This is a genomic window from Mesorhizobium sp. M0152, assembly GCF_040322415.1.
In the GTDB taxonomy this organism is placed as follows: Bacteria; Pseudomonadota; Alphaproteobacteria; order Rhizobiales; family Rhizobiaceae; genus Mesorhizobium.
The window spans coordinates 56658-111521 of the sequence record NZ_JAMYTH010000004.1; the positions used below are offsets into that span (position 1 = coordinate 56658).

Below are 54864 nucleotides of genomic sequence, written 5' to 3' on the forward strand. Positions count from 1 at the left end.
ACGACGCCTTCCATCATCGAGGTGATCTGGTAGGCGGTCATCGGATCGAGCACCTGCTCGGAATTGTCGACCAGTTCCGGTTCCGGCTGGTTCTTCCATTCAGCCGCGTTGCAGCCTTCGCAGCCGCGCTCGTCCTGCTTGAACACCGTCTTCCCGTAGCGATCCTGGATACGGTCGATCAGCGATGGCTTGATCGATTTTCCGCCATTGGCCATGATCGAATAGGCCGAAACCATGCGCATGACGGTGGTCTCGCCGGAGCCCAGCGCCATCGGCAGGTATGGCGCCAGATGGTCGTAGACGCCGAAACGCTCGGCATATTCGACGACCAGCTTCATGCCCATGTCATTGGCAAGCCGCACCGTCATCAGGTTGCGCGACTTCTCGATGCCGGAGCGCAGCGTTGCCGGACCGGCGACCGTGCCGTCATAGTTCTTCGGCGTCCAGGTCGTGTTGCCGCTCTGGATGGTGATCGGTCCATCCATGATCACCGAAGCCGGCGTATAGCCGTTGTCGAGCGCGGCCGAATAGACGATCGGCTTGAACGAAGAACCAGGCTGGCGCATCGCCTGCGTGGCGCGGTTGAATTCGGACTGGGCGTAGGAAAAACCGCCGACCATGGCCAGCACCCGGCCGGTATGCGGATCCATGGCGATCAGGCCGCCTTCCACCTCAGGAACCTGGCGCAGGCTGTAGGCAGTGTCGGAGCCTTCGTTCTTCTGCACGAAGACGACGTCGCCGGGTTTCAGCACGTCGGCCGGGGATTTGGCCTTGACGGTCTTGCCGTCGACCACATGGCGCATGGCGAAGCCCATGTCCTCCTTGCTGACGGTGCCTTCGACACGCTCCTTGACGATGTCGCCCGATATCTGGCGTGTCGGCTGCAGGCCGATCGACAGACCGGACGCCGACGAGTCGAGCACGACGGCGAGCGACCATTCGGGAACGTCTTCCAGTCTCTTTACGCTGCCCAGCGCAACGCCCCAGTCGCCGGACACGTCGATTGACGTCACCGGTCCGCGATAGCCGCGCAGCGTGTCGTATTTCAGCAGCCCGTTCTGCATCGCCTTGCGGGCGATGAGCTGGACCTTTGGATCAAGCGTGGTGCGAACCGACAGGCCGCCTTCGTAAAGCGCGTTCTCGCCGTAACGGGAGATGATCTGGCGACGCACTTCCTCGGTGAAGTACTCGCCGGCGAAAAGATAGCTGCCGTTGCGGCGCGGCGTTACGCCCAGCGGTTCGGCCTTCGCGTTGTTGCCTTCCTCGCGCGTGACGTAGCCATTATCGACCATCTGGTCGATAACCCAGTTGCGGCGCTCCAAGGCACGGTCCGCGTGCTTGAAGGGATGGTAGTTGTTCGGCCCCTTCGGCAAGGAGGCGAGGTACGCGGCCTCGGCCACGGTCAGCTCGTTCACCGATTTGTCGAAATAGGTTAGCGCGGCGCCGGCGACGCCATAGGCGCCGAAGCCGAAGAAGATTTCATTGAGGTAGAGTTCGAGGATGCGATCCTTGGAATAGGCCTGCTCGATGCGGAAGGCCAGGATCATCTCCCTGATCTTGCGCTCGTAAGTCTGGTCCGAGGTCAAAAGAAAGTTCTTTGCCACCTGCTGGGTGATGGTCGAGGCGCCGACCTGGCGCCTGCCCGAGCCTAAATTCTGCAGGTTGACGATGACGGCGCGGCCAAGCCCGGTCACGTCGATACCGGGGTGGTTGTAGAAGTTCTTGTCCTCCGCGGACAGGAAGGCAGCCTTGACGCGGTCTGGGATCGCCTGGATCGGCAGGTACAGGCGCCGTTCACGGGCATATTCGGCCATCAGCGAACCGTCCGAGGCGTGAATGCGGGTCGTCACCGGCGGTTCGTATTTGGCCAACACCTCGTAGTCGGGCAGGTCCTTCGACAGATGGCCGATGTAAATCGCAACGCCCGCCGCGACCAGAAGGGCCAGCGTCGTGCCGATGCCGAAGAAATAGCCGATGAGACGAATCATACCCGCTCCAGTCCTTGGTTCGGGAATTTCCTAAACGAAGCCGCCTTCCACGCAAGCTTTCGAGCCGGTCCCAATCCGTAATCGAAAACCCATGTCGTGGCCATGTGGACAAAATACGGCAAGGCCGGGTTTCGCGGTCGCGAGCCGCAAATAAAAGCATCGGATGTTGTCGCTGCGCAACGCTGCCTCTGGTTGCAGCCGCCGCCAGGCGTGTCAGCCTCCGGTTCTCGTTTCAGCACGGGCCGAAGCAAACAGGGCGACGGCATTGGTGATGCTTTGCGCGGCCTTGCCGCGCCAATCGGCGTCGAGCAGCTGCGCCTCGTCCTTGGCATTCGAGAGATAGCCGAGTTCGACCAGCACGGACGGCACGTCAGGGGCTTTCAGCACCTTGAACCCCGCGGAGCGCTGCGGATTGTTGATCAGGCCGACGCTGGTCGACAGCTGGCCGACCAAAGTGTGGGCGAAACTCATCGAGAAGGTGTGCGTCTCGCGGCGGATCAGGTCGATCAGGATGTCGGTCACTTCCTTGTTATCGTCCTTGATCACCATGCCGGCGAATTGGTCGGAGAGGTTTTCACGGTCGGCAAGCGCCTGCGCCTCGGGATCCGAAGCCTTGTCGGAGACGGTGTAGACGGTCGCGCCGCGGATGCCCTTGACGCTGATGGTGTCGGCATGGATCGAAATGAGCAGGTCTGCCTCATGCTGGCGGGCAATGCGCACGCGGTCGTCCAGTCGCAAATACTCATCGGAGGTGCGCGTCATGAAGACGTCGTATTTGCCGACGGCCGAGAGCTTGTCGCGCAGCTCGGTGGCGAAGCCGAGCGTGACGTTCTTTTCGATGGTGCCGTTCAGCCCTTCGGCGCCGCCGTCGACGCCGCCATGGCCGGGATCGATGACGACGGTGAAGCGGTGGCCCGGATTGGAGACCGGCCCGGTGCCGACCCGCTCGCCCTTGTCGGCCGAAACCGTCGATCCCGTGGTCAGAGCCTGATTGGCAAGGGCGGCGTCGAACTCGCGCTCGGAGGCCGCCGAGATGTCGATTGCAATGCGGTAGCCGGTTCCGTCCTCATTCTTGAGCACATCGAGCTTGTCGACGGCAAACGGCCCCTTGCCGGTGAGAATCAGCCGCGAAACGCCCTCGGCGAGCTCACCCAGTCGCACGCCCTTGACCAGGCCGCGCGGCTTCAGGTCCTTGGCGCCGATGGCGAACCGCGTATTCGCAAGATCGATCACAAGACGATTGGGACCGCGCAGCAGGAACCACTTGATGTCCGGCTCGCGATCGAAGTCGATGACGATGCGCATCTTGGTCGCATCGCCCGCCATTTTGTAGCCTTTTGCCACGAGCGGTGCATCGGCGGCATTGGCCGGCGAGAAAAAAACGAAGGAGAGCGCAACCAGCAGCAGGAGACAGAAGGCACCGAGAATCCGGCCGCCGACACGACATCCCTTGTCTGTGAAGCCTGCCAGTCCCATCTCTCTTCCAGTCGCTCCCGGTTGGGCGCCAGGCGCCCCGTCGTTTCGTCGAAGTGCCGGTTAGGCCGCGAACTCGATTAACGATTGGTATCCAGAGAAGGTTAACCAAGCCTTTTCATGCAAGGGCCGGACCTGTGCTTACGCTAGGGAACTGCTTTTTGCCGGCATCGGAAATCGGGGTTGCCTTCCACCCCGCCAAATCATAAAAGCGATAGTGGATCACTGCAATCCTGGAACCGCCCTCCTCCGCAGCTTCCTGCTACAGGGTTAGACGAAAGGCGGCTCCTCTCGCTTCAGGCGAGAAGGCTTCAGGTGATCTCGACGAATTTCGCAGGTGTGCTCCCGTGGCGGGGGAATCGCCTGCGTGAGGAAAACGGCCGGGTTTGTTCCCGCGCCGGCTCTGTATGAGCAAACAAGCTGGTCCGGTTCGCCCGGGCTTTGGTTCAAAAGGTTCTGCTGGTGACGATGGCTTCAAGCGCAATCATGGAAAGGTCCGCATCAAACCGCGCCAATATGGCTGCGGGCGGCACCGCCATGACGCGCAGGCAGCGTCCGGCGGACATTCAATTATCCGGCACCCACACTCATCCAGACACACAGCAGCGGGCTTTGCCCCGCCAGCTGCGGCTGACGGCTGCCGGGGGGAAACGAAATAATGCCCAACAAAATGCTGATAGACGCCTCCCACCCGGAGGAAACACGCGTTGTCGTCGTACGCGGTAACCGTATCGAAGAATTCGACTTTGAATCCCAGGACAAGAAGCAGCTCAAAGGAAATATCTACCTCGCCCGCGTAACGCGCGTCGAACCCTCCCTTCAGGCAGCTTTTGTCGAATATGGCGGCAACCGTCACGGTTTTCTCGCCTTCAGTGAAATACACCCCGATTACTACCAGATTCCGGTCGCCGACCGTCAGGCATTGCTGCGCGCGGAAGCGCAGGAGGCCGAAGACGAGGAGGACGAGGACGGCGAAGGCGACGATCGCCAGAGCCGTGACCGGGGACGGCGCGGACGCCGGCGCGGCGGCAAAGGCCGCGAGCGCGGCGAAAACCGGCGCGACGCGGGCACAGCCGAAGACGGCGAGGCAAGCGAAGCTGCTGGCGAAGGCAACGACAATGATGCCGATGCCGAAAACACGCCTCTCGCCGCCGAGACCATCGAGCACGCGGCCGACGCTTCGGAACATGCCGATGCATCCGGAAATGACGAAGGTTCCACCGACGAGAGCGAAACCCGTGAAGGCGGTCCGACGTCGATTGCCGCCTCGGTCGATGCCGATGTGATTTCCGAAGCCGCCCCGCAGGCGGAACAGGCCGGTGAAGCGACGTCCAGCGACAATGATCGCGGCATGCTGGAAGAGGTGCAATCCTCGCATCCGGACGATCACGAGGTCGAATCGGTCGGCGCCGAGGATGCGCTGGAAGAGGTGCGCAATCGCCGCAAGCCGGTGCGCCGCCAGTACAAGATCCAGGAAGTGATCAAGCGCCGGCAGATCCTGCTGGTGCAGGTCGTCAAGGAAGAGCGCGGCAACAAGGGCGCGGCACTCACCACCTATCTGTCGCTTGCCGGCCGTTATTCCGTGCTGATGCCGAATACGGCGCGTGGCGGCGGCATTTCGCGCAAGATCACCAGCGCGGTAGACCGCAAGCGTCTCAAGGAGGTCGTCGCCGATCTCGAAGTGCCGCAAGGCATGGGCGTCATCCTGCGCACCGCCGGCGAGAGCCGCACCAAGGCCGAGATCAAGCGCGATTACGAATATCTGATGCGGCTTTGGGAGAACGTCCGCAGTCTGACCTTGCAGTCCACGGCCCCTGCCCTGGTCTATGAGGAAGGCAGCCTGATCAAGCGATCGGTGCGCGACCTCTACAACAAGGACATCGACGAGATCCTGGTCTCCGGCGAGGAAGGCTATCGCGAGGCCAAGGACTTCATGCGCATGCTGATGCCGAGCCACGCCAAGGTGGTCCAGCCGTTCCGCGACACGACGCCGATCTTCGTGCGCAATGGCATCGAGGCGCAGCTCGACCGCATGCTGCAGCCGCAGGTGACGCTGAAAAGCGGCGGCTACATCATCATCAACCAGACCGAGGCGCTGGTCGCCATCGACGTCAATTCGGGCCGCTCGACCAAGGAGCACTCGATCGAGGACACCGCGCTCCACACCAATCTGGAAGCGGCCGAGGAAGTGGCACGCCAGCTCCGGTTGCGCGATCTCGCCGGCCTGATCGTCATCGACTTCATCGACATGGAGGAGAACCGCAACAACCGCTCCGTCGAGAAGCGGCTGAAGGACCACCTCAAGAACGATCGTGCCCGCATCCAGGTCGGCCGCATCTCGCATTTCGGCCTGATGGAAATGTCGCGCCAGCGCATCCGCGCCAGCGTGCTGGAATCGACCATGAAGCCCTGCCCGCATTGCGGCGGCACCGGCCATGTGCGCTCCGATTCGTCCGTCGCGCTGCTGGTGGTGCGGGCGATCGAGGAATTCCTGCTCAAGGATTCGCGCAGCCACATCACGGTGCGGACGCCGGCGGCGACCGCGCTCTACGTACTCAACCACAAGCGCGGCACGCTGGTGGAACTCGAAAGCCGCTTCGGGCTGACGATCACTGTCGAGGCCGACGATGCGGTTGGTGCGCAGCACTACGCGATCTTCCGCGGCGCCCTGGCTGAAAAGCCGGAAGGCTTTGTCGAGGCACGCAGCTTCCCGGCCTATGTCGAGCCGGAAGAGCCCGAGGACGAGATCGTCGTCGAAGTGGAAGACGAAGATGCTCCGGCACAAGCCGAACAGCCACGCCAGCAGCCGCAGCAACAGCAGCCGCGGCCTGCCAGCGGAGAAGAAGGCGAAGGCCGCGACCGCAAGCGCCGCAAGCGGCGTAGACGGCGCGGCGGCAAGGATCGCGACCGCGAGCATGGCGCGCCCATGGACGGGACTTCCGTCTCCGCACCCGCCGATGCGTTCTCCGATTCGACCAGCGACAGCGACACGGAAGCGGATGAGGCTCCTCTTGGTGTTGCCGAAACTGCTGAAACGGCTGAGGCTTCGGACGAAGGCCAGGGCAAGAAGCGCCGGCGCGGCAAGCGCGGCGGCAAGCGCAACCGCCGCGAAGATGGTGAAACCGAAGGCGAAACCGAGGCAAGTGCTGCCGAAGCGACCGAGCCTTCCGCGGCCGATGCTTCCGTAAGCGAGCCTGAATCGGTCGAGCCGATAGTCGCCGCCCCGATGGAAGAGCCGGCAACTCCGGTCAGCGACGAGGTGCCGAGCACCGAGAAGCCGAAGAAGCCGCGGCGTGCAGCCAAGCCAAAGAAGGCAGCTGCCGAGGCCGTCGCCGAGGCGACGGTTGCCGAGGCGGCAAAGCAGGCATCCGTCGAAGCTCCGGCGACAGCTGGGGACGAAGCAGTGGCCGCGGTCGTCGAAGTGACGCCGAAGGCCCGTCCGTCACGGCGCAAGCCGGCGGCCGCCGAGGCGCCGGTCGTGCCGGTGGTGTCTTCGACAGTAGCCGAAGAAGCGGAAGCCAAGACCGAAGAAAAGCCGAAGCGTGCAGGCTGGTGGCAACGGAAGGGCTTTTTCTAAGCTTTTCAGCCGCTTGTTCTGATTATTTGACGAAAGAAAATCCCGCGCCACATCGACCGGCGCGGGATTTTCGTATTCCGCCCAAAGCACGAAACGCTACGGCGCGAAGATCGACCAGTTCATCGTCCTGGCCAGCTTTTCCAGCGCGATCGAACCCAGCCTGGAATTGCCGTTGGCGTTGAGGCCGGGCGACCAGACGGCAAGCGAGGCCACGCCTGGCACGATGCCCAGTATGCCGCCGCCGACGCCGCTCTTGCCGGGAATGCCGACGCGGAAGGCGAAGTCGCCGGAGCCGTCATAATGGCCGCAAGTCAGCATCATCGCACCGATGCGGCGCGCGCGCTCGGCCGACACCACGGAATGCCCGGTCGCCGGGTTCTTGCCGCCATTGGCGAGGAAACGGCCGGCGAGCGCCAGCTGCCGGCAGCTCATGGCTATGGCGCAATGGTGGAAATAGACGCCCAGCGCCAACTCCGGCGCATGATGAAGATTGCCGAAGGATTTCATGTAATTGGCGAGCGCGAAATTGCGGTAGCCGGTGGCGCGTTCGGACGCCGCGACATCGCGGTCGATGATGATCGTCTCGTCGTCGGCCAGGAACTGGATGAAGCGCAGGATCTCGCCGATCGCCTCGCGCGGCTGATGGCCGGCAAGCAGGATATCGGAAATGACGATGGCGCCGGCATTGATGAACGGATTGCGCGGAATGCCGTTCTCGTGCTCGAGCTGCACGATCGAGTTGAACGGATTGCCCGACGGCTCGCGTCCGACCCTGCTCCACAACGCGTCGCCGACATTGCCGAGCGCCAGCGTCAAGGTGAACACTTTCGAGATGCTCTGGATCGAAAACGCCTGGTCGGCGTCGCCCGCCACCAGCACGCGGCCATCATTGGTGATGGCGGCGATGCCGAATTTCCTCGGATCGACCTTGCCCAGCTGCGGAATGTAGGAAGCGACCTCGCCGCGATCCGTGCGTTCGGCCATTTCGGCCGCGACTTCGGCCAGCGCCTGCTCGATCTCCGGCATGACGCTACCTCAACCAGCGTTCGATGCGCGCTATCGCCTCGACCATCTCGTCGTGGCTGCCGGCATAGGAGAACCGCATCGTGCGATGGCCGGTCTGGGTGTCGAAATCACGGCCGGGCGTCGCCGCGACATGCGCCTGCGCCAGCATCTTTCGCGCGAAGGCCATGCTGTCATTGGTATGCCTGGTGACATCGCAGAAGGCATAGAATGCGCCATCCATGGGCGCCGCCAGCGGAAAGCCGAGTTCCGGCAGGCGTTTCATCAACAGCTCGCGATTCCATGCATAGCGGCCTTTCACCGCTTCCAATTCCTCGGTCGCCTTGAAGGCCTCGACCGCGGCGATCTGCGACAGTTCCGGCGGCGAGATGTAAAGGCTTTGGGCGACGCGCTCGACCGGACGCACCAGCTCTTCGGGCAGCACCATCCAGCCGATGCGCCACCCGGTCATGCAATAGTACTTCGAGAAGGAATTGATCACCGTCACGCTCTCGCCGAAGGCGAGTGCCGTGGTATCGGGGGCGTCGTAGGCCAAGCGATGATAGATCTCGTCCGAGATCACCGCGATACCGAGCGCTTCCGCCGTTTTCACCAGCGCCGCCAGTTCGTCGGCCGGTATCACCGCACCGGTCGGGTTGGCCGGACTCGCGAACAGGACGCCCTTCAACGGCTTCTCGCGATGAGCGGTCTCCAGATGGCCGGCATGCAGGTAAGCCGCGTCGCCGAGCTCGATCTCGACGACATCGATGCCGAGCGCTGCCATGATGTTGCGATAGGCGGGGTAACCGGGCGCGGCGATGGCGACGCGGTCGCCAGGATCGAACATCGCCAGAAAGGCGAGGTTGAAGGCGGCCGACGACCCGGTGGTCACCGCGATCCGGCTGGATGGCACATCGATCGCATAATGATCCGCGTAATGTCCGGCGATGGCCTGGCGCAAGCCAGCCAGGCCGAGCGCGTCGGTGTAGCCTATGCGCCCGTCCTGCAAGGCCTTGGCCGCCGCGGCGCGGACCCGGGCGGGCGCCGGATCGGACGGCTGGCCAACCGCCATGGAAATCACCGGCGCGCCCGCGGCCTTCAGCCGGTTCGCCTCGGCCAGTACATCCATGGCGTGGAACGGCTCGACATTGCCACGACGTGAGAGCGAAACGACCATTTTACCCGATCCCGACGATTGACCGCGCCAGCCACTGACGCATGCGCCGCACAAATGCCCGATTGATGTGAGGATCACAAGTTTGAGGAAGTTTCCGGTGCCGACTTTTCATCTTTCGCCCGCTCGTCTACCAGTGGACACATCATGTTGAGCCGACCCAGATCGACAATTGCCGGGATAGCGCGCGTTTTCGCGACGCTTTCGCTTGGCCTTGCCGTTGCGGTGGCAAGTTCCGTAACCGCCTTCGCCCAGAGCGTGCCGGTAATACGCGATGCCGAGATCGAGGCCCTGGTGCGCGACTACGCACGGCCGATCTTCAAGGCCGCCGGACTGGCGAATGACGGCATCGACATCGTCCTGGTCAACGATTCCAGCTTCAACGCCTTCGTCACCGGACGCCGGCTGTTCATCAACACCGGGGCATTGATGACGGCCGAGACACCCAATGAGATCATCGGCGTCATCGCGCACGAAGCCGGCCATATCGCGGGAGGCCACCAGCAGAAACTGCGTGACCAGCTCGAACGCGCCAAGACGATGGCGATCATCGCCACCTTGCTCGGCGCCGGGGCAATGGTCGCCGGTGCGACCACCAACAGCCGCGGCCTTGCCGGCGCCGGCATGGGCGTGGCGGCCGGCGGCGGCGAGATGGCGCAACGCAGCATCCTGGCCTATCAGCGCACCGAAGAGATGACCGCCGATCGCTCCGCGATCACATATCTCAACGCCACGGGCCAGTCCGGCATGGGCATGCTGAAGACGTTCCACCGTTTCCAGAGCGCGCTGTCGCTGTCGGGAGCGCAGGTCGATCCTTACCGGATCAGCCACCCGATGCCGCAGGACCGCATCGCCAACCTCGAAGTGCTGGTGAAACAGAGCCCGGACGTCGACAAGGTCGATCCGCCGGCGCTGCAGCAACGTCATGACATGGTGCGGGTCAAGATCGCCGTCTATATGGAAGGCCAGGCCGCCGCGTCGCGGCTGATGCGAAAGATGCAGGGCAGCCTCGCCGCGCAGTATGGCGACGCCCAGTCGACCTATCTTTACGGCAATATCGCCGCCGCGCTGGCCAAGACCAACGCGCTGATCAAGGCGCAGCCCAGAAACGCCTATTTCCAGGAATTGCGCGGCGATATTTTGATGAAGGCCAACAAGCCCAAGGATGCCGCCGACGCCTATGCCAAGGCGGTCAGCCTCGATCCCGCGCGATCAGGCTTGCTGCCGGTTTCCCTTGGCCAGGCGCTGATGGCGATCGGTACGCCCGAATCGCTGAAGAAAGCCGTCGTGCAGATCAACAACGGGTTGGGACGCGACAAGGAAAATTCCGTCGGATACCGCTATCTGGCGCAGGCCTATGGCGAGTTGGGCGACATACCCGGTGCCGAGCTTGCCACTGCCGAGGCTCATTTCTATTCCGGCAGCTACAAGGATGCGAAAATCTTTGCCATGCGGGCGCAGCAGCAGATGAAACGCGGCGAACCGCGCTGGATTCGCGCCCAGGACATCATAAACTACAAGCCGTCAGGCAAGACCTAAGTGAACCTTCCGGCCGCCCGCTGAGACAAAGCCAGACTTACCGGGCCAGAAAACACGCAAGAAAACAGGCAAAAGGAACGAAAACGATGAAAAAGGCACTGCTGTTGGGCACCACGGGGATTGCTGTAGCCCTTGCCATGCTGGCTTTCGGTTTCGTGGCCGGCAATCCGCAGACCGCAAAGGCAGACACGGCGCAGCCCGTCCAGCTGGCTGCGGCCGACACCAAGATCGACCGCAGCGAAGTCGAGGGGATCATCCGCGACTATCTGCTGAAGAACCCCGAAGTGCTGCTCGAAGTCCAGGACGCGCTCGAGGCCAAGCAGAAGGAAGAGCAGCGCATCGCTCATCTGGGCGTCATCAAGGACGCCAAGGAGCAGATCTTCAACTCCGCTTTCGACGGCGTCGTCGGCAATCCGAACGGCAAGGTCACCATCGTCGAGTTCTACGACTACAATTGCGGCTTCTGCAAACGCGCCATCGAAGACATGCGCGCGCTGACCAAGTCCGATCCGGATCTGCGCTTCGTGCTCAAGGAATTCCCGATCCTGGGGCCGGATTCGCAGAAGGCGAGCGTCGTTTCGATGGCGTTCCACATGATGAAGCCGGAAAAATACGGCGAGTTCCACAATGCCTTGCTCGGCGGCCAGGGACGCGCCACCGAGGCGGCGGCGATCAAGATCGCGCTTTCGCTCGGCGCCGACGAGACAACACTGCGCGAGAAGATGAAGGATCCGTCGATCCCCCAGGCCTTCTCCAAGACCTTCGATCTCGCCAACAAGCTGGCGATCACCGGAACGCCGTCCTATGTCGTCGGCAACGACGTGGTGTTCGGGGCGCTCGGGCAGGAGGTGCTGGCCGAAAAGATCGAGGCGGCGAAAGCCGCGCTTTGATCAGCCGCAACTTTCCTTCACAGGCGCATTTCCGCCTGTTGTGGACAGTGAAAGAACGCACTTGCGCTCTTTCCGCGGGCGACTATGCCCATTATAGAGGGGCCCAGCGCGCCGGCTTGATGCCGGCGCCGGGAAAGGTTCTGATTTTTTGAAAACGGTTTTCGTCCTGAACGGTCCCAATCTCAACGCGCTCGGCAAGCGCGAGCCGGGTATCTATGGCGGCAAGACGCTTGCCGCCATCGCCGACGATTGCAAGCAGGCAGGCGCGGCGCTTGGGCTCGAGATCGATTTCCGCCAATCGAACCACGAGGGCGATCTTGTCGACTGGATCCACGAGGCCGGCGACAAGGCTGCCGGCATCGTCATCAATCCGGGCGCCTACAGCCATACGTCGATCGCTATCCATGACGCCATCCGCGCCGTCGCCCCGCTGCCGGTCGCCGAAGTTCATCTTTCCAACATCCATGCCCGGGAACCGTTCCGCCACGTCTCCATGGTCGCGCCGGTCGCTGTCGGCATGATCTGTGGTTTTGGGCCGCTCGGCTACACGCTGGCGCTGCAAGCGCTGGCCGCACGCCTATGACCGGCCAACAAACAGAAGGCTCGAAAATGTCGATAAAGAAGACCGGTGTTGACCAACAGCTGATCCGCGATCTGGCGGGCATACTGAACGACACCAATCTCACAGAGATCGAGGTGGAACTGGGCGACCTGAAGGTACGCGTGTCGCGGCAGGCGCCGGCCGTCCACGCAATCGCGGCACCGCAGGCGGCCTATGCGCCGGCAGCAGCCCAACCTGCCGTCGCCGCAGCCCCGGCAGCGGCCGATGTGTCGAAGAACGCGGTAGCCTCGCCGATGGTCGGCACCGCCTACCTTGCGCCGTCGCCGGACGCCAAGGCATTCATCGAAGTCGGCCAGAAGGTCAAGGAAGGCCAGACGCTGCTGATCATCGAGGCGATGAAGACGATGAACCAGATCCCCTCGCCGCGCGCCGGCACGGTGACGGCGATCCTGTTCGAGGACGCGCAGCCGGTCGAGTACGGCATGCCGCTCGTCGTGATCGAATAGAGCGACCGGATGTTCCAGAAGATCCTCATCGCCAATCGCGGCGAAATCGCGCTTCGGGTGCTACGAGCCTGCAAGGAACTCGGCATCCAGACGGTGGTGGTTCATTCGACCGCCGATGCCGACGCCATGCATGTGCGGCTCGCCGACGAGAGCGTCTGCATCGGGCCGCCGCCGTCGCGCGACAGCTATCTCAACATCCACCAGATCGTCGCGGCCTGCGAAATCACCGGCGCCGACGCCGTGCATCCCGGCTACGGCTTCCTGTCGGAAAACGCCAAGTTCGCCGACATCCTGGCCGCGCACAACATCACCTTCATCGGCCCGACCGGCGATCATATCCGCGTCATGGGCGACAAGATCGAGGCCAAGCGCACAGCCAAGCGCCTCGGCATTCCGGTGGTGCCGGGCTCCGACGGTGCCGTGACCGAGGAAAAGGAAGCCAAGCGTGTCGCCGCCGAGATCGGCTATCCCGTGATCATCAAGGCATCGGCCGGCGGCGGCGGACGCGGCATGAAGGTGGCGCTCACCGAAGCCGACCTCGAAGTCGCCCTGCAGACGGCACGCACGGAAGCCGGTGCCGCCTTCGGCGACGACGCCGTCTACATCGAGAAATACCTTCAAAAGCCGCGCCATATCGAAGTGCAGGTGTTCGGCGACGGCTTTGGCCGCGGCGTGCATTTCGGCGAGCGCGACTGTTCGCTGCAGCGGCGCCACCAGAAGGTCTGGGAGGAGGCCAATTCGCCGGCGCTCAACGCCGAGGAGCGGTCCCGCATCGGCGGCATTTGCGCCAAGGCCATTGCCGATCTCGGCTATTCCGGCGCCGGCACGATCGAGTTCCTCTACGAGAATGGCGAGTTCTATTTCATCGAGATGAACACGCGCCTGCAGGTCGAGCATCCGGTGACGGAAGCAATCACCGGCATCGACCTCGTGCACGAGCAGATCCGCGTCGCCTCGGGCGGCGGCCTTTCGGTGAAGCAGGAAGACATCAAGTTCAACGGCCACGCCATCGAATGCCGCATCAATGCCGAGGATCCACGCACCTTCACCCCCTCGCCCGGCACGATCAGCCATTTCCACACGCCGGGCGGTCTGGGCATCCGTGTCGATTCCGGGGTCTATTCCGGCTACAAGATCCCGCCCTACTACGATAGCCTGATCGGCAAGCTCATCGTGCATGGGCGCAACCGCGTCGAATGCATGATGCGGCTGCGCCGGGCGCTGGACGAATTCGTCGTCGACGGCATCAAGACGACGCTGCCGCTGTTTCGCGATCTCGTCGGCAATGCCGACATCGCCAATGGCGACTACGACATCCACTGGCTGGAAAAATACCTGGCCAAAGGCGAATAGCGCGGAGGCGCGATGACCCGTCCCTACGCGCCCGGCTATCGCATTCCCACCGACCTCTTGCTCAAGGCCTATGCCTCGGGCGTGTTCCCGATGGCCGAAAGTGCCGGTGACCCGGAGGTGTTCTGGGTGCGGCCGGAGACGCGCGGCATCATTCCGCTCGACGGTTTTCACACGCCGAAAAGCCTGAAGAAGACAATCCGCAGGAACCTGTTCGATATCCGTTTCGATTTCGATTTCGAGGCGACGATCGACGCTTGCGCGGAGCGGCGGGAAGAGCGGCGCTCGACCTGGATCAACGCGCCGATCCGGGAGGCCTATGTGCAGTTGCATCGCATCGGCCACTGCCATTCGGTGGAAGCCTGGCGCCAGGACCGGCTGGTCGGCGGCCTCTACGGCGTATCGCTGGGGCGGGTATTTTTCGGCGAAAGCATGTTTTCGCGCGAAACGGACGCGTCGAAGATCTGCCTCGTGCATCTCGTCGAGCGCTTGAAGGCACGCAGCTTCGCGCTGCTCGATACGCAGTTCACCACCGAGCACCTCAAGCGCTTCGGTGCCGTCGATGTGCCGCGCGGCAAATATGAGAAGATGCTGGCCGAGGCGCTGAAGGGTGAAGCGGTTTTCTTTCCCTAAAGATCAAGCTCGCTTGCGGGCCGCGGTCTCGATCGGCGTCTGCGCATGGAACATCATCTTCCAGCCGTTAGCGCGATGAACATAGCCGGTGCTGACAAGCGCCGCGTAAGGCTCGCCATTCTCGCGTGTCGCACGCGCCTCATAGGTCAGCATGATGATGTCGCTGCCCGGCTCGATTATTCCCTTGAGCTCGATGTCGAGATCGCGCCAGCGGTTGGGATGGGCCGCCGTCCTGGCGAGATCGGCATTGTCCATCGCTTTTGCCAGTTGCGGAAATGCCACCAGGCATTCGGTATCCGCATTGGCCGCGTAATAGGCCGCGTCACCCGTCCAGAAGCCTTTTTCGATTTCCAGCAACTCCGCCTTGTTGGCCGTGATCCGTTTGCTGTCCGACATCGGATTGTCCTCCCGGCGCATCCATGCGCGGTCGTCACCGGCCCCAACGCGTGGTGGCCATGGCGGTTCCAGGGGATCAGTTGGCGCCGGTGGTATCCGGTTCCGTGGCATCGGGCTGTGCAACGTCCGGCGTGGCCGCGGCCGGCTTCGAAGCATCGGCTTTGGTCGCGTCAGCCTTGGCGGCGTCGGGCGCCGGTACGTCGGACTTCTGCTTGCACTCTTTCAGCCAGACGTCATAGACGGCATGTTCGACAGCGTTGAGACCAGGGCTTTCGGCGAACATCCAGCCGGTGAAGATGCGGCGAATCTTGCGGTCGAGCGTGATCTCGTCGACCTCGACGAAGGAATCGGTCTTCGGCTCCTCGTTCTGCGGCCGCGAATAACAGACGCGCGGCGTCACCTGCAAAGCGCCGAACTGCACCGTTTCGTCGATATAGACGTCGAAGGTGATGATGCGGCCGGTGATCTTGTCGATGCCGGCAAACTCGGCAACCGGATTGGTGATGCGCTCCGATGCCCCGGGGGTCGCCGGCGCCGGTGCGGCGGGTTCCGGCGAAGCGGCAAAGGCCGCGGTGCCGACGGCAAGGCTGGCGGCCAACGTCAGGCCGCCCATCGATGTCAGGCTGAAAAAGCTCATGCAAAGGTACCGGTGGTTCGTGCCCGGGTGATTCTGTTGACCAAGGCTAGTCGCCGTTTTCTGATCAGCAAGCAGCTAAACACCAATTGTGGCGATAAAGGACCGGCACCCACCTTGCCGTTATGACCCAGGCGTCCAGGCGTCGTAATCGCCCGTGACCTGCGGGCGATGCTGATTGGTCAGTACCGAGCCCTTCGGGCGGTACGCTGCCGGCGTGCCGGTCAGATTTGGCTGGTGCGGCTTCTGCCAGTCGCGCGGCCGGTAGTCGTCGCTTGGCGGCGCGGCATCGACACGGTGGTGGATCCAGCCGTGCCAGCCGGGCGGGATGGCCGAAGCTTCCGAATAGTTGCTGTAGATGACCCAGCGGCGCGTGCGGCCTTCCGAATCGACGCCGCCCTCGTAATAGACGTTACCCATCTCGTCCTGGCCGACCTTCTTGCCATGGCGCCAGGTGTGCAGGCGCGTTCCCAGCGTCTGGCTGTTCCACCAGGTGAAAAACTGCGTAAGGAAAGTCTTCATCTCAGAACCCTCGCGCCGGCAGCGCCCGTTTCCTGCTTATGGCGTCAGGCCTCGGGGAAGGCAAGGGTCTTGCCGGAGGAAGCGCTGAAATGGCTTGCCGGGAATTCGACACAAGCCTGTGATCTTTCCGGGTGGCAGGATGCGTGCTTGCCAACCCCTGGCGGTCTTTCTAAAGCTCTGCGCGCCCGCTCAGCATGTCCAACCCACTTGGTTGCGGGCCGACGGAGGTGACGATTGGCCACGGAATTGCCGACCACCGACATTCGCATCGGCGCCGATCTGATTCGCCGCCGCAAGGGCGGCACGCCACTGGTCTGCCTCACGGCCTACACCTATCCTGTCGCCCGCTTGCTCGATCCGCATGTCGACCTGCTTCTGGTCGGCGACAGCGTCGCCATGGTCCTGCACGGCCATGAGACGACGCTGGGCGCCTCGATCGAGATGATGATCGCGCACGGGAAAGCGGTGATGCGCGGCTCGGCCAGGGCCTGCGTCGTCGTCGACATGCCGGCCGGGACCTATGAGGATTCGGCGACGCAGGCCGTTGCCTCGGCGCGGCGCATCATGGGCGAAACCGGCTGCCAGGCGGTCAAGATCGAGGGCGGCGTCGACATGGCGCGGCAGATCGCGGCGATCGCCGAGGCCGGCATTCCGGTCATGGGACATATCGGCCTGCTGCCGCAATCGGTGGAGAAGGATGGTGGCTACAAGATCAAGGGCCGCACGGACGAGAACGTGGCGGCCCTTCTGGCCGATGCGCTCGCCGTGGAACAAGCCGGCGCGTTCTCGGTGGTCATCGAAGGCACCATCGAGGCGGTCGCGGCCGAGATCACCCGCCGCATCGCCATTCCAACCATCGGCATCGGCGCCAGCGGCGACTGTGATGGCCAGATCCTGGTCATCGACGACATGGTGGGCTTGACCGTCGACCGTGTGCCGAAATTCGTCAAGGAATATGCCGACCTGCGCAGCGTGATCGCGCATGCCGCAGAACGTTACGCATCGGAGGTGCGAAGCCGGACGTTTCCTGGCCCCAGCCATGTCTTTTCGGCCGCAAACAGCAGGGATGACGCATGAGCCGGCCGATCGTCGTCGATAGCGTCGCCTCTCTTCGGACGCAGGTCCGCGGCTGGCGCCGCGAGGGCCTCCGCGTCGCCATGGTGCCGACCATGGGCGCGTTGCATGACGGGCATCTGTCGCTGGTCAGGATCGCACTCGAAAGCGCGGATCGCTGCGTCGTGTCGATCTTCGTCAACCCGACGCAATTCGCGCCAACGGAAGACCTCGACAAGTACCCGCGCCGGCTCGCCCGGGATCTCGACCAGCTGGCGACGGCCAAGGCCGATCTCGCCTTCACGCCGACGGTAGGCGAGATGTATCCCGCCGGCTTTGCCACCCGGATCTCGGTGGGCGGCCCTTCCGCCGGGCTCGAATCGGACTTCCGCCCCAGCTTTTTCGACGGGGTCGCCACGGTGGTGGCCAAGCTCTTCCTGCAGGCGACGCCGGACTGCGCGGTCTTTGGCGAGAAAGACTACCAGCAGCTTTGCGTCGTCAGGCAACTCTGCCGGGATCTCGACCTGCCGGTCGAGATCATCGGCGCACCGACGATTCGCGACGCATATGGCCTCGCCATGTCGTCGCGAAACGCCTATCTCGGCGCGGCCGAGCTCGGAATCGCCCGCCAGCTCAACGTGATCCTGCGCAAGGCGGCGCTGGCGCTGGCGGCCGGCAGCGACCGGATCGACGCGATCAACGAGGCCAACCGCTCCCTGATCACGGCGGGGTTCCAGAAAGTCGACTATGTCGAGGCCCGCGAAACCCAGACGCTCGCGCCGTGGCGCCAGGACAGGCCGGGACGCCTGCTCGCCGCGGCATGGCTCGGCAACACCAGGCTGATCGACAATGTGGAAATTCCCTCCGCCTAGACGTGGTCATTCCACCGACGCGGTTTGCTGCCGTGCCTAGCTCTCTTCTTTTCGCACGCTGGTCCTGACGAATAATTGCCCAACGGCGATTCCAATAATCCCGGCCAATGCTTTCACGAGCCCATCGACAAACTGCGCGTGGCGGCCAGGGTCGATAATCTGGAGCAGTTCGAGCACGCCGGCGGTCGCAATCACGAAGATCGCTGCTTGATAGAGGCGGTGGGGGAAGCCGATCGCCAAGGCGAAGCCCAACAGCACATAAGCCAGAGCGCGCTCGACATTCGCCTCGGCGATGTGTGGCCGCAGCTGGATTGGCGACAAGGTCGCGAAAATGATGATGGCTAGCAGCGCCGAGGCAGTAATGCGGGACAGTTTGATCATGTCCTTTGCATACCCTTCGCAAGCCGGCACAGCAAATGCAGCGATGACGCATACGGATCGCCGCTAGCGCGAAGGTGATCCAGAGATGGGCTGGATCCAGCGGTCAGCCGGCAAGGGGCTTGAGGTAGACGAGCGTCGGTTCTCCCAAGGCGCCAATGTGCTCGCCGCCATCGCCGGATCGCAGGAAGCCGTTCGCCTCGTAGAAGGCGACGGCGCGCGTGTTCCGCTCCTCCACCTCCAGGCGGACGGCGCGGGCCTCGGGGAAGCTTTCGATGATCTCATCGAGGAGCATGCCGCCGATGCCCCGCCCTTGCAGGTCCGGCAGCACGTAGAGCTGCTTCAGGACGACCAATTTGCCGCCATCGATGCTTTCGGCGAAGGCCAGACCGCCAATGCGCTTGCCGTCATCGGCAACGAGGAATTCGCTGTTCGGTCTGGTCAGCCGGACCTTCAGCGAGGCGATCGAGTGCCATTCGTCGGTGATCGCGGTGACCCGTTCGGCACCGTAGATGGCGTCATAGGTCGCGTGCCAGGTTTCGACCAGCAGCGCTCGAATGGCAGCAAGGTCGCGTTCTCCGGCGGTGCGGACGAACACCGCTACTCGATGCCCAGCTTGGCCTTGACGAGGTCGTTGACCGATTGCGGGTTGGCCTTGCCGCCGGTCGCCTTCATCACCTGGCCGACGAACCAGCCGGCCATGCTCGGCTTGGCGCGCGCCTGCTCGACCTTGTCCGGGTTGGCGGCGATGACCTCGTCGACAGCCTTTTCGATGGCGCCGGTGTCGGTGACCTGCTTCATGCCACGGCTCTCGACCAGCTGACGCGGGTCGCCACCCTCGTTCCAGACGATCTCGAACAAGTCCTTGGCGATCTTTCCGGAAATGGTGCCGTCCTTGATCAGGTCGATGACGGCACCGAGCTGATCCGGTGAAACCGGGGCATTTTCAATACCCTTGCCAGCCCTGTTCAACTGGCCGAGCAGATCGTTGATGACCCAGTTGGCCGCGAGCTTGCCATCGCGGCCGGCGGCCACCTTCTCAAAATAGTCGGCGATAGGCTTCTCCGAGACCAGGATCGAGGCATCGTAGGTCGACAGGCCGAGCGACGAGATCAGCCGGGTCTTCTTGGCGTCAGGCAGTTCCGGCAACTCCCTTGCCAGCGCATCGACATAGGCCTCGTCGAATTCCAGCGGCAACAGATCTGGATCGGGGAAATAGCGGTAATCGTGCGCCTCTTCCTTGGTGCGCATCGAACGCGTCTCGCCCTTGACGGCATCGAACAGCCGCGTCTCCTGGTCGATCTTGCCGCCGTCCTCGAGAATGGCGATCTGCCGGCGCGCCTCATAGTCGATGGCCTGGCCGATGAAACGGATCGAATTGACGTTCTTGATCTCGCAACGCGTGCCGAATTCGCCGCCGGGCTTGCGCACCGAGACGTTGACGTCGGCGCGCATCGAACCTTCGTCCATATTGCCGTCGCAGGTGCCGAGATAGCGCACGATGGTGCGCAACTTGGTGACGTAGGCCTTGGCTTCGTCGGCCGAGCGCATGTCGGGCTTGGAGACGATCTCCATCAGTGCCACGCCCGAGCGGTTGAGGTCGACATAGGACATGGTGGGATGCTGGTCGTGCATCGACTTGCCGGCATCCTGCTCCAGATGAAGCCGCTCGATGCCGACTTCGATGTCCTCGAATTCGCCCTGGCGGTCGGGGCCAACCGAGACGATCACCGTGCCTTCGCCGACGATCGGCTGCTTGAACTGCGATATCTGGTAGCCCTGCGGTAGATCCGGATAAAAGTAGTTCTTCCGATCGAAAACCGATTTGTGATTGATCTGCGCCTTCAGGCCAAGGCCGGTGCGGATCGCCTGCTTGACGCATTCCTCGTTGATGACCGGCAGCATGCCGGGCATCGCCGCGTCCACCAGGCTGACATTGGCGTTGGGAGCGGCACCGAAAGCGGTGGAGGCGCCGGAAAACAGCTTTGCCTCCGACGTCACCTGCGCGTGAACCTCAAGCCCGATGATGATCTCCCAGTCGCCGGTGGCGCCGGGGATCAGGCGTTTTGCGTCGGGCGTGCGGGTGTCGATGATGCTCATGGCGGCCTGCGGTTCTAGCTCGCGAGAATTGGGATTTTCGCGAATTTGGATGTTGGCCTTCGCTAGTGCAAACCGCACGGCGAGACAAGCGCAAAGCCGCGCGCTGGCCTTTTCAACCGCTTTCGCTTACAGGACATCCATCCCAATGGAGAGTGGATGTCCACTTACGCTCAGTCCCGGTAAGGCCCTGACCTCGTAGCGAGGCAGGGCAGAAAAACCTGAAAACCCCGTGCCGCGAAACGTCGCGGCGGCGGCTTTTTTGTTTTCCCGGAAACTCTCACATGGATATTTCGCGCATAGAACAGCGCATTCTGCACCTGCTTGCGCAGGGCGGGCGCATAGAAATCGAAAAGAACGACAAAAAGCGGATCGCCTCCGTCAAATGCCTGACCCGCGATGGCTGGCACTACCCGGGCGTCGATCTCGACCTGTTTCGAAAGCTGAAACGGAAGAAGGCGGTCTCCTCGTCGCGTGGCGGTCCCTACCGCATCACCCGGCGCGGGCTCGAACTCGTCCGTTCCGAACTGGACAACAGATAGAATGTGGGTTCCGCCGGTCGGTTCTCCGGCCGGCGGTTCCTTTCACCGCTCAAGCGGTGGCGATATAGGCCCTGATCTCAGCGGCCTCGCGCTCGACGTCCTCGATGCGACGCTTAACCACGTCGCCGATCGAGACGATGCCGTCGAGGAGGCCGTCCTTTTCCACCGGCAGATGGCGGAAGCGGCCTCGGGTCATGATCTCCATCACTTCGTTGACGGTGTGGTTCTCGTTGCAGATCTTCACCTTCGGCGTCATTGCCGAGCGCACGGCGATATCGAGCGCGGCGGCACCTTCCCGCGCGACAACCCGCACGATGTCGCGCTCGGACAGGATGCCGACGATCTTGCGATCGCCATTGGTGATGACAAGCGCCCCGATCCTGTGCTCGGACAGGATGCGAATGGCTTCGCTAAGCTTTTCGTTCGGCCCGAGCGTCAACACGTCATGGCCTTTTTGCTCAAGAATGGCCTTAACCGTCATGGCGTCCTCCTCTGCTTCGCCTGCCGGTTCCTGCCTGACCGGCTTTCACCTAAGAATGAACATCGTGCGCCGCGTTCGGTTGCATTTCAAGTGCGGTGGTCGAAGGTCTCCCATTCGGACGCCTGCCATCGCCGGTCGAACCATCGCAGGCCGAAGAAGCCGGCGACAAAGCCGCCAATATGGGCCTCCCAGGCGATCTGGCCCTCTATTCCCGGCGCAAAGCCGAGCAGGCCTGTGGCGAGGTTGATGATCATCCACATGGCAAGGAACGTCATGACGCCACGCGAGCGCAGCACGATTGCGATCGGCAGCACCGGTCCGGCGAAGGCAGCTTTGCCGGCCGAGCGGTCGGTGCGGAAACCAAAACGCGCCGCGGCACCCATCATGCCTGAGATCGCACCGGAGGCACCGACCAGCGGCGCCTCTCCGAGCGGATGCAACGCCCAGAAGAGCGCGACGGAAGCCAGCCCGGTCAGGGCGAAAAACAGCGCGAACCAGAGCGTGCCCAAACGATTTGCTAACGGCGAACCAAAAGCCGCAAGCCAGACCATGTTGATGGCGATGTGAGCGAAGCCGCCATGCAGGAAGGCATAGGTGAAAGGCCGGGAAAGCAGGAACCAATCGAAGCCGTATTCTCCGGTGTAAAGGACGGGGATGAAAGCCCCGTCATACAGCAGCGTCATCTGCTGCGTTTCATTCAGCACATATTGCTGCAGCAGATAGACGACTACGCAGATGCCCATCACCACCAGCACAATCGGCGGCAGGTTGAACACCGGCTCCCGCGCCGGCGGCGGCGGCGAGTTCTCAGCCTGCTCGGCTTCGGACTGTTCGCTCTCGGAAGGGTTTACCGGTTCGCTCATCTGCAATCGCACTCGGTGCTGGTTCGGCCCGCGAGCATGTAGATCACCGCCACCGGAACCGCAAACGGCGAATCGCCCCGACGCGAATCAAAAAAAAGCCGTCCAAGGTTTCCCTTGAACGGCTGGTCGAGCCCCCTGCTCCCCAAACTCTTGACTGAAGTGCTGCCGGTCGTCGCGAAACGACCGCTTCTGGAGTGGCTTTTATGTGCCACAAGGCTCGTTTTGGCGCAACGTAAACCAGTTGTTAACCTTAACGGCCCCGACCCGTGAACAAGTGTTAACGACGCTGGCACGCTTCCTGCTCCGCAACGCATGTAAGTCATCGGAGGGCGCCCTTCTGTTCACCGATGGGACATCAGACGGCAGAATGCGCGGAGCTGCATAGCATGAACCAAAACGGATCGATCACGCTGTTCCACTATTGGAACCGCCTGCGTGACGGACGCCCTGCTCCGAAGCGATCGGAAGTCGAGCCGGCCGACATCAAGTCGCTGCTGGCGGATACGTTCATCCTGGAGAAGGACACGCGCGGACAGCCCGTGTTCCGCCTCGCCGGCACCAGGCTCTGCGCCTGTTACGGCCGCGAATTGAAGGGATTCTCGTTCCCGTCGCTGTGGCGCGAGAAGGACCAGCGGCTGGTCTCGCGGCTGATTCAAGGCGTTTTCGACCAGAAATCCGTGGTGCTCATGATCTTCGAGGGCTTCAGTCGCAACGGCCGTTCCAACAGGTTCGAACTACTTGCCTTGCCGCTCGACGGCGGTGTTGAAAATCCGCGGTGCCTTGGCGTGATCAGCGCCGCGGAGAAACCATTCTGGCTGGGTGCCGACCCCATCACCGATGCATTGATCGATTCCATCCGCGTCATCGATCCGGAAAAGGAACTCCTGAACAATCGTCCTGCGATCGAGGTTCCCTCCCTCGTTCCCGACGAGATCGAGGCGCCCGAAACGATCTCGGCGCTCGGCCGCGCGCGCCGCATTCGCCATCTCGTCGTCTTCGACGGCGGACGTGAGGAATAGTTAGCGATCTCGCGCGATCGGCACCTCGTTTTTTCCCTTTGTTAACCCGCTTCGTTGTAGTTCTGCGATGAAGTTCCTTCGCATCGACGCGAGGGAATGCCAAACGAGGTGCAGGCAGTCATGAGGTCAGCGGCGGTCGACTACGCGCCGTCCCAAGCTGAAAGGCGTAACTTTCAGCGCGTCCGGGTCAAGATATACGGGCGCTTCATGCTGGAAGACCGCACCGAACATCCTTGCCAGGTCGTCGACATGTCGCCCGGCAACGTCGCGTTTCGCACCGACCGCATCGGTATGCCTGGCGAGAAGGTCATCGCCTACATCGATCATATCGGCCGCATCGAAGGGGTCGTGACACGCACGCTCCAGGACGGTTTCGCCATGACCGTGATCGCGTCCGACCGCAAGAAGGACAAGCTTGCCGCGCAATTGACATGGCTCGCCAACAAGCACGAGCTCGATCTGCCGGAAGACCGCCGCCACGAACGCGTCGCGCCACGCAATCCGACCAGCGTCTTGCAGCTCACCGACGGCCGCCAGTATCAGTGCCGGATCATCGACCTGTCGCTTTCCGGCGCCGCTGTCGAGATCGACGTCAAGCCGGCGATTGGTGTCCAGGTCACGCTCGGCACCATGCGCGGGCAGATCGTCCGCCATTTCGAGGATGGCGTCGCCATCGAATTCGCCGTCATCCAGCGGCCCGAATCGCTCGATTCCGAATTCAACACGCCGCGCGCCTGACCGGCTCGGAAAATACGCCCCATCAAGCCGGCCTTCGCGGCCGGTTTTTTTGTTTTTTCGGGGCCGTTCCGCCAGGTCAGGACCGCCTTACGCCGGGACAGCGCGGGGCCGAGCCTTTAGGCTGGAGCGTCGGGCGATCCAAACAATTCTACACTTAAATAATTCAAATTTTACGTTTATTCTATCTGCGTTTTACTTAAAATCTACTTCGCGCTTTTGCGTCGAATAAATCCACCTATGGCAATGTCTCCTTCGAACGGGGAGACTGAACAATGAAAAGAACGAAAGGCAAGCTGTTGCTGATTGCAATGGCGATGCAGCTTTCCGCGTGGGGATCAGCATATGCCGCGGGACCGGTCTATATGCACACCGGCGGACGGACCACCCAGCCTGTCGGCCATTATGAATTCTGCCAGCGCATAGCTGGCGAATGCAGCGAGAAGACCCCAAAGGGGGCGCCGGTCGAACTGACCCGCAAGCTTTGGGCGACGATCGTCAGCATCAACAATTCGGTCAACACCCGCGTCCAGCCGCGCACCGACATGGAAAGCTTCGGCGTCGAGGAGTACTGGGCGTATCCCGACAATGGATACGGCGATTGCGAGGACTACGCGCTGGAAAAGCGCCGCGAACTGATGGATGCCGGCGTGCCGGCCGGCAATTTGCTGATGACCGTTGCGCGCCAGCCGAACGGCGACGGTCATGCGGTGCTGACCGTTCGCACCAGCCTCGGCGAGTTCATTCTCGACAATCTGGAAACCAGGGTGCTGGCCTGGACGGACACCGAATACACCTATCTCAAGCGCCAGTCGGACCAGAATTCCGGTGTCTGGGTGACGATCAATGACGGCCGCTCCGACGCGGTCGCCAGCGTCCGCTAATGTGAGACAGGTCAAGCGCGTGCCAGGAAGGCGGCGCTTAAGGAGAAACCCGGTCGAGTCCCCACCCTCCCCGTCCCCAACGACCGGGTCAAAGGAGCCGGCCCCGTCCCCGGGCCGGCTCCACCATTTCTGGTGACCTCAGACTTCCCTCATCCCCGCCTTGAAGCGCTTGGCGTTCGCGACATAATGCGCCGCCGAACCGCGCAGTTTTTCGACCGCCGCTTCGTCCAGTGTTCTTATCACCTTGGCCGGCGAGCCGACGATCAGCGAATTATCGGGGAATTCCTTGCCTTCGGTGACCAGGGCGCCGGCGCCGACCAGCGAATTCCTGCCGATTTTCGCGCCGTTCAGCACGATCGCGCCCATGCCGACCAGGCTGTTGTCGCCGATCGTGCAGCCATGCAGCAGGGCACGGTGGCCGATGGTGCAGCCCTGCCCGATGGTAAGCGGAAAACCGGGGTCGGTGTGCATCACCGTATGTTCCTGGACATTGGTATCGGCGCCGATGACAACGGGCTCGTTGTCGCCGCGGATGACGACGCCGAACCAGAAGCCGGCATTGCGGCCGACCCTGACGTTGCCGATCAGCGTCGCGTCGGGCGCGATCCAGTTCGAGTCCGCATCCGTGAAGCTCGGCTCTGTTCCATCGATCGCATAGAGCGGCATGTCGGTCTCCGATTCGTCTCAGGCTGGAATGCCGGAGCCTAGGAGAGCGACCGTCCATGATGCAATGGCAAGCATGACGGTGCCGAGCGCCAAGGCCCAGGCGATCGCCGTGCAGCCGCATGACATCAGCATCGCAGCCGAAATGCGGCCGGCGCGGCGGGCGTCGAGGGCATCGTTGGTCAGCATGAAAGGCCCGGCGCAAGCCGTGGCGAGCAGCGAGCGCAGGACATGCGACGGCGACACATAGGGCTCGGCGAAGGCGACCCTTCGGCCCGCGATCAGTTCCATCGTCGAGCCCGCCAGCCCGCAAACCGTAAGCCCGACGACAAAAGCAAACAGAGTGATTTCGAGCGAGCCCATCTTAACCCTCCATTTACCATGAAATCGCACAGTCGTTTCACAAAGGCTGCAAGAGCCGTGCCGTGCGATGCGTGCCGTCACGGGACATCCGAAGGCGGGCGGCCGGTATCCGAGGACCGAGATGAAGCAGGCAGCGATCGCCGACGGCCCCGAACTCACCGTGGTCGATTCGATGCTGATGAAGCGGGTGTTCTACGCCTTCGCGGCGTTGGCCTTGCTGTCGGTCGCGATCAGCCTTGGCGGCAAATGGTTCGGCCATTCGATCGCAATGGCCGGCTACACCGACGACGCCACGATGCGGGAAGTGGTGATCGGCAACAACGTCATCGCCGTGCCGGCAAACGTCATCCGTTTCGACCAGGCGCGGCGGGACGGCATCGCTTCGCGACTCGACCTTTACCTGCGTTATCCGCAGATGGACGGCTACAGCGAAGCTGCCCGCGATGATTTCAATCACATGGGGACGAACAGGAGCATCATCTTTCTGTCCTTCGAACAGCAGATGATGTCGCGCGACATGAGCGGCCGTTTCGCGCCGATCTACAGCGCGCTGATCGTCCAGCCCGGCATTCCGGGGCCTGGCGGCACGACGGTCTACGATTTCAATGAGAAATCAGGTTACGTGAACGAGGTGCTGATCGTCGGCAAGCGCCCTGGCGAGGATCCCTTCGTGGCCCGCTGCCTGAGCGGCCCGAGTGCCGGGGACTCGCTGGCGCCTTGCGAGCGAGACATCCATGTTGGCGAGGATCTCAGCCTCACCTATCGTTTCCCGAAAGAGTTTCTTGGCAACTGGCAGGCGCTCGACGCCGCGATCGCCACCGAGGCCAAGCGCATCCTGAGGACAGGACACTGAGAAAGGGCCGGCCGCGTTCGACGCGGACCCGGCCAGCCGAGGCCTGCTGGCTCAGGCCAGATCGATGTCGAGGATCGCCATCGAGAAATTGTAGTCGCCGTCGTCCTCGTCCTTGAAGACGATGCCGAGGAATTCGTCGCCAACATAGACTTCTGCCGAATCTTCCTTACGCGGTCGCGCCTTGACCACAAGTTGGGGATTCTGGAAGACGCGCTTGAAATAGGCGTCCAGCTTTCTGATTTCGTCCGGCTTCAAAGTCTTCTCCGATCATCGGGCTTGCTCGTTTGAACGGCGCTTCTGGCACGTCGACAATGGCGATGTAAAGGCAAGCCGGCCTTATTGCACCGGAAGCAGCACCGCCGCCGGCCAATCGCAATGATGCCAGGCAATGCGCCGGGCGGTGTCAGATATCGAAGCTGACCACCTGGTCCATCCTCTGGGATGGCAGGAGCTGGTCCATCTGACGCGAGGGCTGATCGCAGCCGGTCTCGCCAACGACACGGGCCGGCACGCCCGCAACCGTCTTGTTGTGCGGCACAGGCGACAGCACCACCGATCCGGCGGCGATCTTGGAGCAGTGACCGATTTCGATATTGCCGAGAATCTTGGCGCCGGCGCCAATCAGCACGCCATAGCGGATCTTGGGATGGCGGTCGCCGCCTGCCTTGCCGGTGCCGCCCAGCGTCACGCCGTGCAAGATCGACACATCGTCCTCGATCACCGCCGTCTCGCCGACGACGAGGCCGGTGGCATGGTCGATGAAGATGCCCTTGCCGATGCGCGCGGCCGGATTGATGTCGGTCTGGAAGACAGAAGACGACCGGCTCTGCAGATAGAGCGCGAAATCCTTGCGGCCCTGGTTCCACAGCCAATGCGCCAGCCGATGGGTCTGGATGGCATGGAAACCCTTGAAATAGAGCACCGGCATGATGAAACGATCGCAGGCCGGGTCGCGATCGTAATAAGCCTGGATGTCGACGCGCACCGTCGTCGGCCATTCCTTGTCGTCGGCCAGCATCGATTTGAAGGTCTGGCGGATGAGATCGGAGCCGATGTCCTGATGGGCAAGCCGCTCGGCTAGCCGGTGGATGACCGCCTCTTCCAGACTGTCCTGGTTGAGGATCGTCGAATAGAGGAATGCGGCCAGCAGCGGGTCGCGATTGACCGCTTCCATCGCTTCGTCACGGATCGAACGCCAGATCGGATCGACCGGCTGCAACGCCTTGTGGCGGGAAATACTGATGCTGTTCATCGACGTCTCGTCCTGCGTCCTGCCGGCTTGCCTGTTGTCCGGCCGCACGTATAAGCCAGATCATAGCACGATTGAACTCAATTTTCCTTAGTGATCTGTCAAATGGATTTGGTTCTCGGGAATTCAAGCTGCGATGGAAAACGAAATCTTGATCGACAACGCGCTGAAGAGCGAGCTTTCGGCTCTCTACCTGGCCGAGGGCCGCCACTATCACGACCTGGCCCATATCGAGGCGATGCTGGCGCTGGCTCACGACTATCGAGGGCTGCTTGCCGATCCCGAAGCCGTCGAAGCGGCGATCTGGTTCCACGACGCCATCTATGACAGCAAGGCCAAGGACAATGAGGCGCAAAGTGCCGCCCTTGCCGAGGAAAGGCTCGCAGGCCGCGCCGACCCCGAGCGCCTCAGCCGCATCACCGCGATGATCCTCGCCACCGCCACGCACCAATTGCCGCGGATCGACGACGCGGCGGCGGCCCGCGACGCCAGTCTTTTTCTCGACATGGACCTGTCGGTCCTGGGTGCAGCGCCAGATGCCTTCGACGCCTATGAGCGCGCGGTCCGGCGCGAATATGACTGGGTGGAGGAGCCGCTGTGGCGGGCCGGCCGGGCCGCGGTGCTGAAGACCTTCCTCGCCCGCCCCCACATCTTCCACACGCAGGAATTTCGTCGGCGCTTCGAGCCGCGGGCCAAGCGAAACCTGGCGAGATCGCTGGCGGCGCTTGAATCCGGATAGAAAACGCCGCTCGGTTCGAACTCCAACGCTGGACGATGCCGGGTCAAAGCGGATTTTCGGCGTAGAATTCCAGCACGCGCTGCTTGAAGGTTTTGTCGCCGACCGCCAGCATGTGGTCGCGGCCCTCGATGTGAAAGGCCCTGGCGTTGGGCATCAGTGCCGCAAGTTCGTCGGGCGAGCCGCCGATGTCGTCGGTCGTGCCGACGGCGACCAGCGTCGGCTGGGCGATGCGGGCGATATCGTCCTCACCCAGTAATTCCCGCGATTTGGCGATGCAGGCGGCAAGCGCCCGGCGATCGCTGCGGGTCTGGTCGGCGAAAGCGCGAAACGAGCGGCCTCGCGGATGCGCGGTTGCGGCCGGATCGTCGGCAAGAAGCGCCGCTGCGATCGGATCCCAATCGCCGACGCCGTCGACCATGCCGATGCCGAGACCGCCGAAGACCAGCGTCGCCACTTTGTCGGGATCGGACAGCGCCAGGAACGCCGCTATGCGCGCGCCCATCGAATAGCCCATGACATGGGCGCGCCCGATGCCGAGATGGTCGAGCAAGGCGGCGGCATCCGAGGCCATTTTGGCCGGCGTGTAGTCAGCCTCGTCATAGCTCTTGGACGAAGCGCCGTGGCCGCGATTGTCGAAGGCGATAGCGCGATAACCGGCATCGTTCAGCGTCTTGAACCAGCCGGGCGACACCCAATTCACATGATGACTGGAAGCGAAGCCGTGGATCATGAGCACCGGGTCGCCCTTGCCCGCAGCCGGCTGGCGATCGAGGAAGGCAAGATCGAACCCGTCATGGGAAAAAAACTGCATCGGCTATCCTGCCCTTGCGTTCAACCGCCGCCGCTATTGGGCGCATCGCCATTGTCCGCCGGCCGCACGCCTGGGCCGGATATGGTGCCGACGGCCGGGTGGCGCACCAGATCGCCATATTCGATGCCGTTCCTGGCTGCGGTGCCAGACTTGAGCTCGAGCACGAAACGCACGGGCACGCCGGGCGAAATGATGGCCTGGGATTGCGGCTCGCCGTGCTTGACCGCACGGACCTTGCCGTCCTGGCCAATGAAAATCAGGTCGAGCGGCATCGGCGTGTTCTGCATCCAGAAATTCACCTGCTGCTGCATCTCGAAGACGAACAGCATGCCGTGATCGTCCGCCATATCCTGGCGGAACATCAAGCCGGCCTCACGCTCTGGATCGGTATCGGCGATTTCGATGGAAAAAGACCGATCGCCGTTCTTCGTCGCCACGACCAGCGGCGTGGGATCGACTGGAAGAACCATCGCCCGGCTGTCGGCCGAGGTCGGCCGCTCGGAATAGAAGTAAGCGCCTGCGGCGACGACGATCATGGCGCACATCACGCCCGCCGTCAGCCAGTTCCTGTGAGTCATGCAAAATCCTCGGCCGGAATCGTCCTAGACCATGATCCCGGAAAGTGGAACCCGATTTCGGGCAAGATCATGGTCAAACGAACAGGCACAAAGACCCGATCCCAACGGGATGTATGAGGCTTCTGGGAGTGTTGAGATTCAGATCCGATCGAGCCGGAGGCGAAGACGAGCGCGAAACGGCCAAACCAGATGCGGTTCGAGAACCGGAGCGGACATTCGGCTCCGCCAGCACCGGAAGCGCAAAAAGCCGTCTTTTGCCGGCCTGCTGAAATATCGACGAACCTCAGTGCGAGACCGGCAAGGTACCCACATCGGGGTGAATTTCGGCGGCCATGAGGCCTTTGTCGCCGCGCCCGAAACGGACGAGCACCACCTGGCCAGGCCGAAGCTCGGTGATGCCGTAGCGGCGCAAGGTCTCCATGTGGACGAAAATGTCCTCGGTGCCCTCGCCGCGCGTCAGGAAACCGAACCCCTTAGTGCGGTTGAACCACTTGACCAAAGCGCGTTCGAGGCCGCTCTCGGGCGTCACCGAGACGTGGGTGCGCTGCTCCTGCATCTCGGCGGGATGGACCGCGGTGGTGACATCCATGGAGAGGACACGGAACGCCTGCAACCCGCGGTCGCCCTGCTTGACGAGACAGACCACGCGCGCGCCTTCCAGGGCAGTCTGGAAACCGTCCCGTCTAAGGCACGTCACATGGAGGAGGATATCGCCCGAAACGCCGTCGTCGGGGAGGATGAAACCATAGCCCTTGGCCACATCGAACCATTTGATAGCACCGGCAATCTCGACCAGGTCGGCAGCGTCGCCGCCTTCGTCGCGTGCCAAGGCGTCGCCAAGGGTTTCGGCCCGCACCTTCAGAGAGGCCTTTTCCCCCATAAGAATGCCCCCTTTTTTCAAGAACACCGCAATTGATTCTTGACACCAGATTAACACTGCGGCTTCCGGTGAGTGCAAGACCTGCGGCGCCTTTTTTCACGGTTCATCGCGGATATACCGGATTTGTTCTTTCCCGGCATTGCCTGCCGCCTGGCGATTGCCCTTTGACGGGGCCGACCCTATGTTGCGCGCAACCCACAAATCGAGGAAAACACATGCGCTATCTGCACACCATGGTCCGCGTCGCCGATGTCGATGCCTCGCTCGATTTCTACTGCAACAAGCTCGGCCTCAAGGAAGTGCGCCGTTATGAAAACGAGCAGGGCCGCTTCACGCTGATCTTCCTGGCCGCCCCTGAAGACGAGCAGAGCGGCATCGCCAACAAAGCGCCGCTGGTCGAACTCACCTACAATTGGGATCCGGAAGACTATAAGGGCGGGCGCAATTTCGGGCACCTCGCCTATGAGGTCGACGATATCTATGAAACATGCCAGCGGCTGATGGACGGAGGCGTCACCATCAATCGCCCGCCACGCGACGGCAACATGGCCTTCATCAAGTCGCCGGATGGCATCTCGATCGAGCTTTTGCAGAAAGGCCCGGCCAAGGCCAAGGCCGAACCGTGGGCTTCGATGGCGAACACCGGAAGCTGGTAGGCTTTTGATCTGACGCCGGCCGCAAATCGCCCGGCAGCCGTTGGCGTTTGGCAAGACGACGCCTATCTGTCGGACTGTTACGCCGGCGTTTCGGCGCCGTCGCCTTGCCATGAAAACAGGGCGCCTGCCCCGCGGAGAATCCAGTCATGCCGACCAGCCGTGCCGATGTCGCCACCGAACATGCCAGCCGCTATCTGCAGCAACTGTGCAAGCACTGGGCGCACAAATTTCCCGTCGAGTTCGATCCGCACCATGGCACGATCGATCTCTCGCTCGGCCGCACCGTCATGGATGCCGATGCGGCCGCGCTTCATATCACGGTATCGACCGACGAAGCCGGATCGATCGATCGCCTGGAAAGCGTCGTCGCCGATCACATCAAGCGCTTTGCCTTCCGCGAGGAACTGACCTTCGGCTGGAAGCCCGTTTCCGCATAACCAGCCTATTTGCCGCCGGCTTGGCCGGCCATTTCCAGGAGCGCCAGCACCGTGCGCCAGTTGCGCGCGGTGCCCGGAACTTTTAGCGTCCGCGGAAGCAGCCCGGCAAAAACCGATTTGCCGAGCCCGCCCGGCGCGTGCAGGTAGAGCACGTCGCGCTTGATCTCGAAACTTTCACGACCGGTGCATTTTTCGGCCAGCCGCGCGATCTCATCGGAGGTCGGCTCGCGCTCCAGCGCATAAGCGTGGAGTTTCGTGTGGTCCGCCGCGACTTCCGGATACGGGTTTTCGGCCACCAGCCTCTCCAACCAGCCGAGATCGCGCACCATGATGCGCGAATGGAATCCCCATTTCTTCTCGAAGGCCGCTTCGATCTGCTTGGTCAGCGTCGCGGCGTCGCCATTCTTTGCGCGGAACACGGCATTGCCGCTCTGGACATAGGTAGCGACATCGGAAAAGCCGAGATCCTCGAAAAAGGAGCGCAACTCCGCCATCTTGACGATGCGGTTGCCGCCGACATTGATGCCGGAGAACAGGGCGACGAAGACCGTGCCGCTCATATGATGAAGCCCGCCAATGTCTCGTTGTCGGTGATGTCCTGATACTGGACGCCCTCGGCCTCGAAATTCGCCTTGAGCAGGTCGAAATTTCGGCGGTCCTTGGTTTCGATGCCGATCAGCACCGAGCCGAAATTGCGCGCCGATTTCTTCAGATATTCGAAGCGGGCGATATCGTCGTCCGGACCCAGCAGTTCCAGGAAATCGCGCAGCGCTCCCGGCCGCTGCGGGAACCGGATGATGAAGTATTTTTTCAGGCCCTCGAAACGCAACGCCCGTTCCTTGACGTCCGGCAGCCGCTCGAAATCGAAATTGCCGCCCGAAACGACCGCAACGATGGTCTTGCCCCTGACCTCCTTTTTCGAAAAGTCCTTCAATGCGTCGATCGCCAATGCGCCGGCCGGCTCCAGCACCACGCCTTCGATATTGAGCATCTCGATCATCGTCGCGCAGAGCCGGTTTTCCGGAATCAGCCGCACCGTGTCGGCGGCGAACTCCTTGAGATGCCGCAAAGGCTCGCGGCCGATCTCGGCCACCGCCGCGCCGTCGACGAAGTTATCGACCTTGGCGAGTTTGAGCCGTTTCCCCGCCGCGAGACTCTCGCGCAGGCTCGGCGCGCCGGCCGGCTCGCAGAAGACGAAGCGCATTTCCCGGCCCTGATCGGCAAAAAAATGGGTCACACCGGCGGCCAACCCGCCACCGCCGACCGGCAGCATGACGATGTCGGGCATGCGCGCACCCGGCATCTGACCGGCAATCTCATACGCGACCGTCGCCTGGCCCTCGATGATGTCCTTGTGGTCGAAAGGCGGCACCATGTGGGCGCCGGAGCTTTCGGTGAATTCGAAGGCGGCGCGATAGCAGTCGTCGAAAAAGTCGCCCACCAACCTGATCTCGACAAAATCGCCGCCGAACAGCCTGGTCTTGTCGATCTTCTGCTGCGGCGTCGTCACCGGCATGAACACCACGCCTCGCCTGCCGAAATGGCGGCAGACGAAAGCGAAGCCTTGCGCATGGTTGCCGGCGGACGCGCAGACGAACAGTTCCGCGTCGTTACCCGCCGCAAGCGCCTTGCGGAAGAAGTTGAAGGCGCCACGGATCTTGTAGGAGCGCACCGGCGACAGGTCCTCGCGCTTGAGCAGCACCCGCGCGCCGGTCTTTTTCGACAGGTAGTCGTTTTCCTGCAGCGGCGTTTCTGGAAAGATCTGGCGGATCGCGGTGGCGGCCGTCGCGACGCGGGAAGAGAAGCTGTTCATCGAAAACCCACCTTGCACCGCATATTTTGCCGACTCTAGCATTGAAAGGGCCGCGTACCGTTTGTTTGTCGCGCACTGCCGGATCCCGCCTATTGCATATCCGGCGTCGCGACGCCATTGTCCGTCGGCTCGCGCCTCTGCTCGATTGGCGTTCATGCAGTCTTTGCAAGCACTTGAGGACTTTCGTTCATATATCGGCTGGAATAAAATCCGCGACGCTGCCGGAATTCGGCGAAAAGGCGATGCTGCTTTGGCGTGCACCGTCAGCGAAGAAGCGACCGCATGTGGCATTCCGGCTCAGGCCGAAACTGCCGCCTCTCTTCACGTCCCGGCGTTTTCCGCCTTTCTTCTGGCTTTCGGGCCACAGTGCGATAGCAGCCGCAAGGCGCCAACCGGATTTCGACCCGACATGACTTACTTCCGCCGTACTTAAACTGTCGGGGAGGTGTCGCGGAGTAGGCGGGCCTTTTGGCCGGAGTGGAATTGCAAGCGTGCCTTTGAACAAGATCTTTACGGCTGTCCTTGCCTTGTTTCTTGCCGGCTGTGCCGGCACACAAACGCAGGAATTGCTCGGCAGCACCATCGTCGCGACGCCGGTGACGGAGATTGCCGGCAACCACTCGATCTTCATCGCCACGACGCGCAAGAAATCCGACGACCCCAACAAGGTTTTCGACGGCGAGCGCTCGGCAACGCTCAACTACGCCCGCGTCAACGTCACCGTGCCCGGAATCCACGAGACCGGCCAGATCGAGCGGCGCTCGCGCGGCAAATCGAACGATCCGGCCAAATATTTCATGGCTTCGGAGGTCGTCGGCTACGATACCGCGCCAAAATTCTCCAGCGCGCTCAGCGCCGACATCGCGGCGCGCGGCGGCCGTGTCATGGTCTTCGTCCATGGTTACAACACCGGCTTCGACGACGCCGTCTACCGCTTGACCCAGATCGTCCATGATTCCGGCTATCCTGGAACGCCGGTGCTGTTCTCCTGGGCTTCGGGCGCCAAGACCACCGATTATGTCTACGACAAGGAAAGCGCCAGTGCCGCGCGCGACCAGCTCGAAGTGACGCTGCGGATGCTCGCGCAAACGGGCGCGCGGCGAATCGACATCGTCGCCCATTCGATGGGCACCTGGGTAACCATGGAGACGCTGCGCCAGCTCGCCATCACCGGCGACCGCGATCTCGGCGGCAAGCTCGGCGACGTGGTGCTGGCCTCGCCCGACATCGATGTCGACGTGTTCAAAAGCCAGATGCGCCGCTACGGCAAGCCCGACAAGCCGTTCATCCTGCTGTTGTCGGATGACGACCGGGCGCTGCGGCTCTCCGGCCTGATCGCCGGGTCGCAGCCGCGTGTCGGCGACTACAAGGACGCCGCCGATCTTGCTTCCTACGGCGTGACGGTCGTCGACCTCTCGAAGATCAAGGGAACGGACCGCTTCAACCATACGAAATTCGCCGACAATCCGGCTCTGGTGAAGATGATCGGCCAGCGGCTGCGCGAGGATGACGGCTTCGCCAGCGACCGCGACGTGACCGACCGCATCGGCCTGCTCGGCCAATAGATGCGGTGCCGCGGGTTTCGCTATTGCCCGTTCACCGTGGCCGATGCATCGCCGAATTTAAACTGGACCGCGCCGGCGTCTGGCTTTATCGAAACATGCAGCGACGTCATCCGTTTGACGTCCCCTCGCGGGAGCCGGCGTGTGACCTTGCGCTCGAAGAGTTTCGTCCTCGTCGCGTTGGCGCTCGCCGTTGCCGGCTGCGCTGGCCGGAATACGCACGATCTTCTCAGCCAGACGAGTGTCGCCGCCCCTGCTGCGGAAATCGCGGCGACGCATGAGATCTTCGTCGCCACCACCCGCCAAAAGGCGACGAAGGATCCGCGACAGGTGTTCGACGGCGACCGTTCGCTGACCACGAGCTATGCCCGTGTCGACATGACTGTTCCGAAAAGCCACCAGGTCGGCGCCATCGAGCGAGCCAGGGGATCCGCCAACAGCAATCCGGCCAAGGACTTCACCGCCAGGGATGTCACCTTCTACGATGGTGCGCCGCAGTTCGCCAAGGCGGTCGGCGCCGATATCGCCATGCGCGGCGACCGGGCGCTGGTTTTCGTGCACGGCTTCAACAACGGCTTCGACGACGGCATCTACCGGCTGACGCAGATCGCTCATGATACGAAATATCCCGGCACGCCGGTGCTTTTTTCGTGGGCTTCGAGCGGCAAGACGACCGGTTATATCTACGACAAGGAAAGCGCCAACGCCGCGCGTGACGATCTCGAGGCGACCCTCAGGATGCTCGCCAAGACGCGGGCCAAGAGCATCGACATCATTGCCCACTCCATGGGAACCTGGGTGACGATGGAGGCGCTTCGTCAGCTCGCCATCACCGGCGACCGCGATCTCGACGGCAAGCTGGGCTACGTCATCCTGGCTTCGCCAGACATCGACGTCGACGTGTTCAAGAAGCAGATGATCCGCTATGGGAAACCCGACAAGCCGTTCGCCATCCTGCTTTCGGGCGACGACCGCGCGCTAAAGCTTTCATCGATCATTTCCGGCGACAAGCCGCGCGTCGGCGATTACGGCGACGCCGCCGACCTTGCCAGCTATGGCGTATCGGTGGTCGACCTGACTCAGGCAAAGGGCGGCGACCGCCTGAACCACGCCAAGTTCGCCGATAACCCGATCATGGTGCAATTGCTCGGCGACCGGCTGCGCGCACCGGCCGGCCTCGCCTCGGAAGAACCCGATCCGACACAGCTCAACGCTCTCGGTCAAGGGCTCGGCAAGGCCGTCGGCTCGGTCGCAGAGATCGTCATCACCACGCCGTTCAAGGTACTGACCATCGCCACCGGTGGATGAGAACGAAGTGCTGGCAGCCGATCTCAAACGAACAGATCGACCTTCTGGAATGTCGTCACGTCGATCAGCCCGACGTCGGAAATCCTCAGCTCCGGAATGACGACCAGCGCCAGCAGCGAGTGCTGCATGTAAGCGTTGTTCAACGAACAGCCCAATTTACGCATCGCCCCGGTCAGTTTGTCGGCCTTGGCGGCGACGATCTCGGCCCGCTCGTCCGACATCAGTCCGGCGATCGGCATTTCGACCAGCGCCAGTTCCTTGCCTCCCGCGAACAGCACGACACCGCCGCCGACCTCGCCCAGCCTGTTCACCGCCAGCGCCATGTCCTGCTTGTTGGTGCCGACGCAGATGATGTGATGGGCGTCGTGCGCCACGCTGGAGGCCATGGCGCAATCGCCGATGTAGCCGAACCCGGAGACGAAGGCATTGGTCACGCCGCCCGTGCCTCTGTGACGCTCGACCAGTGCGATCTGGCAGACGTCGTTGCGGCGATCCATCGCGACCAGCCCGTTCTCAACAGCGAGATCCGCCTCCAGCGCCCGTGTCGGCGCCTGGTTCTCGATGACGCCGATGACCCGCACCCGCACTTCGTTTGCGCCCTTGGGGGCCGCGATGTCGAAATCCGCGGCCTTGAGCTTCCTGCCCAACCTGACCGTGTCTTTTGCCGTCTTGGGATAGTCGTAGGCCGGAATGTCGATGTCGAGCCTGCCGCCCTTGGCCAATCTGACGCCCCGCGCATAGACCTCGTCGATGACCATTGCGGCGAGATCGGAAACGATCAGCAGATCGGCCAACCGCCCCGGTGCGATCGAACCAATCTCGCGCTCCAGCCTGAAATGCTGGGCGGTGTTGAGCGTCGCCATCTGGATCGCCGTTACGGGCTTTAGCCCCTGTTGGATGGCGTGGCGCACCACCCGGTCCATATGACCTTCATGGACCAGCGTGCCGGAATGACTGTCGTCGGTGCACAGGATGAAGTTGCGCGGATCTATGCCGCTTTCGGTCACCGCCTTGATCTGCGCGGCAACGTCATACCAGGCCGAGCCCAGCCGCAGCATCGCCTTCATGCCCTGGCGCACGCGGGCGATGGCGTCCTCGGCGCGCGTGCCTTCGTGATCGTCCTCCGGCCCGCCGGCGACATAGCCATGGAACGGCAGGCCGAGATCGCGCGAAGCATAATGGCCGCCGACCGTCTTGCCCGCCCTGACCGTGGCGGCGATCCCGCCCGACATGACCGGATCGTTGGCGGCAACGCCTGGGAAATTCATCACTTCGCCGAGGCCGATTATGTTTTCCCACGTCATCGCCTCGGCAACGTCGGCGACCGTAAGCTCGGCGCCGGCATGTTCCAGCCCCGGTGCCGAGGGCACGCAGGACGGCATCTGCACGTATACGTTGACGGGCATGGCCACCGCCTCGTCATGCATCAGCCGCACACCTGGCAGACCCAGCACATTGGCAATCTCGTGGGGATCGATGAACATCGACGTGGTACCGTGCGGAATGACGGCGCGGCAGAACTCGGTCACCGTCACCATGCCGCTCTCGACATGCATATGCGCGTCGCACAAGCCAGGGACCAGGTAGCGCCCCCCGGCGTCGACCACCTTGGTGCCCTGACCGATGGCATGGCTGGCGTTCGGCCCGCAATATGCGAAGCGCCCGCCGGCGACGGCGATGTCGGTGCCGGCGATGATCTCGCCCGAATGCACGTTCACCCAGCGCCCATTGCGGATGACGAGATCGGCGGGCCTGCGTCCCATGGCGACGTCGACCAGATGCGTCGCCATCTCGGTCCACGGTTTGGGTCTTGCGGGCCTCGTGGGCTTGGCTTTCGTCATTGGCGATTCCTCGGTTGCGGCCAGTCTCGCAAATGTTGGCGGGCGCCGCCAGAGCCGTCGGCCCGACATCCGGCGAGACAGGCCGCGCTTGTTGACTAATCCAGCTAACAGGCGATGCTGAGCGGATCGCACCGCAAGGGGGGAGACATGACCCGTTTTTGGAAAGCGTTCGCCATCGTCATCTTGTTCGTAGCGTCAACCGCTTTCGCCTCCGCCGAGGAACGGTGGCAGACCTTGCCGGAACCAGCGGCCATGCCAAAACCGGATCAGAGCGGATATGCGCCGGTCAACGGCATCCAGATGTACTACGCGGTTTTCGGCGCGGGCGACCCGGTGCTGCTCATCCATGGCGGCCTCGGCCACGCCGACATCTGGGCCAGCCAGGTGGCGACGCTTTCCAAAACCCACAAGGTGATAGTCGCCGACAGCCGCGGCCACGGTCGCTCCACCCGCACGGAACAGCCTTATGGCTACGACTTGATGGCGTCGGACTATCTGGCGCTGCTCGACTATTTGAAGATCGACAAGATCGCACTTGTCGGCTGGAGCGATGGCGGCATTATCGGCATCGACATCGCGCTGCATCATCCCGAACGACTGACAAGGCTCTTTGCGCAAGCCGCTAACGTCACTACCGATGGCGTCGATCCGGGCGTGATGACCAACAAGACCTTTGCCGCCTACATCGACCGCTCCGGCCGCGACTACAAGAAGATGTCAAAGACGCCGGACCAGTATGAGGCCTTCGTGACGCAAATCAGCCATATGTGGGAGAGCGAGCCGGCTTGGACCAAGGAACAGCTCGCCAAGATCACCACGCCGACGGCGATCGTTGCCGGCGACCATGATGAGGCGATCAAGCGCGAACACACCGAATACATCGCCTCCGCTATCCCGGGCGCAAAGCTCATCATCCTGCCCAACGCCAGTCATTTCGCCATGCTGCAAGCGCCGGATGAATATAGCCAGGCGGTGCTGGACTTCATCGACGCCAAATAGAGCATCCTGTGCGGCCGCAGGCGGATTTCAATTGTTGAACAATGGAATTCCGGTTTGCGGCAAATACGGTTATCCTCCTGACAAGGGATCTTCTGGACCGCCATTTCGGAGAACTCGATGCGTCCTTTGATGCTTGCCAGTGCCAGCTCTCTCGCCCTCATGTGCGGGCCGGCTTTTGCGGCCGACGCGACAGCCGACTTGCCGATGACCGCGCCCGGCTTCGACTGGACCGGCTACTATGCCGGCCTGCAAGCAGGCTATGGCTGGGGTCAGTCCGAGATCACGACCACGGAAGGCGCGCCGTTTTCCATCACGCCCGACGTCGACGGCGGGTTCGTCGGCGGCCATGTCGCCGGCCTGTGGCAGTTCGACCAGGCGGTGATCGGCGGCGAAGCCGACCTCAACTATTCCTCGGCGGAAGGCACGACGGAATCGGGCCTGGGAAGCACATTCGGGACCGACATCAAGTGGTTCGGGTCAGTCAACGCCAAGGCGGGCTTCGCATTGGATCGCCTGCTGGTCTACGGCGTCGGCGGCGTTGCCTTTGCCGGCATCGAAACGTCGCAAATCTCGGGGGCCGCGTTCACGGAAACGAAAACGAATGTCGGCTGGACCGTAGGCGCCGGCGTCGACTATGCGCTGACCGACAAGTTCATCGTCGGCGCGCAGTACCGCTACTATGATTTCGGCTCCGAGCACTATGCGGCGCCGGAACCCTTTAACGATCGCGATCAGAGCGTGAAACTGAACACGGTCGGCATCAATCTGAGTTACAAGTTCTGAGCGTTGCCGATGGCATGACGCTCCAGGGCCCAGTTCCTGGACCAATCTCGCTTGAGAGGGCGGCCGACGCCCCCAGTGGGCGGGGGGATTGGGTTGGGCCTGAGAGGCGCCGGCCTTGGCGGATCAGGTCCGCCGCGCAAACATCATAGCAGTGCCTGCCGGGGCGGATAATTCCGCGATCGCACCAGTATCGCTACGCCACTTCATCTTTTTTCGCGTCCAGAGATGGAGAACAACATGACTTGACGGCCTGTGTCTGGCGTCTGAAAAGGGCTGGCCTGCGGACGTGGCGGAATTGGTAGACGCAAGGGACTTAAAATCCCTCGATCTCTGATCGTACGGGTTCGATTCCCGTCGTCCGCACCACAAAGCACCCAATGCCAACAGGGCTCCGAACGCAGGTTGGCAAAAAGCCTGACGACAGCCAACATCCGGCGGTGCCGGCAGCTTGTGCCGGCAACTTTCTATGATAGGAATTTTTTCTTGACAGGGTGAGTGCAGCTATGGTAGATATTTATCTATGGTGCAGATTTGCGCCAACGACCCGCCGCACAGGCGGGTTTTTCGTTTGATGCTTCTCAACCTTTGATGCTTCTCAACCAACGCGCCGGAGGAGCGCCGGCGAACGCTCGAAGGAACCTGTTATCCCGGGATTCGTTGCCCTGGCCATGCCAATTGCATAATTATTAATTTAGTGACAACTTAATTAATAGGGCAAGTGGGAATTGGCACCGAACCCAGGGGTTTGGGGACAGGTTGGGCAAGAAAGATGTACTTTCCGCAATTTCTGATTGGAATGTCTGCAACGACAATCGGCGTTGCGATCTGGACCTACTTGGAGGGCGGATCGATCTGGGCGTCCATTGGCTGGTCAGTCCTGACGTTGATCATTCTGCAGGTCGGCTATGTCGGCGTGGTCATTCACCTGGTGTTCAGGCGACCATCGGAAGCGTCGGACGCACGGCCGGTGGTTGACCCCACAAGCCCACTTCTATCCTCTCTGAACTGGTGAGGCCGAGTGCCTTTGCGAGGTCTGGCGCTAGCTGCCGGGCTTTTTCGCGATGATCGTCTGGACCCGGACCTTGTCGCCGATCTCCTTTGCCTTCGCCAGTGCCGCGGCCTTGTCTTTCGTCGTCAGCACCGTGCGCCAATGCGGCTTCTCGAAGACGCTGACGACATAGGTGACGGTCGACTTTTCCATTAGCTATGCCTAATATAGGCGCACTCAAGGAATTGGTCTAGCACAACTGGTCCTTGGCTCCGCATCATTGCGAACGCTGGATTTCTGATCCGCAAGCGCTCTACAGCAGCGACAATTCCCGGACCGTCGGCTACCCGGCGCGGCTCAAGCCGGTATCGGGTTCAGCTTCAGGTGCTGAATGAGGATAATCGTCTTGGCATCGATGATGCGGCCTTCGGCTATGCCGGCCAGCGCCTCGTCGAGGGGCATTTCGAGAACCTCGATGTCCTCGCCCTCCTCCGGCGCGCCGCCGCCGGCCGAGATACGGTCGGCGGGTGAATAGCGGGCGATGAAGAACCAGAGCCGCTCGGTGACGCTGCCGGGGCTCATATAGGGCGAAAACAGGCGCTGAACGTCCTTCAGCCGATAGCCGAGCTCTTCCTCCGCCTCCTTGCGGATGCAGGTTTCCGGATCGTTTTCGTCCAACAGGCCGGCACAGGCCTCGATCAGCGGCTCGCGATGGCCGGTAACGTAGGCGGGATAGCGAAACTGGCGCACCAGAAGCACGGTCGAGCGTTGCGGGTCGTATGGCAGGATCACCGCGCCGTCGCCGCGATCATAGGTCTGGCGGACCTGCGTCTCCCACTGGCCGTCGCGCCTGCGATAGTCGAGGACGGTCTTTTTCAGAACCGCCCAGTCGTCGGAGAGAACCTCTTCCGAGCGGATGCGAACGCGATCTTCCATGGAGTGCCTCGATGGCTGTTGTCGCACGCAGGCCTAGCCGCGAACCGATTTCCGCGCAATCGGGGGGCAGCGGTTTGGTCCAGCAGGGCCCTTCACTGTCTCGTGTGTGGTATGGAAGCGATCCGTTGCCTAAATAGCGCGTTCCCCTCCCCGGAGTTTGCTTCATGACGACATCGCTTTTCCAGCCGATCACGCTCGATGGGCTCAGCTTTCCCAACCGCATCGCCGTCGCGCCGATGTGCCAGTATTCAGCCGAGGACGGCTGTGCCAGCGATTGGCATCTCCACCACTGGATGAACCTGGCCATGTCCGGCGCAGGCATGGTCACGGTCGAGATGACCGATGTCGAGCGGCGCGGCCGCATTAGCCATGGCTGCCTCGGCCTGTATTCCGAAGACAACGAAGCGGCCGCCCGGCGCGCGCTGGATGCGGCCAGGCGCGTGGCCGCACCCGGCACCAGGTTCGGCACGCAGCTTGCACACGCCGGTCGCAAGGCCTCGAACCGCAAGCCTTGGGAGGGTGGCGGGCCGTTGCAGCCAAACGAGGATCCCTGGCAGACCGTATCGGCTTCGGCCATTGCCTACGACACGGGCTGGAACGTGCCGCGCGCGCTGGAGGACGAGGAGATTCAGCAGTTGATCGAAAGGTTCGCCGAAGCGGCCAGGCGGGCCGAACGCGCCGGCTTCGACTTCATCGAACTGCATGCCGCGCATGGCTACCTGATCTTCCAGTTCCTCTCGCCGCTTTCCAACCAGCGCACCGACCGCTGGGGCGGCTCGCTGGAAAACCGCATGCGTCTTGTCGTCGAAATCGCCAAGGCGGTGAAAAACGCGGTTCCAAACATGATGCTTGGCACGCGGCTGTCGGTGAAGGACTGGGTCGAGGGCGGCTTCGACGTCGAGGACGCAATCGAGGTGGCGAAAGCGCTGAAGGCCGAGGGTGTCGCCTATCTCTGCTGCTCCAGCGGCGGCAATTCGCCGTTGCAGAAACTGCCGACCGGTCCCGGCTACCAGGTGCATCTGGCGGAAGCGGTGCGCAAGGGCGCCGGCATCGCGACCCGCGCGGTCGGCCTGATCGACGACCCGAAACAGGCCGAGGCGATCATCGCCGAGGGCCGCGCCGACATCGTGGCGCTGGCGCGCGCCTTCCTCGCCGACCCGCGCTGGGGGTGGCGTGCCGCCGCCACGTTCAGCGAGACAATCCACCCGGCGCCACAGCTTGCCCGTTCGGTGACGACGATGCAGCACTGGATGAAGGCGGCGGGCTGAACGGTCCATTCGTCCCAGACCGGCACCTTCGTACCTTCCGCGGCTCCGGACGGTTTGCCCGGCTTCAATTCCGGTCGCAAACTGTTACGCTGGGTCAAGGCTGCGGCGGGCGCGGCCGGGCTTGGGAGATAATCATGTCGTTCAGGGCATTCTTGCCGGCCGCAGTGCTGACCGCTGTGGCCGGACTTTGGATTGGCGCGCCGACACCGGCCGTTGCCCAATATTGCGAGGACACGGTGCACGGCCTGTCGGGGCGCTACAATCTGGGCACCGGCAGCGGTTTCCTGGCGGTACGGACGCGGCCGAATTCGTCGTCGCGCATGATCGGGCAGCTGTTCAACGGCGACCACACCGAGATCTTCGACCGGCGCGGCAACTGGTACCAGGTCGAAATCGGCGGCACGACCGGCTGGGCGAACGCCCGCTGGTTGCGCAACGATTGCGGCTACTGACAGGCCGTTTCGAAAGTCGCTCCGGCGCCGCAGTCCAGACAGCTCTGAGACGTTTGGGCGCAGGCCGAGGGCCACGGTTGCAACCAAATTGGCTGCTTTGCGTTGCGGCCATGATGGATAACAAACCTTTTGAAACGCCGGTCGTGGTCGAACTCGGCCATGTCGGCAAATATCGCCACATCCGCAGCACCCAGGAGGCGGCGGAGTGCCTGATGACGGTATGGCCGCTCAATCGCGGTCCCCGTCATCGTGATGCTCTCGACACTTGCCTCAAAGTGCTGGAAGGTTATCGTTCGACAGCGGATGCGCGCCGGGCACTTATCGAAGCCGCCAGGGAATCGGAAGTGCTGGTGCCAGACGACAAACTGTCCGACGACCGCCTGCACTGAGCGGGCGGACCTTTAAACCGGAGGTTTTCATGGCGAAGCTGACTTACAAGATCGTCGAGCATGACGGCGGCTGGGCCTACAAGGTCGGCGCGACCTTCTCGGAAACGTTCCCAACGCATCAGGACGCGTTGCGTGCCGCCGAGATCGCGTCTGCCGAGCAGCAGATCGCAGGGTCGACGGATGGCATCCAATATGAGGACGCTGAAGGGAAATGGCACGAGGAACTGGCCGATGGACGGGACCGGCCGCAGACCGAGGTCTCGGACTGATCTTGCAGCCCCAAAGCCCGATCGCCCCAAAGGCCGGCCGCCCGGAGCGCCGACCGCGGGCGGGAGAGAAAACGTCCTACGGTCAGCAGCGCTTACGGCTGATTATTTGCCGCAGTACTGGTCGTTGACGTTGCCTTGAGCACTGGCGTCCGGACCTGGAGTGTTGTGGGCACATGGACCTATCGCACCGGTATAGCCTTGGGGACTCAACCCGGAGCCGCTGGGATTGATGCTGCCGGTGGCGTTGGGATCGACGGTTGTTTCGTCCTGATTGCCGAATATCCACCAGTTATGGTTGGAATATGTTCTGTCCGACGACTGCGCCACCGCCGATGTGGCGAGACCGATCGTCAGGAAGGATGCTGCTAGAAGCCTTCTGTACATTGGTTTACTCCGTAATCTTGGCCGTCTTCTGTGCGGCACGGATAAAACCCGGCAATCAACCGAATGGTTCCGTGAAATTGTCGTGAGGCCGCGGTGATGTCGGGCTGAAAAAAGCCCGTCTGGCGATGCGCTCGATGAAGGCGGCGGTCCGTTCCGGCATGGCGAATTGCGGCATGTGCCCGAGGTCGTCGACAGGTTCGAAATCGAGCTCTTCGACCTTGTCCCGCATCGGCAAGCCATGAGTGTGGATGTCGATGACCCGGTCGGCGGTTCCGAAAAGGATGCCTGCCGGCATGGAGATCTCGCCGTAACGCTGCTCGACGCGGCCGAGGTCCTGTTCGACTGCCACGACATCGGTCGAAGTCGCATGGAAATGACCTGGCCTCAGCCCGAGCCATCCACCTCCTTCGATCATGTAGTCGGCCGGACAAGGCTGGGGCGCAAAGATGAATTCCATCGTCGGCCGCGCATATCGGAGGCTTGCCGGGATCGCCATGGTGTAAGCCACGATCCAGCGCCGCAGGCGTGATGGAATATAGAGCAGGCCGGACTTTTCGCGCGCACCGGCTTCCATATGCGTCAACGGCGCCAGCAGAGCGATGCCGGAAATCGCTTCGGGATGCTCCACAGCCAAGGTCAACGTGATGGCACCACCCAGCGAGTGGCCTACCACCAGCGGCCTTTCCAGCCCCAGCCTTTCGATGAAGCGTCGCACAAGCTTGGCCTGCTCGGGCAACCGGCCGGTGGCGCCATGCGCCCGCACCGAATAACCCGATCCCGGCCGATCGAGCGCGATCAGCCGGTAACCCGGACCGAGCCGCCCGAACAGAGTGTGGCGGAAATGGTGGAGTTGTGCACCGAGTCCATGCAGGAAGACGATCGGATGCCCCTCGCCCGTATCGACATAATGGATGCGGTTGCCGTCGATCTCGATGAATTTTCCGACCCGCGGCACCAGTCTTTCAGCCTTGGCGGCGATCCACAGCGTCGCCAGCACCAGACAGGCAATTGCAACGACGGCCAGCAGGAACAGTGCGGCCAGCAGCCACGACAAAATCGACAGGAGCATTGTTCACCTTGATCGAAACCAGGTGAACTTAACTGTCTTCGATCCGGCTGCAAGTTCGCATCGAAACGGGCGGTTGGAGAATGGGGATTCCGATGCGCCGGCCTGTTTGACGCGACGCCGAGAAAAGTCAGCCGTGCAACTTGGCGGTGAGCGGGTGGCATTGCCGCTGGCCGCGCGCCGCGCTATCCCAAGCGACCTGTCTTGCCGGAGCCTGCCATGCCCGAAATCGTTACCGCCGCCATGCTCGTTATTGGCGATGAAATCCTGTCCGGCCGCACCAAGGACAAGAATATCGGCCACCTCGCCGATATCATGACGGCGATCGGCATCGATCTGAAGGAAGTGCGCATCGTTCCCGACGAGGAAGACGAGATCGTCGCGGCGGTGAATGCGGTACGCGCCCGCTACACCTATGTGTTCACGACCGGCGGCATCGGGCCGACGCATGACGACATCACCGCCGATTCGATTTCCAAGGCGTTCGGCGTGCCTTGCGAACACGACGCCAAGGCATATGCCTTGCTGGAGGCAAGCTATGCCGCGCGCGGCATAGAATACACGGAAGCGCGCAAGCGCATGGCGCGGATGCCGCGCGGCGCCGACCATATCGACAATCCGGTATCCGTGGCGCCCGGCTTCCGGATCGGCAACGTCCATGTCATGGCCGGCGTGCCCTCGATTTTCCAAGCCATGCTCGACAATGTCGTGCCGACGCTGAAGGCTGGCACGAAAATGCTGTCCGCCACGGTGCACTGTCCGTTTGGTGAAGGGCTTGTCGGCGGGCCATTGGGTGAAATCCAGAAGGCGCATCCGGATACGATCATCGGCTCGTACCCGAAATATGGCGACGGCAAATTCTGGACCGAACTGGTCGTTCGTGCCCGCAGCCAGGGTGCGCTGGACGCCGCGCGCGCCGACGTCGAGGCAATGGTGGCGGGTTTCGGCAGCAAGGCTGGTTGATCTGGCCCAGGCCGGAACCAAGCATGGCATCGCGACGTTTCCATCGCGCGAGTTCGTCGCTCGTAAACCGAGGGATTTACCATGCGATTCAAAACCATCGTTGCCATTTTGCAGAACGAGCAAGATGCTGAGCGCGTACTCGACTGGACCATTCCGCTTGCCAACCGTTTCGAAAGCCATCTGATCGGCATCCATGCCGAGGCGCTTCCGGTGCCGTACACATCGGCTACCGGCTTTCCGGACACGGAATTCCTGCAGGTTTCGGCCGACATGAACCGGGAAAGGGCCGAGAAACTCCAGGCCGTTTTTCTCAAGCATGCCGAGAATTCCGGCTTGTCCTTCGAGTGGCACAGCCTGGAAAGCTTTTCGGGCGACAGCGCGTTGACAGGCATTTCGAGCGTGCGTGCCGCCGATCTGATCGTCGCCGCCCAGCGCGAGACCGGCGGCGACTCGGGCGCCGATGTCGACACGCTGGTCTACGATGCCGGCCGGCCGGTGCTGGTGGTGCCGCACGCGGGTCCGCTGGTCACCACTTTCAAACACGTGCTGCTCGCCTGGAACGGCAGCAAGGAAGCCGCCCGCGCCGCTTTCGACGCGCTGCCCTTCATCATCGAGGCCGAGAAGACCGACATACTGGTCATCGACCCTCCCGAAACACTCGACGAAAGCCCGGAGGCCGCGGGGGCGGAAATTGCTTCGGCCCTGTCACGTCACGGCGCCACCGTCAGCGTCTCGGTGCAAAGGTCGGGCGGCCGTTCGATCGACGACCTGATCCAGACCCGGATCGCCGAAACCGGCGCCGACCTTCTGGTGCTCGGCGCCTACAGCCACTCCTGGCTGCGCCAGCTTCTGTTCGGCGGCGTGACGCGCACAGTGCTGCGCACGGCGCCGGTGGCGGCCTTCCTGTCGCGGTAAGTCCACAGCGATCGCTGTCGGCCGCTCTTGCCAAGGCCAAGGCTTTCCGGCTAATTCCGCGCGCATTCCCCTGTTTTCTTGCACGCGATCCCCGCGTGCTGCGGAGTGCGCGAGAAATGTCCCTTCCCGAAAAAGCTTTTCCGGTCTCCTGGGACCAGTCCCATCGCGACGCCCGCGCGCTAGCCTGGCGTCTGGCCGGCGCCAACAAGGGGCAATGGAAGGCGATCGTGTGCATCACGCGCGGCGGGCTGGTCCCGGCTGCCATCATCTCGCGCGAACTCGGCATCCGCGTCATCGAGACGGTCTGTGTCGCCTCCTATCACGACTACACGAGCCAGGGGCAGTTGCAGGTGCTGAAGGAGGTCACGCCGGCGCTGCTTGCAGACGACGGAGCCGGCGTGCTGATCATCGACGACCTGACCGACACCGGCAAGACGGCGGGCATCGTGCGGGCAATGATGCCCAAGGCTCACTTCGCCACCGTCTACGCCAAGCCAAAGGGCCGGCCGCTGGTAGATACTTTCGTCACCGAGGTCAGCCAGGACACTTGGATCTATTTCCCCTGGGACATGGGCTTCACCTATCAGAAGCCGATCGCCGACGATCACGCAGGCTAATTCGCGACGGTCCGCCATTTCCAGGTAACCCGCCCCTGGCGGCAATATTTGCTTCCACGGACCGATCCGCGGGATGGAGGTATCCTGTGAAATCGGCCTTTGATGGTGGAAACCAGCCGGCCTGGCCAAATTTTTTACTTTTATTGCTGATAATTGGCGTAAAATTCATATGACGGCAAACGATTCTGGAGGCTGGGGCTAGCTTCTGCGATGTTGACGAGGCCAACGACACACAACCATCTGGCCGAAAGGGTCCGGCGACTCTTCGGCACCGCGCCGTGTCGCCTGCAGGTTGCCGCCCTGCCCTGGCGCGAGGCTGGGAACGGTGTCGAGATCATGCTTATCACCAGCCGTGACACGGGCCGTTGGGTACTCCCCAAGGGCTGGCCCGAAGCCAAGGAGCCGCTCTGCGAGGCCGCCGCGCGCGAGGCTGTGGAAGAGGGCGGACTTAGCGGAACGATTTCGCCTCTCGAAGCCGGCCGTTATTTCTATGGCAAGGTGCTGGCCTCCGGCGAGGAGGTGCCGTGCGAGGTCCTGGTATTTCCGCTGCACGTCGACAAGATCGCCGACCGTTGGAAGGAAAAACGCTCGCGCACCCGCAAATGGGTCAGTTCGAGCGAAGCGGTGCGCATGATCAACGAACCCGATCTTTGCCAGATCGTCGCCTATTTCTGCGCCGATCCGCACAGGTTCTCCTGAACGGACCCGAGCTTTCGCAGCAAAACGTCGGGAGGGGCACGGTTGTCCGCGCACAAACGTGAATGCTTTGCTAATGATTGAGGACTACGATTCGATCGGTCTGGCGATGGCGAACCCTGCAAATCCAATTCCCGAGCAATCCGACGAGCCCCGGCGCGAGCATCGCCAGCGTGTGCTCAAGGGCGGCACGATCATTACGGGCATTTCGAATTCGGAAGTCGGCTGCACGCTTCGCAACCAGCATGAGGGCGGCGCCGAGTTGAAGATTCCGCTCGAGGCCAGGGTACCCGATCGTTTCCTTCTCTATGTACCGGTCGACGGCATCGGCTATCGGTGCGAGGTCCGCTGGCGTCGCAACGACCGGCTCGGGGTGCAGTTCACCGGCACCGAGCCGAAGCCGAAGCTGCACTACGGCTGATCCCGGCCGGCTGCGGCCTGACGAGCCTGCACCCAAGTTCACTCCTGATGGACATTCCCGGCAGCTGGTCGACGCAATGCCTTGGCTCCGGCAAGTGGCAATCGTCACGGCTCAATTCTGTCCCCGTTATCCACATATGTGACACACAAGATGTTGGGGTCATAAAAGCTACGCAAACGAATCCTTGACGGCGCAAAACGAGTCGCCTTTTATAGGCCATGCGCTCCTGTTGAGAGCGCGACCGGAAAGTTTCGAGCCCGGTCTTTTTCCCGGATTATGTGTGTTTTTGCCCGCATTTCCGCCTGTTTACGAGGCCGGCGAGAGCGTTGGGATTGTGGGCGCGGGGCGGCGAAAGGGAGAATTGTCGGGCTGGAATAAATTGTCTGTTAACACTATATTTAGTGTTTGCAGGCAGGTTCTGCGCTAGATAGTGTGAAGGTCCCTCGAGTGAGGGAATCGAAAAAAATCAGTTTTGAGGGACCCGCGGGTTCGTCGGCGAGTTGGACAGGCGCTTCGCAAGGAGTTTTGACCAGCAGGGCGGACGGAGACCGCGAAATGGAGAGCCGGCCGTTTTCGGACGCCCGGCGAACGGCGGACATGCGCGTTTCGCATTGGGGGCAGAAATCCCCTGACGAAAGCGCTATATATAGACAAAAGGGACCGGACCAATGCGCATCGAGCGTCGCTTCACCAAGCCAGGCCAATCTGCCTATGCGGAGATCGAATTCCGCAAGGCGCTTTCGGAGATCAAGAATCCGGATGGCTCGGTGGTGTTCCGTCTCGACAATATCGATGTGCCGGCGCAGTTCTCCCAGGTCGCGGCCGACATCCTGGCGCAGAAATATTTCCGCAAGGCCGGTGTTCCCGCGCGCCTGAAGAAGGTCGAGGAGAACGACGTTCCCTCCTTCCTGTGGCGCTCCGTCGCCGATGAGGCCGAGCTTGCCAAGCTGCCGGAAGCCGAGCGCTACGGTTCCGAGATCGACGCCCGCCAGGTTTTCGACCGGCTGGCCGGCACGTGGACCTACTGGGGCTGGAAGGGCGGCTACTTCAAGAAGTCGGAAGACGACGCGCGCGCCTTCCGCGACGAGCTTGCCTACATGCTGGCCACGCAGCGCGTGGCGCCGAACTCGCCGCAATGGTTCAACACCGGCCTGCACTGGGCCTATGGCATCGACGGCCCAAGCCAGGGCCATTTCTATGTCGACCCCTTCACCGGCAAGCTGACCAAGTCGAAATCCTCCTATGAGCACCCGCAGCCGCATGCCTGCTTCATCCAGGGCGTGCAGGACGACCTCGTCAACGAGGGCGGCATCATGGATCTCTGGGTGCGCGAGGCGCGCCTGTTCAAATATGGCTCCGGCACGGGCTCCAACTTCTCGCTGCTGCGTGGGGAGGGCGAAAAGCTGTCCGGCGGCGGCCGTTCGTCCGGCCTGATGAGCTTCCTCAAGATCGGCGATCGCGCGGCGGGCGCCATCAAGTCGGGTGGCACGACGCGCCGCGCCGCGAAAATGGTCATTGTCGACGCCGACCATCCCGATATCGAGGAATTCATCGACTGGAAGGTCAATGAAGAGCAGAAGGTCGCCTCGCTGGTCACCGGCTCCAAGATCGTCAAGAAGCACCTCGAAGCGATCATGAAGGCCTGCGTCAACTGCGAAGGCCATGACGACGATTGTTTCGATCCCGCCGTCAACACCGCGCTGAAGCGCGAGATCAAGGCGGCCAAGAAGTCCGCCGTGCCGGAAAACTACATCTACCGCGTCATCCAGTTCGCCAAGCAGGGCTACACCTCGATGTCGTTCAAGACCTACGACACCGACTGGGATTCAGACGCCTACCTGACGGTTTCGGGCCAGAACTCCAACAATTCGGTGTCGCTGAAGGACGATTTCCTGCGCGCCGTCGAGGATGACGCCGACTGGCACCTCACCGCCCGCAAGGACGGCAAGGTGCTGAAGACGCTGAAGGCCAGGGATCTCTGGGAGAAGATCGGCTACGCCGCCTGGGCGTCGGCCGATCCGGGCCTGCATTTCAACACGACGATGAACGACTGGCACACCTGCGCCTCAGCCGGTGCGATCCGGGCCTCCAATCCGTGCTCGGAATACATGTTCCTCGACGATACGGCCTGCAACCTCGCCTCGATCAACCTTTTGCCCTACCGCAATGCCGACGGCACGATCGACATCGCTGCCTACGAGCATACGGTCAGGCTGTGGACCATCGTGCTGGAAATCTCGGTCATGATGGCGCAGTTCCCGTCGAAGGAAATCGCCAAGCTCTCCTACGACTACCGCACGCTCGGCCTCGGCTACGCCAATATCGGCGGCTTGCTGATGACGTCGGGCATTCCCTATGATTCCGACGAGGGCCGCGCCATCTGCGCCGCGCTCACCGCTGTTATGACCGGTACCGCCTATGCCACCTCGGCCGAAATGGCCTCCGAGCTGGGCGCCTTCCCCGACTACGACCGCAACGCGCAAAACATGCTGCGCGTCATGCGCAACCATCGCCGTGCCGCCTATGGCGACAAGGACGGCTACGAGAAGCTCGCCGTCAACCCGGTGCCGCTGGTCGCTTCCGACCTCAAGCAGCCCGAGCTTGCCGAGCACGCCAAGGCCGCCTGGGACCGCGCCATCGAGCTTGGCGAGGAGCATGGCTACCGCAATGCGCAGGCAACCGTGATCGCGCCGACCGGCACGATCGGTCTGGTCATGGATTGCGACACCACCGGCATCGAGCCCGACTTCGCGCTGGTAAAGTTCAAGAAGCTGGCCGGCGGCGGCTATTTTAAGATCATCAACCGTGCCGTGCCGGAAGCGTTGCGCACGCTCGGCTACTCCGAGAGCCAGATCGCCGAGATGGAGGCCTATGCGGTCGGCCACGGCAATCTCAACCAGGCCCCGGCAATCAACCCCGGCGCGCTCAAGGCAAAAGGCTTCACCGACGACAAGATCGCCGCCCTCAATGCGGCGCTGAAGTCGGCCTTCGACATCAAGTTCGTGTTCAACCAGTGGACGCTCGGCGCCGACTGGGTGAAGGAGACGTTCGGCTTCACCGACGAGCAGCTCAACGACTTCTCGTTCGAGATGCTGCCGGCGCTCGGCTTCTCCCGGAAGGACATCGAGGCCGCCAACATCCATGTCTGCGGTGCGATGACGCTGGAAGGCGCGCCCTTCCTCAAGGCCGAACACCTCGCCGTGTTCGATTGCGCCAGCCCGTGCGGCAAGATCGGCAAGCGCTCGCTGTCGATTAACAGCCACATCCAGATGATGGCGGCGGCACAGCCCTTCATCTCCGGCGCCATCTCCAAGACCATCAACATGCCGAACGATGCGACGGTGGAGGACGCCAAGGGCGCCTATATGCTGTCGTGGAAGCTGGCGCTGAAGGCCAACGCCCTCTATCGCGACGGCTCGAAGCTGTCGCAGCCGCTGAACTCCTCGCTGCTTGCCGATGGCGAGGACGATGAGGATGAAGCCATCGAGCAGCTGATCCAAGCACCGGCGGCAGCGCGCGCGGCGCAGATCACCGAGCGGATCGTCGAGCGCATCATCGAGCGCGTGTCGCGCGAGCAGGAAAAGCTGCCCGGCCGCCGGAAGGGCTACACCCAGAAGGCCAAGATCGGCGGCAACACCATCTTCCTGCGCACCGGCGAATATGACGACGGCCGTCTCGGCGAGATCTTCATCGACATGAACAAGGAAGGCGCGACCCTGCGTGGCCTTCTCAACAACTTCGCCATCGCGATTTCGCTCGGCCTGCAATATGGCGTGCCGCTCGACGAATATGTGCACGCCTTCACCTTCACCAAGTTCGAGCCGGCCGGCATGGTGATCGGCAACGATGCCATCAAGAGCGCGACGTCGATCCTAGACTACGTCTTCCGCGAGCTCGCCATCTCCTATCTCGGCCGCAACGACCTCGCCCATGTCGACCAGTCGGACTTTTCCAACACCGCACTTGGCCGCGGCATCAGCGAAGGCAAGACCGACGCCGTCTCCAAGGGCCTGACCCGTGGCGCCTCGCCGGTGAAGCTGGTATCGCGGGTGAGCGGCAACGACCCGAAGGGCTTTGCGGCTCCCTCGGGCGCCCCTGCCCGCTCGGCACCGACAGCCTTCTCCGGCTCCAACGTGCTGGCGCTGAAGCCGGCTAGTGACGAGGCGGTCGCCTACAAGCGCGACTATGAGGAGCGGGCCAAAGAACTGGTCGAGGACATCGTCTACGAGGAAGCCGCCGACCAGGCTTCGGGCGCTTCGGCGCTGTTCACCGACGCGGCGGAAAACGAAGCCGCCGAAGCGAAAGCGCTTGCCGCCACCCGTCGCCAGCAATCGCTGATGCAGGGCTACACCGGCAACGAATGCTCGGAATGCCACAACTTCACCATGGTGCGGAACGGCACCTGCGAGAAGTGCGACACGTGCGGCTCGACGAGCGGGTGCAGCTGAGGAAGTTTAAGGCGCTAGATAAATAATAAACTAAAACAACGCAACATCATCGGCCCGGTCGCAAGCTCGGGCCGATGTGTTTAAATTCTCAAAAAAGGGATCCTTGGATTTCGTTCTCAACCCCGTGGTCGAGCCGAATGACGCCATTAATAAGCCATTGCGGATAGGCCTTGTGGGTTCCCATCGCGAGAACAAAACCCTTTTTCGAATATTCAATCCCAAATCTGTCCGTCATTTTTCGCAACGTATCTGCTTCACCATACAGTCGTTGCCACTTGAGAAAAGTCGCCTCGATCTCCCAATCCTGACAAGTTCCTTCACGTAGGCCATCTACCGTTTGATATTTG

The 54864-nt window shown here is 62.4% G+C and carries 59 protein-coding genes and 1 tRNA gene (2 of these 60 running past the window's edge); 33 read left to right on the plus strand and 27 right to left on the minus strand.

The features are described 5' to 3' along the window. Positions 1-1988, minus strand: the 5' portion of a protein-coding gene (locus NKJ26_RS05660; RefSeq protein WP_352694361.1) for a penicillin-binding protein 1A. The gene continues 469 nt to the left of window position 1, outside the view; 1988 of the gene's 2457 nt are visible here — the first part of the coding sequence; the start codon lies at positions 1986-1988; its stop codon lies off the left edge, out of view. Positions 1989-2201: 213 nt separating this feature from the next. Continuing rightward, a complete protein-coding gene (locus tag NKJ26_RS05665) occupies positions 2202-3464 on the minus strand; it encodes an N-acetylmuramoyl-L-alanine amidase (RefSeq protein WP_352694362.1) in 1263 nt (420 codons plus the stop codon). Positions 3465-4119: 655 nt separating this feature from the next. On the opposite strand from NKJ26_RS05665, the gene NKJ26_RS05670 reads away from it, so the two are divergent. Further along, the gene (locus NKJ26_RS05670) at positions 4120-7038 is read left to right on the plus strand and encodes an Rne/Rng family ribonuclease (protein ID WP_352694364.1); all 2919 of its coding nucleotides are present in this window, start codon (positions 4120-4122) and stop codon (positions 7036-7038) included. Positions 7039-7134: 96 nt separating this feature from the next. On the opposite strand, the gene NKJ26_RS05675 is transcribed toward NKJ26_RS05670, so the two are convergent. Then, positions 7135-8064 carry a glutaminase gene (locus tag NKJ26_RS05675; protein WP_352694365.1) on the minus strand — a complete coding sequence of 310 codons (930 nt, stop codon included), beginning with the start codon at positions 8062-8064 and terminating at the stop codon, positions 7135-7137. Between the two features lie 4 nt (positions 8065-8068). Beyond that, positions 8069-9217: a pyridoxal phosphate-dependent aminotransferase gene (locus NKJ26_RS05680; RefSeq protein ID WP_352694367.1), complete on the minus strand. Its 1149-nt coding sequence runs from the start codon at positions 9215-9217 to the stop codon at positions 8069-8071. Between the two features lie 144 nt (positions 9218-9361). Between NKJ26_RS05680 and NKJ26_RS05685 the strand changes: the two genes are divergently transcribed. The 6 genes from NKJ26_RS05685 to aat all read left to right on the plus strand — a co-directional run bounded on the left by NKJ26_RS05685 (position 9362) and on the right by aat (position 14694). Continuing rightward, positions 9362-10753, plus strand: a complete 1392-nt coding sequence (locus tag NKJ26_RS05685) for a M48 family metalloprotease (RefSeq protein WP_352694369.1) — start codon at positions 9362-9364, stop codon at positions 10751-10753. 86 nt (positions 10754-10839) lie between these two features. Next, complete coding sequence (locus NKJ26_RS05690) at positions 10840-11643, plus strand: DsbA family protein (protein ID WP_352694371.1); 804 nt, start codon at positions 10840-10842, stop codon at positions 11641-11643. 148 nt (positions 11644-11791) lie between these two features. Beyond that, positions 11792-12226 (plus strand): type II 3-dehydroquinate dehydratase, encoded by a 435-nt coding sequence (aroQ, locus tag NKJ26_RS05695; RefSeq protein ID WP_352694373.1) that lies wholly within the window; start codon positions 11792-11794, stop codon positions 12224-12226. Between the two features lie 26 nt (positions 12227-12252). Further along, the gene (accB, locus tag NKJ26_RS05700; protein WP_352694375.1) at positions 12253-12711 is read left to right on the plus strand and encodes an acetyl-CoA carboxylase biotin carboxyl carrier protein; all 459 of its coding nucleotides are present in this window, start codon (positions 12253-12255) and stop codon (positions 12709-12711) included. Between the two features lie 9 nt (positions 12712-12720). Then, positions 12721-14064, plus strand: coding sequence for an acetyl-CoA carboxylase biotin carboxylase subunit (accC, locus tag NKJ26_RS05705; protein ID WP_352694377.1), 1344 nt, complete (start codon positions 12721-12723; stop codon positions 14062-14064). A gap of 12 nt (positions 14065-14076) precedes the next feature. Beyond that, positions 14077-14694, plus strand: coding sequence for a leucyl/phenylalanyl-tRNA--protein transferase (aat, locus tag NKJ26_RS05710; RefSeq protein WP_352601905.1), 618 nt, complete (start codon positions 14077-14079; stop codon positions 14692-14694). A gap of 3 nt (positions 14695-14697) precedes the next feature. On the opposite strand, the gene NKJ26_RS05715 is transcribed toward aat, so the two are convergent. From NKJ26_RS05715 to NKJ26_RS05725, 3 genes are all read right to left on the minus strand, one after another. Continuing rightward, positions 14698-15090 (minus strand): hypothetical protein, encoded by a 393-nt coding sequence (locus NKJ26_RS05715; protein ID WP_352694379.1) that lies wholly within the window; start codon positions 15088-15090, stop codon positions 14698-14700. Between the two features lie 76 nt (positions 15091-15166). Further along, positions 15167-15727: a DUF2155 domain-containing protein gene (locus tag NKJ26_RS05720; protein WP_352694381.1), complete on the minus strand. Its 561-nt coding sequence runs from the start codon at positions 15725-15727 to the stop codon at positions 15167-15169. A 120-nt stretch (positions 15728-15847) separates the two neighbouring features. Then, complete coding sequence (locus NKJ26_RS05725) at positions 15848-16246, minus strand: NADH:ubiquinone oxidoreductase subunit NDUFA12 (RefSeq protein ID WP_352601911.1); 399 nt, start codon at positions 16244-16246, stop codon at positions 15848-15850. Between the two features lie 234 nt (positions 16247-16480). Here NKJ26_RS05725 and panB point away from each other — a divergent pair, with 234 nt between their 5' ends. Together panB and panC are read left to right on the plus strand one after the other, a co-directional pair. Next, positions 16481-17323: a 3-methyl-2-oxobutanoate hydroxymethyltransferase gene (gene panB, locus NKJ26_RS05730; protein ID WP_352601913.1), complete on the plus strand. Its 843-nt coding sequence runs from the start codon at positions 16481-16483 to the stop codon at positions 17321-17323. Further along, positions 17320-18171 carry a pantoate--beta-alanine ligase gene (panC, locus tag NKJ26_RS05735; protein ID WP_352694384.1) on the plus strand — a complete coding sequence of 284 codons (852 nt, stop codon included), beginning with the start codon at positions 17320-17322 and terminating at the stop codon, positions 18169-18171. The genes panB and panC overlap by 4 nt, the downstream gene beginning before the upstream one ends. Positions 18172-18207: 36 nt before the next feature. Here panC and NKJ26_RS05740 read toward each other — a convergent pair whose 3' ends face one another. The 3 genes from NKJ26_RS05740 to gatB all read right to left on the minus strand — a co-directional run bounded on the left by NKJ26_RS05740 (position 18208) and on the right by gatB (position 20649). Then, positions 18208-18552, minus strand: a complete 345-nt coding sequence (locus NKJ26_RS05740) for a VanZ family protein (RefSeq protein WP_352694386.1) — start codon at positions 18550-18552, stop codon at positions 18208-18210. A gap of 103 nt (positions 18553-18655) precedes the next feature. Then, positions 18656-19147, minus strand: coding sequence for a GNAT family N-acetyltransferase (locus NKJ26_RS05745; protein WP_352694388.1), 492 nt, complete (start codon positions 19145-19147; stop codon positions 18656-18658). A gap of 2 nt (positions 19148-19149) precedes the next feature. Further along, positions 19150-20649, minus strand: coding sequence for an Asp-tRNA(Asn)/Glu-tRNA(Gln) amidotransferase subunit GatB (gene gatB / locus NKJ26_RS05750; RefSeq protein ID WP_352601921.1), 1500 nt, complete (start codon positions 20647-20649; stop codon positions 19150-19152). A gap of 281 nt (positions 20650-20930) precedes the next feature. Between gatB and NKJ26_RS05755 the strand changes: the two genes are divergently transcribed. Next, on the plus strand, positions 20931-21188 hold the full coding sequence (locus tag NKJ26_RS05755; protein ID WP_027028211.1) for a YjhX family toxin: 258 nt from the start codon (positions 20931-20933) through the stop codon (positions 21186-21188). 49 nt (positions 21189-21237) lie between these two features. On the opposite strand, the gene NKJ26_RS05760 is transcribed toward NKJ26_RS05755, so the two are convergent. After that, the gene (locus NKJ26_RS05760; RefSeq protein WP_027028210.1) at positions 21238-21669 is read right to left on the minus strand and encodes a CBS domain-containing protein; all 432 of its coding nucleotides are present in this window, start codon (positions 21667-21669) and stop codon (positions 21238-21240) included. 86 nt (positions 21670-21755) lie between these two features. Beyond that, entirely contained in the window at positions 21756-22532 is a 777-nt protein-coding gene (locus NKJ26_RS05765) for a rhomboid family intramembrane serine protease (RefSeq protein WP_352694391.1), read from the minus strand. Positions 22533-22918: 386 nt separating this feature from the next. On the opposite strand from NKJ26_RS05765, the gene NKJ26_RS05770 reads away from it, so the two are divergent. The 3 genes from NKJ26_RS05770 (at position 22919) to NKJ26_RS05780 (ending at position 25170) form a co-directional block, all read left to right on the plus strand. After that, positions 22919-23551, plus strand: a complete 633-nt coding sequence (locus NKJ26_RS05770; protein WP_352601926.1) for a PAS domain-containing protein — start codon at positions 22919-22921, stop codon at positions 23549-23551. Between the two features lie 120 nt (positions 23552-23671). After that, positions 23672-24289, plus strand: a complete 618-nt coding sequence (locus NKJ26_RS05775; RefSeq protein WP_352601928.1) for a PilZ domain-containing protein — start codon at positions 23672-23674, stop codon at positions 24287-24289. Positions 24290-24561: 272 nt separating this feature from the next. Further along, a complete protein-coding gene (locus NKJ26_RS05780; RefSeq protein WP_352694394.1) occupies positions 24562-25170 on the plus strand; it encodes a transglutaminase-like cysteine peptidase in 609 nt (202 codons plus the stop codon). 138 nt (positions 25171-25308) lie between these two features. Here the strand turns inward: NKJ26_RS05780 and NKJ26_RS05785 are convergent, their stop codons facing one another. Next, positions 25309-25836: a gamma carbonic anhydrase family protein gene (locus tag NKJ26_RS05785; protein ID WP_352694396.1), complete on the minus strand. Its 528-nt coding sequence runs from the start codon at positions 25834-25836 to the stop codon at positions 25309-25311. 18 nt (positions 25837-25854) lie between these two features. Next, positions 25855-26196, minus strand: a complete 342-nt coding sequence (locus tag NKJ26_RS05790) for a DUF6949 family protein (RefSeq protein WP_352694398.1) — start codon at positions 26194-26196, stop codon at positions 25855-25857. A gap of 121 nt (positions 26197-26317) precedes the next feature. Here NKJ26_RS05790 and NKJ26_RS05795 point away from each other — a divergent pair, with 121 nt between their 5' ends. Further along, on the plus strand, positions 26318-27049 hold the full coding sequence (locus NKJ26_RS05795) for a hypothetical protein (protein WP_352694400.1): 732 nt from the start codon (positions 26318-26320) through the stop codon (positions 27047-27049). Positions 27050-27100: 51 nt separating this feature from the next. Here the strand turns inward: NKJ26_RS05795 and NKJ26_RS05800 are convergent, their stop codons facing one another. Further along, complete coding sequence (locus tag NKJ26_RS05800) at positions 27101-27304, minus strand: DUF3126 family protein (protein ID WP_027028195.1); 204 nt, start codon at positions 27302-27304, stop codon at positions 27101-27103. A gap of 148 nt (positions 27305-27452) precedes the next feature. After that, the gene (gene cysE, locus NKJ26_RS05805) at positions 27453-28301 is read right to left on the minus strand and encodes a serine O-acetyltransferase (protein ID WP_352694402.1); all 849 of its coding nucleotides are present in this window, start codon (positions 28299-28301) and stop codon (positions 27453-27455) included. A gap of 133 nt (positions 28302-28434) precedes the next feature. Here cysE and NKJ26_RS05810 point away from each other — a divergent pair, with 133 nt between their 5' ends. Then, positions 28435-29037, plus strand: coding sequence for an HD domain-containing protein (locus NKJ26_RS05810; RefSeq protein ID WP_352694404.1), 603 nt, complete (start codon positions 28435-28437; stop codon positions 29035-29037). A 43-nt stretch (positions 29038-29080) separates the two neighbouring features. Here the strand turns inward: NKJ26_RS05810 and NKJ26_RS05815 are convergent, their stop codons facing one another. The 3 genes from NKJ26_RS05815 to NKJ26_RS05825 all read right to left on the minus strand — a co-directional run bounded on the left by NKJ26_RS05815 (position 29081) and on the right by NKJ26_RS05825 (position 31306). Continuing rightward, complete coding sequence (locus NKJ26_RS05815) at positions 29081-29848, minus strand: alpha/beta fold hydrolase (RefSeq protein WP_352694406.1); 768 nt, start codon at positions 29846-29848, stop codon at positions 29081-29083. A gap of 20 nt (positions 29849-29868) precedes the next feature. Continuing rightward, positions 29869-30426: a DUF192 domain-containing protein gene (locus NKJ26_RS05820; RefSeq protein WP_352694408.1), complete on the minus strand. Its 558-nt coding sequence runs from the start codon at positions 30424-30426 to the stop codon at positions 29869-29871. 283 nt (positions 30427-30709) lie between these two features. Next, positions 30710-31306, minus strand: a complete 597-nt coding sequence (locus NKJ26_RS05825) for a cold-shock protein (protein WP_352694410.1) — start codon at positions 31304-31306, stop codon at positions 30710-30712. Between the two features lie 215 nt (positions 31307-31521). Between NKJ26_RS05825 and gloA the strand changes: the two genes are divergently transcribed. Together gloA and NKJ26_RS05835 are read left to right on the plus strand one after the other, a co-directional pair. Further along, positions 31522-31962: a lactoylglutathione lyase gene (gloA, locus tag NKJ26_RS05830; protein WP_352694412.1), complete on the plus strand. Its 441-nt coding sequence runs from the start codon at positions 31522-31524 to the stop codon at positions 31960-31962. Positions 31963-32108: 146 nt separating this feature from the next. Then, positions 32109-32399, plus strand: a complete 291-nt coding sequence (locus NKJ26_RS05835; protein ID WP_352694414.1) for a DUF2218 domain-containing protein — start codon at positions 32109-32111, stop codon at positions 32397-32399. Positions 32400-32404: 5 nt separating this feature from the next. On the opposite strand, the gene NKJ26_RS05840 is transcribed toward NKJ26_RS05835, so the two are convergent. Beyond that, positions 32405-32959: a DUF1697 domain-containing protein gene (locus NKJ26_RS05840; RefSeq protein WP_352694416.1), complete on the minus strand. Its 555-nt coding sequence runs from the start codon at positions 32957-32959 to the stop codon at positions 32405-32407. Next, positions 32956-34212, minus strand: a complete 1257-nt coding sequence (gene ilvA / locus NKJ26_RS05845) for a threonine ammonia-lyase IlvA (protein ID WP_352694418.1) — start codon at positions 34210-34212, stop codon at positions 32956-32958. The genes NKJ26_RS05840 and ilvA overlap by 4 nt, the downstream gene beginning before the upstream one ends. Before the next feature lie 491 nt (positions 34213-34703). Between ilvA and NKJ26_RS05850 the strand changes: the two genes are divergently transcribed. Then, positions 34704-35777 (plus strand): alpha/beta hydrolase, encoded by a 1074-nt coding sequence (locus tag NKJ26_RS05850; RefSeq protein ID WP_352694420.1) that lies wholly within the window; start codon positions 34704-34706, stop codon positions 35775-35777. A gap of 141 nt (positions 35778-35918) precedes the next feature. Further along, complete coding sequence (locus NKJ26_RS05855) at positions 35919-37082, plus strand: alpha/beta hydrolase (protein WP_352694422.1); 1164 nt, start codon at positions 35919-35921, stop codon at positions 37080-37082. Between the two features lie 23 nt (positions 37083-37105). Here NKJ26_RS05855 and ade read toward each other — a convergent pair whose 3' ends face one another. After that, on the minus strand, positions 37106-38923 hold the full coding sequence (ade, locus tag NKJ26_RS05860) for an adenine deaminase (protein ID WP_352694423.1): 1818 nt from the start codon (positions 38921-38923) through the stop codon (positions 37106-37108). A gap of 147 nt (positions 38924-39070) precedes the next feature. On the opposite strand from ade, the gene NKJ26_RS05865 reads away from it, so the two are divergent. From NKJ26_RS05865 to NKJ26_RS33545, 4 genes are all read left to right on the plus strand, one after another. Further along, positions 39071-39922 (plus strand): alpha/beta fold hydrolase, encoded by an 852-nt coding sequence (locus NKJ26_RS05865; RefSeq protein WP_352694425.1) that lies wholly within the window; start codon positions 39071-39073, stop codon positions 39920-39922. 117 nt (positions 39923-40039) lie between these two features. Then, entirely contained in the window at positions 40040-40705 is a 666-nt protein-coding gene (locus tag NKJ26_RS05870; RefSeq protein WP_352694427.1) for an outer membrane protein, read from the plus strand. A 280-nt stretch (positions 40706-40985) separates the two neighbouring features. Beyond that, positions 40986-41071: transfer RNA gene (locus NKJ26_RS05875), tRNA-Leu, on the plus strand. A 430-nt stretch (positions 41072-41501) separates the two neighbouring features. Then, entirely contained in the window at positions 41502-41717 is a 216-nt protein-coding gene (locus NKJ26_RS33545) for an exopolysaccharide production repressor protein (protein WP_502903088.1), read from the plus strand. Positions 41718-41744: 27 nt separating this feature from the next. Here the strand turns inward: NKJ26_RS33545 and NKJ26_RS05880 are convergent, their stop codons facing one another. Further along, positions 41745-41906, minus strand: coding sequence for a hypothetical protein (locus NKJ26_RS05880; RefSeq protein WP_352601968.1), 162 nt, complete (start codon positions 41904-41906; stop codon positions 41745-41747). Between the two features lie 144 nt (positions 41907-42050). Beyond that, on the minus strand, positions 42051-42629 hold the full coding sequence (locus NKJ26_RS05885) for an NUDIX domain-containing protein (protein WP_352694429.1): 579 nt from the start codon (positions 42627-42629) through the stop codon (positions 42051-42053). Between the two features lie 164 nt (positions 42630-42793). On the opposite strand from NKJ26_RS05885, the gene NKJ26_RS05890 reads away from it, so the two are divergent. From NKJ26_RS05890 to NKJ26_RS05905, 4 genes are all read left to right on the plus strand, one after another. Further along, positions 42794-43897, plus strand: coding sequence for an NADH:flavin oxidoreductase/NADH oxidase (locus NKJ26_RS05890; protein WP_352694431.1), 1104 nt, complete (start codon positions 42794-42796; stop codon positions 43895-43897). A 134-nt stretch (positions 43898-44031) separates the two neighbouring features. After that, entirely contained in the window at positions 44032-44349 is a 318-nt protein-coding gene (locus NKJ26_RS05895; protein ID WP_352694433.1) for an SH3 domain-containing protein, read from the plus strand. Positions 44350-44459: 110 nt separating this feature from the next. Then, positions 44460-44738 (plus strand): DUF982 domain-containing protein, encoded by a 279-nt coding sequence (locus NKJ26_RS05900; RefSeq protein ID WP_032920128.1) that lies wholly within the window; start codon positions 44460-44462, stop codon positions 44736-44738. Positions 44739-44767: 29 nt separating this feature from the next. Then, a complete protein-coding gene (locus tag NKJ26_RS05905) occupies positions 44768-45007 on the plus strand; it encodes a DUF2188 domain-containing protein (RefSeq protein WP_027028176.1) in 240 nt (79 codons plus the stop codon). 102 nt (positions 45008-45109) lie between these two features. Here NKJ26_RS05905 and NKJ26_RS05910 read toward each other — a convergent pair whose 3' ends face one another. Together NKJ26_RS05910 and NKJ26_RS05915 are read right to left on the minus strand one after the other, a co-directional pair. Continuing rightward, positions 45110-45391, minus strand: a complete 282-nt coding sequence (locus NKJ26_RS05910) for a hypothetical protein (RefSeq protein ID WP_352694436.1) — start codon at positions 45389-45391, stop codon at positions 45110-45112. Positions 45392-45446: 55 nt separating this feature from the next. Beyond that, positions 45447-46460 carry an alpha/beta fold hydrolase gene (locus NKJ26_RS05915; RefSeq protein WP_352694438.1) on the minus strand — a complete coding sequence of 338 codons (1014 nt, stop codon included), beginning with the start codon at positions 46458-46460 and terminating at the stop codon, positions 45447-45449. 216 nt (positions 46461-46676) lie between these two features. Between NKJ26_RS05915 and NKJ26_RS05920 the strand changes: the two genes are divergently transcribed. From NKJ26_RS05920 to NKJ26_RS05945, 6 genes are all read left to right on the plus strand, one after another. Then, a complete protein-coding gene (locus NKJ26_RS05920) occupies positions 46677-47420 on the plus strand; it encodes a competence/damage-inducible protein A (protein WP_352694440.1) in 744 nt (247 codons plus the stop codon). 81 nt (positions 47421-47501) lie between these two features. Then, a complete protein-coding gene (locus NKJ26_RS05925; RefSeq protein WP_352601983.1) occupies positions 47502-48335 on the plus strand; it encodes a universal stress protein in 834 nt (277 codons plus the stop codon). Between the two features lie 116 nt (positions 48336-48451). Then, positions 48452-48952, plus strand: coding sequence for a xanthine phosphoribosyltransferase (gene gpt / locus NKJ26_RS05930; protein WP_352694442.1), 501 nt, complete (start codon positions 48452-48454; stop codon positions 48950-48952). A 210-nt stretch (positions 48953-49162) separates the two neighbouring features. Next, the gene (locus NKJ26_RS05935; RefSeq protein WP_352601985.1) at positions 49163-49651 is read left to right on the plus strand and encodes an NUDIX hydrolase; all 489 of its coding nucleotides are present in this window, start codon (positions 49163-49165) and stop codon (positions 49649-49651) included. Positions 49652-49757: 106 nt separating this feature from the next. After that, entirely contained in the window at positions 49758-50069 is a 312-nt protein-coding gene (locus NKJ26_RS05940; protein ID WP_352602035.1) for a PilZ domain-containing protein, read from the plus strand. Positions 50070-50737: 668 nt separating this feature from the next. Beyond that, entirely contained in the window at positions 50738-54517 is a 3780-nt protein-coding gene (locus NKJ26_RS05945; RefSeq protein WP_352694444.1) for a vitamin B12-dependent ribonucleotide reductase, read from the plus strand. An 88-nt stretch (positions 54518-54605) separates the two neighbouring features. On the opposite strand, the gene NKJ26_RS05950 is transcribed toward NKJ26_RS05945, so the two are convergent. Beyond that, positions 54606-54864, minus strand: partial view of a DUF8758 domain-containing protein gene (locus tag NKJ26_RS05950; protein ID WP_352694446.1) — the 3' end only. It continues 527 nt past the right edge of the window; the window shows 259 of its 786 coding nt (coding positions 528-786); the start codon falls outside the window, past its right edge; the stop codon is at positions 54606-54608.

Coding starts and splice junctions, on each gene's coding strand:
- NKJ26_RS05680 (WP_352694367.1), bottom strand. CDS start 9,217: ATGGTCGTTTCGCTCTCACGTCGTGGCAATGTCGAGCCGTTCCACGCC.
- ade (WP_352694423.1), bottom strand. CDS start 38,923: ATGACGAAAGCCAAGCCCACGAGGCCCGCAAGACCCAAACCGTGGACC.
- NKJ26_RS33545 (WP_502903088.1), top strand. CDS start 41,502: ATGTCTGCAACGACAATCGGCGTTGCGATCTGGACCTACTTGGAGGGC.
- NKJ26_RS05790 (WP_352694398.1), bottom strand. CDS start 26,196: ATGGGCTCGCTCGAAATCACTCTGTTTGCTTTTGTCGTCGGGCTTACG.
- NKJ26_RS05880 (WP_352601968.1), bottom strand. CDS start 41,906: ATGGAAAAGTCGACCGTCACCTATGTCGTCAGCGTCTTCGAGAAGCCG.
- NKJ26_RS05760 (WP_027028210.1), bottom strand. CDS start 21,669: ATGACGGTTAAGGCCATTCTTGAGCAAAAAGGCCATGACGTGTTGACG.
- ilvA (WP_352694418.1), bottom strand. CDS start 34,212: ATGAACAGCTTCTCTTCCCGCGTCGCGACGGCCGCCACCGCGATCCGC.
- NKJ26_RS05870 (WP_352694427.1), top strand. CDS start 40,040: ATGCGTCCTTTGATGCTTGCCAGTGCCAGCTCTCTCGCCCTCATGTGC.
- NKJ26_RS05765 (WP_352694391.1), bottom strand. CDS start 22,532: ATGAGCGAACCGGTAAACCCTTCCGAGAGCGAACAGTCCGAAGCCGAG.
- NKJ26_RS05835 (WP_352694414.1), top strand. CDS start 32,109: ATGCCGACCAGCCGTGCCGATGTCGCCACCGAACATGCCAGCCGCTAT.
- NKJ26_RS05815 (WP_352694406.1), bottom strand. CDS start 29,848: ATGCAGTTTTTTTCCCATGACGGGTTCGATCTTGCCTTCCTCGATCGC.
- NKJ26_RS05925 (WP_352601983.1), top strand. CDS start 47,502: ATGCGATTCAAAACCATCGTTGCCATTTTGCAGAACGAGCAAGATGCT.
- NKJ26_RS05905 (WP_027028176.1), top strand. CDS start 44,768: ATGGCGAAGCTGACTTACAAGATCGTCGAGCATGACGGCGGCTGGGCC.
- NKJ26_RS05820 (WP_352694408.1), bottom strand. CDS start 30,426: ATGACTCACAGGAACTGGCTGACGGCGGGCGTGATGTGCGCCATGATC.
- NKJ26_RS05935 (WP_352601985.1), top strand. CDS start 49,163: ATGTTGACGAGGCCAACGACACACAACCATCTGGCCGAAAGGGTCCGG.
- gatB (WP_352601921.1), bottom strand. CDS start 20,649: ATGAGCATCATCGACACCCGCACGCCCGACGCAAAACGCCTGATCCCC.
- NKJ26_RS05665 (WP_352694362.1), bottom strand. CDS start 3,464: ATGGGACTGGCAGGCTTCACAGACAAGGGATGTCGTGTCGGCGGCCGG.
- NKJ26_RS05725 (WP_352601911.1), bottom strand. CDS start 16,246: ATGAAGACTTTCCTTACGCAGTTTTTCACCTGGTGGAACAGCCAGACG.
- NKJ26_RS05675 (WP_352694365.1), bottom strand. CDS start 8,064: ATGCCGGAGATCGAGCAGGCGCTGGCCGAAGTCGCGGCCGAAATGGCC.
- NKJ26_RS05945 (WP_352694444.1), top strand. CDS start 50,738: ATGCGCATCGAGCGTCGCTTCACCAAGCCAGGCCAATCTGCCTATGCG.
- NKJ26_RS05780 (WP_352694394.1), top strand. CDS start 24,562: ATGAAAAGAACGAAAGGCAAGCTGTTGCTGATTGCAATGGCGATGCAG.
- NKJ26_RS05900 (WP_032920128.1), top strand. CDS start 44,460: ATGATGGATAACAAACCTTTTGAAACGCCGGTCGTGGTCGAACTCGGC.
- NKJ26_RS05715 (WP_352694379.1), bottom strand. CDS start 15,090: ATGTCGGACAGCAAACGGATCACGGCCAACAAGGCGGAGTTGCTGGAA.
- NKJ26_RS05755 (WP_027028211.1), top strand. CDS start 20,931: ATGGATATTTCGCGCATAGAACAGCGCATTCTGCACCTGCTTGCGCAG.
- panC (WP_352694384.1), top strand. CDS start 17,320: ATGAGCCGGCCGATCGTCGTCGATAGCGTCGCCTCTCTTCGGACGCAG.
- NKJ26_RS05940 (WP_352602035.1), top strand. CDS start 49,758: ATGGCGAACCCTGCAAATCCAATTCCCGAGCAATCCGACGAGCCCCGG.
- NKJ26_RS05890 (WP_352694431.1), top strand. CDS start 42,794: ATGACGACATCGCTTTTCCAGCCGATCACGCTCGATGGGCTCAGCTTT.
- NKJ26_RS05740 (WP_352694386.1), bottom strand. CDS start 18,552: ATGATCAAACTGTCCCGCATTACTGCCTCGGCGCTGCTAGCCATCATC.
- NKJ26_RS05885 (WP_352694429.1), bottom strand. CDS start 42,629: ATGGAAGATCGCGTTCGCATCCGCTCGGAAGAGGTTCTCTCCGACGAC.
- accB (WP_352694375.1), top strand. CDS start 12,253: ATGTCGATAAAGAAGACCGGTGTTGACCAACAGCTGATCCGCGATCTG.
- cysE (WP_352694402.1), bottom strand. CDS start 28,301: ATGAACAGCATCAGTATTTCCCGCCACAAGGCGTTGCAGCCGGTCGAT.
- NKJ26_RS05865 (WP_352694425.1), top strand. CDS start 39,071: ATGACCCGTTTTTGGAAAGCGTTCGCCATCGTCATCTTGTTCGTAGCG.
- NKJ26_RS05840 (WP_352694416.1), bottom strand. CDS start 32,959: ATGAGCGGCACGGTCTTCGTCGCCCTGTTCTCCGGCATCAATGTCGGC.
- NKJ26_RS05915 (WP_352694438.1), bottom strand. CDS start 46,460: ATGCTCCTGTCGATTTTGTCGTGGCTGCTGGCCGCACTGTTCCTGCTG.
- NKJ26_RS05795 (WP_352694400.1), top strand. CDS start 26,318: ATGAAGCAGGCAGCGATCGCCGACGGCCCCGAACTCACCGTGGTCGAT.
- NKJ26_RS05770 (WP_352601926.1), top strand. CDS start 22,919: ATGAACCAAAACGGATCGATCACGCTGTTCCACTATTGGAACCGCCTG.
- NKJ26_RS05785 (WP_352694396.1), bottom strand. CDS start 25,836: ATGCCGCTCTATGCGATCGATGGAACAGAGCCGAGCTTCACGGATGCG.
- gpt (WP_352694442.1), top strand. CDS start 48,452: ATGTCCCTTCCCGAAAAAGCTTTTCCGGTCTCCTGGGACCAGTCCCAT.
- NKJ26_RS05720 (WP_352694381.1), bottom strand. CDS start 15,727: ATGAGCTTTTTCAGCCTGACATCGATGGGCGGCCTGACGTTGGCCGCC.
- gloA (WP_352694412.1), top strand. CDS start 31,522: ATGCGCTATCTGCACACCATGGTCCGCGTCGCCGATGTCGATGCCTCG.
- NKJ26_RS05775 (WP_352601928.1), top strand. CDS start 23,672: ATGAGGTCAGCGGCGGTCGACTACGCGCCGTCCCAAGCTGAAAGGCGT.
- NKJ26_RS05825 (WP_352694410.1), bottom strand. CDS start 31,306: ATGGGGGAAAAGGCCTCTCTGAAGGTGCGGGCCGAAACCCTTGGCGAC.
- NKJ26_RS05670 (WP_352694364.1), top strand. CDS start 4,120: ATGCCCAACAAAATGCTGATAGACGCCTCCCACCCGGAGGAAACACGC.
- NKJ26_RS05810 (WP_352694404.1), top strand. CDS start 28,435: ATGGAAAACGAAATCTTGATCGACAACGCGCTGAAGAGCGAGCTTTCG.
- NKJ26_RS05690 (WP_352694371.1), top strand. CDS start 10,840: ATGAAAAAGGCACTGCTGTTGGGCACCACGGGGATTGCTGTAGCCCTT.
- accC (WP_352694377.1), top strand. CDS start 12,721: ATGTTCCAGAAGATCCTCATCGCCAATCGCGGCGAAATCGCGCTTCGG.
- NKJ26_RS05895 (WP_352694433.1), top strand. CDS start 44,032: ATGTCGTTCAGGGCATTCTTGCCGGCCGCAGTGCTGACCGCTGTGGCC.
- NKJ26_RS05920 (WP_352694440.1), top strand. CDS start 46,677: ATGCCCGAAATCGTTACCGCCGCCATGCTCGTTATTGGCGATGAAATC.
- NKJ26_RS05685 (WP_352694369.1), top strand. CDS start 9,362: ATGTTGAGCCGACCCAGATCGACAATTGCCGGGATAGCGCGCGTTTTC.
- aat (WP_352601905.1), top strand. CDS start 14,077: ATGACCCGTCCCTACGCGCCCGGCTATCGCATTCCCACCGACCTCTTG.
- NKJ26_RS05910 (WP_352694436.1), bottom strand. CDS start 45,391: ATGTACAGAAGGCTTCTAGCAGCATCCTTCCTGACGATCGGTCTCGCC.